At 75.1% G+C, this 57671-nt stretch carries 47 protein-coding genes (1 of these 47 running past the window's edge); 29 read left to right on the top strand and 18 right to left on the bottom strand.

Annotated features, from left to right (window positions below; translation table 11 throughout):
- Positions 1–90: 90 nt before the first annotated feature.
- Complete coding sequence (locus tag ACZ402_RS11510) at positions 91–930, bottom strand: MerR family transcriptional regulator (RefSeq protein WP_375824959.1); 840 nt, start codon at positions 928–930, stop codon at positions 91–93.
- 73 nt (positions 931–1003) lie between these two features.
- On the opposite strand from ACZ402_RS11510, the gene ACZ402_RS11515 reads away from it, so the two are divergent.
- Together ACZ402_RS11515 and ACZ402_RS11520 are read left to right on the top strand one after the other, a co-directional pair.
- Positions 1004–3382 carry a S9 family peptidase gene (locus ACZ402_RS11515; protein ID WP_375824960.1) on the top strand — a complete coding sequence of 793 codons (2379 nt, stop codon included), beginning with the start codon at positions 1004–1006 and terminating at the stop codon, positions 3380–3382.
- Complete coding sequence (locus tag ACZ402_RS11520) at positions 3346–4335, top strand: hypothetical protein (RefSeq protein ID WP_375824961.1); 990 nt, start codon at positions 3346–3348, stop codon at positions 4333–4335. The genes ACZ402_RS11515 and ACZ402_RS11520 overlap by 37 nt, the downstream gene beginning before the upstream one ends.
- A gap of 18 nt (positions 4336–4353) precedes the next feature.
- On the opposite strand, the gene ACZ402_RS11525 is transcribed toward ACZ402_RS11520, so the two are convergent.
- Positions 4354–4998, bottom strand: a complete 645-nt coding sequence (locus ACZ402_RS11525) for a zinc ribbon domain-containing protein (protein ID WP_375824962.1) — start codon at positions 4996–4998, stop codon at positions 4354–4356.
- A 243-nt stretch (positions 4999–5241) separates the two neighbouring features.
- Here ACZ402_RS11525 and ACZ402_RS11530 point away from each other — a divergent pair, with 243 nt between their 5' ends.
- From ACZ402_RS11530 to ACZ402_RS11545, 4 genes are all read left to right on the top strand, one after another.
- Positions 5242–5544, top strand: coding sequence for a hypothetical protein (locus ACZ402_RS11530; RefSeq protein ID WP_375824963.1), 303 nt, complete (start codon positions 5242–5244; stop codon positions 5542–5544).
- A gap of 129 nt (positions 5545–5673) precedes the next feature.
- Positions 5674–7494, top strand: a complete 1821-nt coding sequence (locus ACZ402_RS11535) for a hypothetical protein (RefSeq protein WP_375824964.1) — start codon at positions 5674–5676, stop codon at positions 7492–7494.
- Positions 7479–7901, top strand: coding sequence for a hypothetical protein (locus ACZ402_RS11540; protein ID WP_375824965.1), 423 nt, complete (start codon positions 7479–7481; stop codon positions 7899–7901). The genes ACZ402_RS11535 and ACZ402_RS11540 overlap by 16 nt, the downstream gene beginning before the upstream one ends.
- A complete protein-coding gene (locus ACZ402_RS11545; protein WP_375824966.1) occupies positions 7898–8587 on the top strand; it encodes a hypothetical protein in 690 nt (229 codons plus the stop codon). The genes ACZ402_RS11540 and ACZ402_RS11545 overlap by 4 nt, the downstream gene beginning before the upstream one ends.
- 10 nt (positions 8588–8597) lie before the next feature.
- On the opposite strand, the gene ACZ402_RS11550 is transcribed toward ACZ402_RS11545, so the two are convergent.
- Both ACZ402_RS11550 and ACZ402_RS11555 read right to left on the bottom strand, forming a co-directional pair.
- Entirely contained in the window at positions 8598–9515 is a 918-nt protein-coding gene (locus ACZ402_RS11550) for a diacylglycerol kinase catalytic domain-containing protein (RefSeq protein ID WP_375824967.1), read from the bottom strand.
- Between the two features lie 2 nt (positions 9516–9517).
- A complete protein-coding gene (locus ACZ402_RS11555; RefSeq protein WP_375824968.1) occupies positions 9518–10588 on the bottom strand; it encodes an SPFH domain-containing protein in 1071 nt (356 codons plus the stop codon).
- A gap of 94 nt (positions 10589–10682) precedes the next feature.
- Here ACZ402_RS11555 and ACZ402_RS11560 point away from each other — a divergent pair, with 94 nt between their 5' ends.
- From ACZ402_RS11560 to ACZ402_RS11575, 4 genes are all read left to right on the top strand, one after another.
- A complete protein-coding gene (locus ACZ402_RS11560; RefSeq protein ID WP_375824969.1) occupies positions 10683–11534 on the top strand; it encodes an NUDIX hydrolase in 852 nt (283 codons plus the stop codon).
- Between the two features lie 64 nt (positions 11535–11598).
- Positions 11599–13356, top strand: coding sequence for a hypothetical protein (locus tag ACZ402_RS11565; RefSeq protein ID WP_375824970.1), 1758 nt, complete (start codon positions 11599–11601; stop codon positions 13354–13356).
- A 224-nt stretch (positions 13357–13580) separates the two neighbouring features.
- Complete coding sequence (locus ACZ402_RS11570) at positions 13581–14867, top strand: inorganic phosphate transporter (protein ID WP_375824971.1); 1287 nt, start codon at positions 13581–13583, stop codon at positions 14865–14867.
- A gap of 25 nt (positions 14868–14892) precedes the next feature.
- Positions 14893–15171: a hypothetical protein gene (locus tag ACZ402_RS11575; RefSeq protein WP_375824972.1), complete on the top strand. Its 279-nt coding sequence runs from the start codon at positions 14893–14895 to the stop codon at positions 15169–15171.
- 88 nt (positions 15172–15259) lie between these two features.
- Here ACZ402_RS11575 and ACZ402_RS11580 read toward each other — a convergent pair whose 3' ends face one another.
- Positions 15260–16312, bottom strand: a complete 1053-nt coding sequence (locus ACZ402_RS11580) for a LacI family DNA-binding transcriptional regulator (protein WP_375824973.1) — start codon at positions 16310–16312, stop codon at positions 15260–15262.
- A 23-nt stretch (positions 16313–16335) separates the two neighbouring features.
- A complete protein-coding gene (locus ACZ402_RS11585) occupies positions 16336–17550 on the bottom strand; it encodes a glycoside hydrolase family 3 N-terminal domain-containing protein (protein ID WP_375824974.1) in 1215 nt (404 codons plus the stop codon).
- Positions 17551–17949: 399 nt separating this feature from the next.
- On the opposite strand from ACZ402_RS11585, the gene ACZ402_RS11590 reads away from it, so the two are divergent.
- A complete protein-coding gene (locus ACZ402_RS11590) occupies positions 17950–23976 on the top strand; it encodes a DUF5979 domain-containing protein (protein WP_375824975.1) in 6027 nt (2008 codons plus the stop codon).
- Between the two features lie 99 nt (positions 23977–24075).
- On the opposite strand, the gene ACZ402_RS11595 is transcribed toward ACZ402_RS11590, so the two are convergent.
- A complete protein-coding gene (locus ACZ402_RS11595) occupies positions 24076–24504 on the bottom strand; it encodes an SRPBCC family protein (RefSeq protein ID WP_255179838.1) in 429 nt (142 codons plus the stop codon).
- A 90-nt stretch (positions 24505–24594) separates the two neighbouring features.
- On the opposite strand from ACZ402_RS11595, the gene ACZ402_RS11600 reads away from it, so the two are divergent.
- Positions 24595–25497 carry a hypothetical protein gene (locus ACZ402_RS11600; RefSeq protein ID WP_375824976.1) on the top strand — a complete coding sequence of 301 codons (903 nt, stop codon included), beginning with the start codon at positions 24595–24597 and terminating at the stop codon, positions 25495–25497.
- 52 nt (positions 25498–25549) lie between these two features.
- Here the strand turns inward: ACZ402_RS11600 and ACZ402_RS11605 are convergent, their stop codons facing one another.
- The 3 genes from ACZ402_RS11605 to ACZ402_RS11615 are packed head-to-tail and all read right to left on the bottom strand — an operon-like array spanning position 25550 to position 27784.
- Positions 25550–26044, bottom strand: coding sequence for a nucleoside deaminase (locus ACZ402_RS11605; protein WP_375824977.1), 495 nt, complete (start codon positions 26042–26044; stop codon positions 25550–25552).
- 19 nt (positions 26045–26063) lie between these two features.
- Complete coding sequence (locus ACZ402_RS11610; RefSeq protein WP_375824978.1) at positions 26064–27203, bottom strand: threonine aldolase family protein; 1140 nt, start codon at positions 27201–27203, stop codon at positions 26064–26066.
- Positions 27200–27784: a DUF488 domain-containing protein gene (locus ACZ402_RS11615; protein WP_375824979.1), complete on the bottom strand. Its 585-nt coding sequence runs from the start codon at positions 27782–27784 to the stop codon at positions 27200–27202. The genes ACZ402_RS11610 and ACZ402_RS11615 overlap by 4 nt, the downstream gene beginning before the upstream one ends.
- A 129-nt stretch (positions 27785–27913) precedes the next feature.
- On the opposite strand from ACZ402_RS11615, the gene ACZ402_RS11620 reads away from it, so the two are divergent.
- On the top strand, positions 27914–28123 hold the full coding sequence (locus ACZ402_RS11620; RefSeq protein ID WP_375824980.1) for a hypothetical protein: 210 nt from the start codon (positions 27914–27916) through the stop codon (positions 28121–28123).
- 46 nt (positions 28124–28169) lie between these two features.
- On the opposite strand, the gene ACZ402_RS11625 is transcribed toward ACZ402_RS11620, so the two are convergent.
- On the bottom strand, positions 28170–29873 hold the full coding sequence (locus ACZ402_RS11625) for an alpha-amylase family protein (protein WP_375824981.1): 1704 nt from the start codon (positions 29871–29873) through the stop codon (positions 28170–28172).
- Positions 29870–30859 carry a TIGR03885 family FMN-dependent LLM class oxidoreductase gene (locus tag ACZ402_RS11630; RefSeq protein WP_375824982.1) on the bottom strand — a complete coding sequence of 330 codons (990 nt, stop codon included), beginning with the start codon at positions 30857–30859 and terminating at the stop codon, positions 29870–29872. The genes ACZ402_RS11625 and ACZ402_RS11630 overlap by 4 nt, the downstream gene beginning before the upstream one ends.
- Before the next feature lie 118 nt (positions 30860–30977).
- On the opposite strand from ACZ402_RS11630, the gene ACZ402_RS11635 reads away from it, so the two are divergent.
- Positions 30978–31448 (top strand): VanZ family protein, encoded by a 471-nt coding sequence (locus ACZ402_RS11635; protein ID WP_375824983.1) that lies wholly within the window; start codon positions 30978–30980, stop codon positions 31446–31448.
- Positions 31449–31535: 87 nt separating this feature from the next.
- Here the strand turns inward: ACZ402_RS11635 and ACZ402_RS11640 are convergent, their stop codons facing one another.
- The gene (locus ACZ402_RS11640; protein WP_375824984.1) at positions 31536–31979 is read right to left on the bottom strand and encodes a YchJ family protein; all 444 of its coding nucleotides are present in this window, start codon (positions 31977–31979) and stop codon (positions 31536–31538) included.
- A gap of 99 nt (positions 31980–32078) precedes the next feature.
- Positions 32079–33065: a glycoside hydrolase family 19 protein gene (locus ACZ402_RS11645; protein WP_375824985.1), complete on the bottom strand. Its 987-nt coding sequence runs from the start codon at positions 33063–33065 to the stop codon at positions 32079–32081.
- 291 nt (positions 33066–33356) lie between these two features.
- On the opposite strand from ACZ402_RS11645, the gene ACZ402_RS11650 reads away from it, so the two are divergent.
- The 11 genes from ACZ402_RS11650 to ACZ402_RS11700 all read left to right on the top strand — a co-directional run bounded on the left by ACZ402_RS11650 (position 33357) and on the right by ACZ402_RS11700 (position 48465).
- Entirely contained in the window at positions 33357–34388 is a 1032-nt protein-coding gene (locus ACZ402_RS11650; protein ID WP_375824986.1) for a LacI family DNA-binding transcriptional regulator, read from the top strand.
- The gene (locus tag ACZ402_RS11655) at positions 34385–35347 is read left to right on the top strand and encodes a carbohydrate ABC transporter permease (RefSeq protein WP_375824987.1); all 963 of its coding nucleotides are present in this window, start codon (positions 34385–34387) and stop codon (positions 35345–35347) included. The genes ACZ402_RS11650 and ACZ402_RS11655 overlap by 4 nt, the downstream gene beginning before the upstream one ends.
- Before the next feature lie 3 nt (positions 35348–35350).
- Positions 35351–36178: a carbohydrate ABC transporter permease gene (locus ACZ402_RS11660; protein ID WP_353708173.1), complete on the top strand. Its 828-nt coding sequence runs from the start codon at positions 35351–35353 to the stop codon at positions 36176–36178.
- A 43-nt stretch (positions 36179–36221) separates the two neighbouring features.
- Complete coding sequence (locus tag ACZ402_RS11665; RefSeq protein WP_375824988.1) at positions 36222–37511, top strand: ABC transporter substrate-binding protein; 1290 nt, start codon at positions 36222–36224, stop codon at positions 37509–37511.
- Between the two features lie 134 nt (positions 37512–37645).
- Entirely contained in the window at positions 37646–38851 is a 1206-nt protein-coding gene (locus ACZ402_RS11670; RefSeq protein ID WP_375824989.1) for an ADP-ribosylglycohydrolase family protein, read from the top strand.
- Positions 38848–40347 carry an ADP-ribosylglycohydrolase family protein gene (locus ACZ402_RS11675; RefSeq protein ID WP_375824990.1) on the top strand — a complete coding sequence of 500 codons (1500 nt, stop codon included), beginning with the start codon at positions 38848–38850 and terminating at the stop codon, positions 40345–40347. Before ACZ402_RS11670 ends, ACZ402_RS11675 begins: the two co-directional genes overlap by 4 nt.
- Positions 40344–41390, top strand: a complete 1047-nt coding sequence (locus ACZ402_RS11680; RefSeq protein WP_375824991.1) for a ribokinase — start codon at positions 40344–40346, stop codon at positions 41388–41390. Before ACZ402_RS11675 ends, ACZ402_RS11680 begins: the two co-directional genes overlap by 4 nt.
- 61 nt (positions 41391–41451) lie before the next feature.
- On the top strand, positions 41452–43584 hold the full coding sequence (locus ACZ402_RS11685) for an SUMF1/EgtB/PvdO family nonheme iron enzyme (protein WP_375824992.1): 2133 nt from the start codon (positions 41452–41454) through the stop codon (positions 43582–43584).
- Positions 43581–44801 carry a CaiB/BaiF CoA transferase family protein gene (locus tag ACZ402_RS11690; RefSeq protein ID WP_375824993.1) on the top strand — a complete coding sequence of 407 codons (1221 nt, stop codon included), beginning with the start codon at positions 43581–43583 and terminating at the stop codon, positions 44799–44801. Before ACZ402_RS11685 ends, ACZ402_RS11690 begins: the two co-directional genes overlap by 4 nt.
- Before the next feature lie 92 nt (positions 44802–44893).
- Positions 44894–45703: an HpcH/HpaI aldolase/citrate lyase family protein gene (locus ACZ402_RS11695; protein ID WP_375824994.1), complete on the top strand. Its 810-nt coding sequence runs from the start codon at positions 44894–44896 to the stop codon at positions 45701–45703.
- Between the two features lie 149 nt (positions 45704–45852).
- The gene (locus tag ACZ402_RS11700; RefSeq protein WP_375824995.1) at positions 45853–48465 is read left to right on the top strand and encodes an alpha/beta hydrolase-fold protein; all 2613 of its coding nucleotides are present in this window, start codon (positions 45853–45855) and stop codon (positions 48463–48465) included.
- A gap of 158 nt (positions 48466–48623) precedes the next feature.
- Here the strand turns inward: ACZ402_RS11700 and ACZ402_RS11705 are convergent, their stop codons facing one another.
- On the bottom strand, positions 48624–49277 hold the full coding sequence (locus ACZ402_RS11705) for a chitinase (RefSeq protein ID WP_375824996.1): 654 nt from the start codon (positions 49275–49277) through the stop codon (positions 48624–48626).
- Positions 49278–49448: 171 nt separating this feature from the next.
- Here ACZ402_RS11705 and ACZ402_RS11710 point away from each other — a divergent pair, with 171 nt between their 5' ends.
- Together ACZ402_RS11710 and ACZ402_RS11715 are read left to right on the top strand one after the other, a co-directional pair.
- A complete protein-coding gene (locus ACZ402_RS11710) occupies positions 49449–50942 on the top strand; it encodes a pyridoxal phosphate-dependent decarboxylase family protein (RefSeq protein ID WP_375824997.1) in 1494 nt (497 codons plus the stop codon).
- A gap of 97 nt (positions 50943–51039) precedes the next feature.
- Positions 51040–51582, top strand: coding sequence for a hypothetical protein (locus ACZ402_RS11715; RefSeq protein WP_375824998.1), 543 nt, complete (start codon positions 51040–51042; stop codon positions 51580–51582).
- 103 nt (positions 51583–51685) lie between these two features.
- Here ACZ402_RS11715 and ACZ402_RS11720 read toward each other — a convergent pair whose 3' ends face one another.
- Both ACZ402_RS11720 and ACZ402_RS11725 read right to left on the bottom strand, forming a co-directional pair.
- Positions 51686–52831, bottom strand: a complete 1146-nt coding sequence (locus ACZ402_RS11720; RefSeq protein WP_375824999.1) for a ScyD/ScyE family protein — start codon at positions 52829–52831, stop codon at positions 51686–51688.
- A 327-nt stretch (positions 52832–53158) separates the two neighbouring features.
- The gene (locus ACZ402_RS11725; RefSeq protein ID WP_375825000.1) at positions 53159–54478 is read right to left on the bottom strand and encodes an endonuclease/exonuclease/phosphatase family protein; all 1320 of its coding nucleotides are present in this window, start codon (positions 54476–54478) and stop codon (positions 53159–53161) included.
- Positions 54479–54628: 150 nt separating this feature from the next.
- Here ACZ402_RS11725 and ACZ402_RS11730 point away from each other — a divergent pair, with 150 nt between their 5' ends.
- Positions 54629–55462, top strand: a complete 834-nt coding sequence (locus tag ACZ402_RS11730) for a VOC family protein (RefSeq protein ID WP_375825001.1) — start codon at positions 54629–54631, stop codon at positions 55460–55462.
- A gap of 66 nt (positions 55463–55528) precedes the next feature.
- The gene (locus tag ACZ402_RS11735; protein WP_375825002.1) at positions 55529–56902 is read left to right on the top strand and encodes a hypothetical protein; all 1374 of its coding nucleotides are present in this window, start codon (positions 55529–55531) and stop codon (positions 56900–56902) included.
- Positions 56903–56966: 64 nt separating this feature from the next.
- Here ACZ402_RS11735 and ACZ402_RS11740 read toward each other — a convergent pair whose 3' ends face one another.
- On the bottom strand, positions 56967–57671 hold the end of the coding sequence (locus tag ACZ402_RS11740; RefSeq protein WP_375825003.1) for a glycerophosphodiester phosphodiesterase family protein. The gene runs 1185 nt beyond the window's last position; the window shows 705 of its 1890 coding nt (coding positions 1186–1890); its start codon lies beyond the right edge, outside the window; it ends in the stop codon at positions 56967–56969.

The raw sequence follows: 57671 nt of genomic DNA on the forward strand, positions 1-57671 counted from the left end.
CACCCGCTTCACCAAACGCGCCGCCTACTACCGCTCCGAACTCACCATCGCCGCGATCATCCTCTGGCTCCGCGATTCACCGGACACGCCCTAGGACAGCCTCGTGGCAGGCCCGACGGTGAGGGCGACGTCCGCGACGACGGCGTCCGGCTCGTCGGACCACGGGACGGCGTACACCTCGCGGGACGGGGCGTGCGCCTGCCCCGTCGCGACGCGCAGCGCGTCGAGGTACCCGACGATCTGCGGGAACCGGCAGTCGCGCGACGGCACCTCGACGTACGCCTCCGTGCGTGCCGGGTCCTCGCGGAGCACGACCGGCCCGGCGGGGACGACCGCCCCGCGGTACGGGACGCACGCCTCGACCCGCCCGGGGACGTCGCGGCCGACGGGCGAGTGGTAGATCACCCAGTGCGCCGCGCCCGCCTCCGCCCCGGCCGCGGCGAGGTGCGCGCGGATGGTCAGCAGGTCGGCGCTGAACGTGGGGACGAGGTCGTCCTGGGTCGTGGACGACGTGATCGTGGCGACCGTGCACGCAGGGACCTCGCGCCATCGGACCTCGGCCTCCCCGCGCCCGGTCGCGAGCGCACGCGCGAGCTCCTCCGCGGTCGCGCGCTGCTCCGCGAGAGCCCGCTGCCGCTCGTCCCACCAGCCGAGGAGGACGTCGCGCACGTCGCGCGGGTCGGCGTCGAGCACCTCGGGGACGCGCGCGAGCGGCACGTCGATCCGGCGCAGGAGCGCCAGGGCGCGGCCCCGCTCGACCTGCTCGGGCGCGTACGCGCGGTAGCCCGTGCGGGGGTCGACGCCGGCCGGGACGAGGAGGCCGTTGGCGTCATAGAGCCGCAGCGCCTTGATGGACAGACCCGACGCGCGCACCATCTCGCCGCTCGTGAGCGTCTCCGCCGTCGGGCGGTCCCCCTGCTCCTGCGTCACGCGTCGAGCGTAACGACGGGAACAGCTCGTGCCACGGCGACGGCGTGGCGCCGGGCGGCACTACCCTGGCCAGATGCCTGACGACCTCACGCAGACCGCCACGCCGCCGACCCCCGCGGAGCGGGAGGATCCGGCGGCGCCCGTCGCGCCCCGCCGCCCGGCGCCGCGCACGCACCACGGGGAGACCGTGGAGGACGACTACGAGTGGCTGCGGGACAAGGAGTCGCCCGAGGTCGTCGCCCACCTGGAGGCCGAGAACGCGTACACCGAGGCGCGGCTCGCGCACCTCGAGCCGCTGCGCGAGCGGATCTTCGAGGAGATCAAGGCGCGCACGCTCGAGACGGACCTGTCCGTGCCCGTGCGGCAGGGCGCGCACTGGTACTACGCGCGCACGGTCGAGGGCTCGCAGTACCCGATCCGGGCGCGCGCGCCGATCGACGCGAGCCTGGGCAGCGACGCGCCGTCGTCCTGGGTGCCGCCCGTCCTGGAGCCGGGCGTGCCCGTGCCGGGCGAGCAGGTGCTGCTCGACGACAACGTCGAGGCCGAGGGCCACGACTTCTTCTCCCTCGGGTCGTTCGACGTGTCGGTCGACGGGGCGCGGCTCGCGTACGCGGTCGACGTCGTCGGCGACGAGCGGTACACCCTGCGCATCCGCGACCTCGGCACGGGCACGGACCTCGTGGACGAGGTCCCCGGGACGTTCCCGGGCGCCGTCTTCTCCCCGGACGGGCGGTACGTCTTCTACCCGACGGTCGACGACGCGTGGCGGCCCTGGCGCGTGTGGCGCCACGAGGTGGGCACCCCGGCGACGCAGGACGTCGTCGTCTTCGAGGAGCCCGACGAGCGCTACTGGGTCGGCGTGGGCGTCTCGCGCTCGCAGCGGTTCGTGCAGATCGACGTCGGCTCGAAGATCACGTCGGAGACCTGGCTGATCGACGCCGCCGACCCGACCGCCGAGCCGCAGGTCGTGTGGCCGCGCCGCGAGGGCGTCGAGTACACGGTCGAGCACGCCGTCCTGCCGAGCACGTGGTTCCCCGCGGTCGAGCACGAGGAAGATGGCGGAAAGGCCGGGAGGACGACAGCGACGTCGGGTTCGGCGGGGGAGCGGCGCGACGTGCTGCTCGTGCTGCACAACGACGGCGCGGAGAACTTCGAGCTCGTCGTGACCCGGGTGCCCGACGGCGGGGCGTCCGCCGGCGGTGGGCCCGCGGGCCCGGGGGACGCGACCGTCGTCGTGCCGCACGACCCCGAGACCCGGCTGGAAGGGGTCGACGCCTTCGCCTCGCACCTCGTCGTCTCCTACCGGCGCGACGCGCTGTCGCGGGTCGGGGTGATCGACCTCGCGTCGGCCGAGCCGCCGCGCCCGGCGGGCCTGCCGACCCCGATCCGCACGGGCGACACACCGGCACCCTCGGGCGACCACTGGCACGTGCACGAGGTCGCGTTCGACGAGCCGCTGTACACCGTCGCGCTCGCCGGAAACCCCGAGTGGGACCAGCCGAACGTGCGCCTGTCGTACGCGAGCTTCGTCACGCCGTCGACCGTGTACGACCTGCGCGTCGAGACGGACGAGCTCACGCTGCTCAAGCAGCAGCCCGTGCTCGGCGGGTACGACGCCGCGGACTACGTGCAGCGCCGCGAGTGGGCGACGGCCGAGGACGGCACGCAGGTGCCGGTCTCGCTCGTGTGGCGGCGCGACGCCGTCGGGCTCGACGCGACGGGCACGGGCGCCGAGCCCGCGCCGCTGCTGCTCTACGGCTACGGGTCGTACGAGATCAGCATCGACCCGGGGTTCTCGATCTCGCGCCTGTCGCTGCTTGACCGCGGCGTCGTGTTCGCCGTCGCGCACGTGCGCGGCGGCGGTGAGATGGGCCGCCGCTGGTACGACGAGGGCAAGACGCTCACCAAGCGGAACACGTTCACCGACTTCGTCGCGGTCGCGCGCCACCTCGTCGACGCGGGCTGGACGAGCCCCGAGCGCCTCGTCGCGCAGGGCGGCTCCGCGGGCGGGCTGCTCATGGGCGCGGTGACCAACCTCGCGCCCGAGCTGTTCGCGGGCGTGCTCGCGCAGGTGCCGTTCGTCGACGCGCTCACGTCGATCCTCGACCCGTCCCTGCCGCTCACCGTCGTCGAGTGGGACGAGTGGGGCGACCCCCTGCACGACCCCGAGGTCTACCAGTACATGCGCACGTACACGCCGTACGAGAACGTGCCCGACGACGCGTCGCACTACCCGAGGATCCTCGCCGTGACGTCGTTCCACGACACGCGCGTGCTGTACGTCGAGCCCGCGAAGTGGGTCGCGCGGCTGCGTGCCGCGGGGGCACCCGCGCTGCTCAAGATCGAGATGCACGCCGGCCACGGCGGCGTCTCGGGCCGGTACGAGGGCTGGCGCGAGGTCGCGTACGAGGACGCGTGGGTCCTCGACGTGCTCGGGCTCGCGGGGCGGTGACGGGCTCGACGCCCGACCCGCGGACCGCGCGCGACGCGACGCCCCCGGGGACGGCGGCGCTGCTGCTGCGCCCGGTCGGCTACCTCGCGATCGGGCTGGTGTGGACGGCGATCGGGCTGTTCGTCGTCGGGCTGTACCTCGCGGTCGCGGCGTACGGGCTGTTCGAGCCGCCCGCGGACCAGGAGCCGTGGGCCGAGCTCGTGGCCTCGCCCGACGCCGTGCTGGGCCGGCTCGCCGTCGTCGCGCCGATCTTCGTCGTCCTCGCCGGGCCGGTCGCCTGGTACCTGTCATGCGCGACCTGGCCGCTCGCGGCGCTGTCCTTCGTGTACGCCGGCCGGGCGCTGCGGCCCGCGTACCGCGGCGACCGGCTCTCGTTCACGAGCCACGTCGCGCCCGGCACGACCCTCGGCCCGCCCGTGCCGGGTCCGGTCGCGATGTCGCTCCAGCCGCAGCGGCGCTCGCGGTTCACGGACACCCTCATGCGTTTCTACGCCTGCGGCTGGAACCTGGACTTCCGCGAGTTCTGGCCCGCGGTCCCGGCCGGGGTCGCGTGGGCCCTCGCGAGCACCGGGGCGTCGACGGCGCTGCCGTCGGGCTGGCGGGTCGGGCTCGTCGTGGCCGCCGTCCCGTTCGGGTTGTGGTCCGTGGTCGCGCTGCGCCGGGCCTGGACGTGGCGGTTCCACCGCGAGCGCGCGCGCCTGGCGGCGCGGCGCCGCCTCGAGCGGCACGGCGACCAGTACCGGATCGACCCGCGCGTCGTCCGCACGCGCCCGCAGTCGGCGGAGCACCGCGCGCGCGTCGAGGCCGAGCGCGCCGCGGCGCGCAGCGCGCAGGACCACCTGACGAGCCTGTCGAGCGACGCCATCGGCGAGCGCCGCGAGGCCGTGCTCCGCGCGCGCCGGGACCGCGAGGCGCGCGAGCGCTCCCAGGACGACGACCCGAGACGAGGCTGACGTACGGGTCGGCGGTGGTCAGGTGGCCTGCGGGCTGCCGCACTCCGCGCAGAAGCGCGCGCCGGCGGCGTTGGCGGTGCCGCACTCGCGGCATGCGGCGACCTGCGCGAGGCGCTCGCCGCACTCGCCACAGAACTTGCCGCCGTCGACCTTGGCCGAGCACGACGGGCACTGCGTGACGACCGGCGTCCGCAGGTCCGCGCCGCCGACCAGGTCGGTCGTCCGGAGCTGCTCCTGCAGCTGGTAGCGGCGCGCCTCGGCCTGGAGCTGGGCGAGCTCCTCCGCCTGCTGGGGCGAGCAGCGCACGCACTGCCCGACGGCGTCGTTCCAGCAGACCTCGTGGCACATCCAGTCGCCGCAGCCGTGGCACTGGCGGAAGGCGTCGCGCACCTCGCCGACGGCGGCGTCGAGCGCCTTGTCCTTCGCGGACGAGTTGGTCTGGCGGTCGGCGGCCCACGACCCGGCCGCGTACGACAGGTCGGCCACCTTGCCGCCGAAGAACCGGCCGGCGGCCTGGACCAGGCTGCTGCCCTTGGCCACGAGGTCCGCCTGGTACGCGGACCGGTACCCGTTGCCGCACCGCTCGCACCGGAACTCGAACTGGTAGCCGCCCGCGTTCGACAGGTCGCGGACGTTGTCGGTGAAGGCGATGGGCGCGCTCATGGCAGGGACCTCGGTAGGCTCGGGGGCGGCGTCCCCGCAGGCCAGGCCCGCGGGAGGGGGACGTCATGGGAATCCCATGACCGCAGCGATGCTACCCACGGACCCTCGTCGCCCGGACGGATCACCCGGGTGAAATCGGGGCAGACCGCCGTCGGGCCTCGCTGTGGACAGTACGGCCGCGGAGGCGACCCGCTGGATACGATCGGGCCGGTCTCGACCAGGTTCACGTGGCAGGGGGATGCCGTGGGGTATGCGATCGACCCCGACGCCGTGCGCGTCGCGGGGCAGATGGTGGGTCAGCTCGTGGTGACAGGCGTCGCGCGGACGTGGAGCGGCGCCGACGGCTGCGGCGCGGAGCAGGTCGCGACGGCGATGGAGGAGCTCCAGACGTGGTTCCGTGCCGAGTGGGCGACGCTGGAGGACGATCTGCTCCGGTCCGAGCAGGACGCGCGGTACGCGGCGGCCGTGCTGGGCGCAGCGGACGACGCCGCCGCCCGCACGGCGAGGGCCACCGCGGTGGTGTCCGGCGCACGGAGGCCGGTATGAGCGCCTGGGGGCTCTGGCGGCCGGGCGACGGTGATCTCGACGGGCTGAGCAGCGCAGCCTCCGTGCTGCGGGGATCGGTCGACCAGGCGGTGGTGTGCGGGACGGAGGCCTCGCGCGACGGTGCACACGGTGTGGACGGGTCCGGCCAGCGAGGCGTGGTCGACGGCGCTCGCGGCCGCGGCGGCTCGTGCGGCGACGCTGGGTGACGTCGCGCAGACGACGGAGCGAGAGGTCCGCAACTACGTCGCGGAGGTCGAGGGCGTCCGCGACACGCACGCGAAGGCCGTGTGGCGCATGAAGGACGTGTGCGCCGACGCCGCGCGAGCGGGCGTGTCGTGCACGTTCGACCTGGACACGGGGCGCGTGGAGTGCGTCGAGACGGCCGGACACTCGGGCGGTGGGGTGTGGCGGAGCTCTGTCGCCGGTCCGCAGCTGGCCCTGGTCGGCGCGACCGCGTTCGAGATGCGGCTGATGGACGAGCTGTCGGTGATCGCCGAGCTCGCGGAGCGCCGTCGAGAGCTCGACCGGTCCCTGCGGGACGCGGTGCTGGGGGCGATCCCGTCGGGCTGGTCGGCACGGCGGGCGACGTTCGAGGCGGCCGGGGTCACGGACCCGACGGAGATGACGCCGCGGACGTACGCGGTGCTGCTCGCGGACCGCGTCGTCGAGGTCGGGGGTGAACCTCTGACGCCGGCCGATGCCCAGGAGCTCTCGGCGTTCCTCGCCGAGCACTCGGCCGACCGTGTCGCCATGGACGCGTTCTTCCGCGAGCTGGGCGGTGCGGGTGCGGTCCGGCTCTCCGCGTCGCTCGAGACGGCGCTCGACGACTCGCACCGTGATCGTGACCTGTCGTGGCAGCTGCTCGCCGAGCTGGGGATCGGGTTGCGTGACGGGCTCGCGGCGGCGTCGGTGCAGTGGGGGCCGCGGGTGGCCGATCCGTTCGCCCGGGACATGATGGCGGTGGGTGAGCCGGGGGCCGTGGCGTTCCTGCTCTCGGGTCCGCCGTTCGTGGGTGCGGCGCTGGCGGCTGCGGTCGCCCGGGAGGTCGACGTGGCCGAGCGCGAGGGTCGTTCGTTGCCGGCGTCGGGGCACACCGACCTCGGGCAGATGGCGTGGGGGCGCTCGACGTTCGACCTGGCGGGGCGGGCGTTCGAGTCGTTGGGCGCGCACCCGCAGCAGGCGGCCGACTTCCTGGACGACCCGGCGGACGGGCGGGCGCGGATCGAGTACTGGTTCGCGGACCGGTCGTGGATCGCGGCGGACTGGGAGGGGCCGTTGGCGTTGTGGGACGGTGCGCAGCGGGCGCCCGGCGGGCCGGCATGGGTACCGCCGGACGGCGTGTGGGACGTCGACGCGCTGGAGGCCGCGGCGGGGCGCAACAGCCGGATCTTCGATGCGTTGTGGAGCAACACGTCGTTCCAGGCGGAGTCGGTCTCCGACCGGGCGTCGGTCGCGCTCGCGGGAGCGCTCGCGCCCGACCTGCTGTACCAGCTCGAACAGATCCAGTTCTCTGAGGCGCTCGAACAGAAGACCGTGCGGGACGGGGACAAGGGTCCCACGGTGGGGGATACGGTCGAGGTCTCTCCGTTCTGGGCGGGCGGGGTGTCGCGCCCGGTCCCGCTCGTGGGGTGGGACGCGTACGCGCACGTGGTGGGGATCGCGGGGTCGCGCACGGGCGGTGCCAGCGTCCTGGACGCGACGGCGCGGACGTACACGGACAGGCTGTGGGCCGTGACGGGGCACGACGAGCTGCTGTTCGGCAAGGCGACCCAGCGCGTGGTGGCGATGGACGGGTTCGTCACCGGCGCGGTGGACAAGGCGGAGATGGGCGTGGCGCGGCGGGTCGACGAGCGGGTGGCGCGGGACGTCGCGGCCGTGCAGGCGCTGGTCTCCTCGATCCCGCTGCCCGGCCCGAGCGGGCTCGTGGCTCGGGGATGGGCCAGGCGTTGAGCGGCCCGGCGGCGTGGATGGTCGACGGCGGGACGATGTACGGCGTGGGGTCGGTGCTCACGGCGGCGGGGCAGCAGGCGCAGAGCGCCAACGAGCTGGAGGCGCTCCTGGCGACGCGCGCCAGCCGGGACGCGTCGCGCGACGCGATGGAGCAGGAGCTGCTGCGTGCGGCGATGGACGTGTACGGGATGGGGGACCCGCCACGGTTCGAGCCGGACGACGACTCCGAGTGGAACCGGACCTGGGCCGAGGTCCTGGTCAAGCAGGGTGCCGTCACGGCCCAGACGATCGAGGAGTCGCACGGGCAGTGGATGGCGGCGTACGGGTACGGGCGGCTGGAGAACCCTCCACCGATGGCGGCGCCCGAGGTGGCGGACGAGACCGAGACGCGGGAGGAGGCCGGATGAGGCTCGCGAGGCGCGGTGTGGCCGCTGTGGTCGTGGCCGCCGGGGTGCTGGTGGTGTCGGGGTGCGGGGAGCCGAGCCCGACGGTGATGGAGTCGCCGCGGATCGTGTGGCAGGACGGGAGGGCGCCGGACTCGCCTCTGGAGGCAGACCCGTGGGTGCAGGCGATGCGGGCACGGGACCTGGGTGTGTCGATGGCGTGGAACTCGGGGGACTTCACGATCCGGCAGCTGACGGACTACGAGTCGGACGAGGATGTGGCCCGGATAGTGGAGTACTACGTCGTGCAGGGTGACGACCCGTCGGTGGACGTGGGGCCGATGCCGTTCGAGCCGTTGGCGGTGACGGAGCTTCCGGACGGGTCGGCCGCGGCGGTGCGGGCGTGCTTCCTGGAGAAGAGCATGTCGGAGCATGCGACGGAGCCGTGGATCTATGACGTGTTCGGTGAGCCGGAGCTGGTGGCGACGATCGGCGTGTGGTACCTGGGGTTCGAGGAGGGGACGGGTGAGCGGCACCGGTTGGACTCGGACGATCCGCGGATCGAGGAGTTCGACGAGTCGGTGACCGATGGTGAGGACGAGGAGTGTGACCCGGAGTCGGTGCCGTTCGGGTTGTACGACCCGGAGCCGCAGCTGCCGGAGGCGCCGGTGACGAAGCCGGTGCGGGCTCCGCTGGTGGACGGCGCGTGAGGCGCGCGGGTCAGGGGCGGACGAGCCGGAGCGGGGTGTCGGCCGTGCGGACCGTGACGGTCTGGCCCCAGGAGGCGACGAGCCGGTCGTCCTCCACGCCGTCGCCGAACACGACGAGACGGTCCGACGCGACCGTGAGCGCGACGTCCGTGCCGTCCTCGACGACGCCCTCCGTGAGCGTGACGCCGGTCGCCGGCGAGGGCCACGCCTCGCGCACGAACCAGCCGAGCCGGTGTTCGGTGCGCCCCGGGGCCCGGCGGCCGCCGCGGTCGTGCGCGAGCGACGCCCACCAGCCCGTCGCGCCGGTGCCGGTCGCGACGAGCACGCCCGACGACGACTGCCGCTCCTCGCCGGCCGCGCACCGCAGCGTGTAGCGCGCGCTCTGGTGGCTCGGGTGCCCGACGAACACCTCGTTGAGCGCCGTGAGGTGCTGCCCGTCGTCGAGGTCGGCACGGACCATGGTGAGCGCGTCGACGGGCAGGACCGCCGTGGGGTCGGGCGCGCCCGCGGGGGCGTCGCCACCGAGCCCGCGGAGGAGGGCCGTGGCGGCCCCCACCGAGTGCCGCACGAGCACCCCGGGGTTCACCCCGGGCTCGGGATCGATGCCCAGCACCGGCTGCCCGCGCAGGTACTTCGCGACGTTCGCGACGAGGCCGTCCTGCCCGACGACGACCACGACGTCCTCCGGCGCGAGGAGGAACCGCGACAGGTCGGCACGCTCGACGTCCGCGCGGGCCCAGCCCGCGGGGAGGGCGGCCACGACGGCGTCGCGCGCCGCAGCGAGCGCGTCGTGCCGTTCCTGGACCTCGGCGAGCGACCGGCCGCGCGAGCGGAGGAAGAACTCCGCCTGGCCCCGGGTCCCGTGCCGGTCCAGCAGGTCGTCGAGCTCCGTGCGGCGGTGCACGACGACGGCGCGTCGGCGCAGCACCGTCAGGCCGCCTTCCCGGTCGTCCCCGACGCCGTGCCCGACCTCGTGCCGTCCGGTCCGCCGTCGGGCCCGCCGAGCACGCCGCCCAACAGCGAGCCGAGCACCCCCGTCAGGAGGTCGGGCGTGATGGTGAGGTTCTGGACGTCGGGGAGCGAGCCGGCCGCCTCGCGGACCGCGAGCGCGAGCAGCGTGCCCTGCCCGGCGCTCGCCCAGACGTCCATGCGTGCCTGCTCGGCCGCGGCCTCGGCGGCGCCGACGACGCGCACCTGCTCGGCCTGCGCGTCGGTCGCGAGCCGCGCACGCTCGGCGGTCGCGCGGGCGTCGACCAGCGCGGCGGCGGCCTTCTCCTCGGCCTCGCGCCGGGCGTTCGCGCCGTCCTGGGCGACGAGGCGCTCGCGGCGCGTCGCGAGCTCGATCTTGCTCGCCAGCTCGTTCTCGGCGATCGCGCGCTCGCGCTCGACGGCGAGGGCCCGGCGCTCGTACGTCGCGCGGTCGGCCTCGGCCTGCACCTGCTCGCGCGCCGGCGTCTGGAGCGCGCGCTCGACGTCCTTCTCGGGGCGGACGGCGAGCACCTGGACGCCGACGACGACGATGCCGGTCGCCGTGAGGCGCGGGTCGGTGGCCAGAGCGTCGGTGAGGACGTCGCGCACGCGCGGCACGCCGGCCGTGAGGGCGTCGGCGAGGGGCATCGCGGCGAGCGCATCGGCGGCCCGGCTCTGCGCGAGCCGCCCGACGATGCTCGTCACCTGGTCCCGGCCCGCGGTGCTCGTCTCGCCGCTGCCCGGGTCGACGGCGAAGTCGAGGCGCTGCGAGACGGTCACGGGGTCCGCGAACCGGTAGGTGACCCCGGCCTGGACGGTGACGTCCTGGTGGTCGGCGGTCACGGCGTGGAAGAAGACGGGCAGCTCCTGGTCGTCGACGGGGACCTCCGAGAGGACCGACGTCGTCGGGCGGAACCAGAACGCCTGCCCCACGCCCTCGTGCGCGACGCGCCCGCGGCGCAGGTGCACGACGTGGCCCGTGGGGCTGCCGAGGAAGTGCCGGGTCCACGGGTAGGTGCGGATGGTGGCCATGGTCGCTCCAATCGTTATCGTCATCCTGACGATAACGACGCTAGACCGCGGGAGGGTTCTCGTCAACCTGACGCTAATGTGCGACGATGGCCGGATGACCGAGCCCGCGAGCCCGACCCCCGACGTCCCGCCGACCGCCGCTCTGCTGCCCGTCACCGTCGACGTCGTCGCGCTCACGGTCCGCGACGACGCCCTGCACGTGCTCCTCGTCGAGCGCGGGGTCGAGCCGTTCCGCGGCGCGCTCGCCCTGCCCGGCGGCTTCGTCCTGCTCGGCGAGGGCCTCGCGCGGGCGGCACGGCGCGAGCTCGCGGAGGAGACCGGCGTCCGTCCGCCCGGTCACCTCGAACAGCTCCGCACGTACGGCCCGCTCGACCGAGACCCGCGCGGGCCGGTCCTGTCCGTCGCGTACCTGCTCCTCGCGCCCGAGTTCGGCGTCGTGGAGGCGGGGTCCGACGCCGGGGGAGCGGCCTGGCACGCCGTCGAGCCCCTGCTCGCGGCGACCCCGGGCGGGCCGACGGCGTCGGGCGACCGGGCGCCGTCAGGCACCGGGCTCGCGTTCGACCACGCGCGGATCCTGGCCGACGGCGTCGAGCGCGCCCGCGCCAAGCTCGAGTACTCGGCGCTCGCGACGGCGTTCTGCCCGCCTGAGTTCACCGTCGCCGACCTGCGGCGCGTCTACGAGGCGGTGTGGGGCGTGCGCCTCGACCCGCGCAACTTCTCCCGCAAGGCCACGACCACCCCCGGCTTCCTCGCCGACACCGGCCGCACGACGTCGGGCGGCACCGGCCGCCCCGCGACCCTCTACCGCGCCGCGCCGAACCCGGGATCTCTCCCCACGACCGGCCCGGCCCGGGGAGCGACCCCGGGTTCGGCGGCGGACCCGGACGACGCCCCGGCGAGCGTGCCCGCCGTCCTCGACCCGCCGCTCATGCGTCCGCGACGGTGACCGCCGGGGCGCCCGGGGAGAACTCCCCCTCGACAGGGGCGCGCGGCTGAGTACGCTCGCGCGCATGTCGACCTACAGCTACTGGCGCAGCGACCAGGGCAACATGCAGGCCCTCTCGGACGAGCTCGCCGCGCAGGCCGCGATGGCGCGGTCGCGCGAGGCGTCGCTCAACCGGCGCCTGCGCTCGCTCGAGGGCGACCTGTCCAGCCGCGTCGAGGTGCTCACGCGCCTCGTCAACGCGCTCATCGAGCTCGGCGAGGTGCGCGAGGAGCTCGCGCTGTTCACCCCCGCCCGACGCGCCCGCGACGCGGCGCGCGCCCTGACGCGCGCGGTCGTGACGGGCGATGGCGACGTGTCGCACCTGCGGCGGTCGCCCGACCTCGCCGACGTGCCCGGCTACTGGCTCGTGCCCGCGGCGCTCGCCCTCGCCGAGCTCCCCGCGGGCCGGCTCGACGCGGAGGCGGCGCAGGAGGCGCTGCTGCGCGACCGCCGTCGGGCCGCGACCTACCTCGTCGCGGTCTGCGCGCTCGTCGGGCAGCCCGGCCTCGCGCGCGAGTGGATGCCCTGGGTGCTCGACGCCCCCGTCCTCCCCGCGGCCGGCTGGGGGAGCGCCGACGGTGCGCCGGAGGCGGCGCCGGAACGCCCCGGCGAGACGCTGGACGAGGTCCTCGTGACGGCCTCGGAGCGGGCGCTGTGGCGCGCGGCGGCCGCGGGGCACCTCGGGGACGACGGCGTCGCGGTCGTCCGCGCGGCGCTCGCCGAGCGCGTCGCCCTGCTCGACGACGACGCGCACGCCCGCTGGCGTGCGCGGCTCCTCGAGGCGGCGCCCGCGCTCCCCGGGAGCGGGGACGACTGGGGCTCGCCCGAGGTCGGGGCGGCCGACGGGTCCGGCACGCGTCGCCGGGCCGCGGCGCCCGACGCCCTGCCGCTCCTGCGGTCCTGGACCGCGTGGTCGCGGGCCGTCGTCGCAGGGGAGGTCGCCCTGCCCGCGGCGGCACCCGGTCCGCTCGCCCTCGGGGCGTCGTCGGGCACCACCGGCACCACCGGCACCACCGGCACCACCGGCACCGCTGCGACGCCGAGCGGCGCCACGGCCCCGGGCGCGGCGCTGCTGCGGGTCGTCGGGTCGCTCGTGAACGAGGGGGCGCCCGTCGAGCGGGGCCTCCTCGAGCGTGCGGAGCTGCTGGCCGACCGCGTGGGGCGCGCGCCCGAGGACGACGGCCCGGAGTGGGACGCGTCCGCGGGGACGCTCGTCGACCTGCTCGTGGACGACGCGCGCGGCACCGACCCGGGGCTCGCGGCGATCGCGGCACCGCTGCTCGTCGACGACCTGCGCGTCGCGAGCCACGCGCGGGCCTCCGAGCTCGCGGCGACCCCGGCACCGTCGCGCGTGCTGCGCCTCGCGGGCCGGTCCGTCACCGTCACGCCCACCGACGACGGCGCGTCGCCCGCCGCGACGGCGCGGGCGGAGCTCCTCGCACGCCCCGTCGACGGGGTGTCGTGGGGCGTCGTCGGCGGGGTCGGGGCGATCGCCGTCGCGACGCTCGTGCTCGGGATCGTGGTCGCGCCGGCCTGGTACGCGGTGGCCGTCGTCGCGGCGGTGGTCGCGGCGTGGCAGTGGTTCTCGGGCGAGCAGCGCGCGCGGGACCAGCGCGCGGCGGCGCGGGCGAGCGCGGAGCGGTTCGACAGCGAGCTGGCCGAGGCGCGCACCGCCGTCGCGGCGGAGGCGGAGCGCGCGCGGACGCAGCGCGAGGCGGTCGCGACCGTCGTCGACGACCTCGACGACGCCCTCGCCGACCTGGGCGCACCGGCCGCCGCCTGACGCGCCCGACCCGGGTCCGCCCGGGCTCCCGCCGACGGCCCGCCGGGCGCCGCGCCAGGGCCGGACCACCCGCGCCCGCGGGCCGTCCGGCCCTGCCCGGCACCTGCTCGAACAGACCCTCGTCGGCCGTTCGAACAGCCGCTTCGAACGCCGGATGAACTGTCGGTGAACAGTGGCCGAAGAATCCACAGGATGGTCGAGCGCGCGGCGGGGATGACCCCACCATGGACGACGTGACCGAGACGCTCCTGCTGGTGCTCGTCGTCGTGACCGCACTGGCCTTCGACTTCACCAACGGCTTCCACGACACGGGCAACGCGATGGCCACCTCCATCGCCACCAAGGCCCTCAAGCCCAAGACCGCCGTCGCCCTCTCCGCCGTCCTCAACATGGTCGGGGCGTTCCTCTCCCTGGCCGTCGCGGCGACCATCGCGAAGGGCCTGGTCGACGCGAACGTCATCACCCTCGAGGTCGTCCTCGCGGGGCTCGTGGGCGGCATCACCTGGAACCTGCTGACCTGGCTGCTCGGCATCCCGTCGAGCTCGTCGCACGCGCTGATCGGCGGCGTCGTGGGCTCTGTGCTCGCGGCCGTCGGGACCCAGGGCGTCATCTGGAGCGGCGTCGCCGCGAAGGTGCTCATCCCCGCGCTGCTCGCCCCGCTCGTCGCGGTCGGCGTCGCGAGCGTCGGCACGTGGGCCGTGGCCCGCCTCACGCGCGACGTCCCGGAGGACGTGTCGACCCGCGCGTTCCGCTGGGGCCAGGTCGGCTCCGCGTCGCTCGTCTCGCTCGCGCACGGCACCAACGACGCCCAGAAGTCGATGGGCATCATCCTGCTCGCGCTCATCGCGGCGGGCGCCGTCCCGGCCGACTCGAGCGTGCCGTTCTGGGTGATCCTCTCCTGCGCGTCGTTCATGGCGCTCGGCACCTACCTGGGCGGCTGGCGCATCATCCGCACGCTCGGCAAGGGCCTCGTCGAGATCGACACCCGGCAGGGCATGGCCGCCGAGACGTCGTCCGCGGCCGTCATCCTCATGTCCGGGCTGTTCGGCTACTCGCTCTCGACGACGCACGTCGCGACCGGCTCGATCCTCGGCTCGGGCGTCGGCATGCCGGGCGCCAAGGTCCGCTGGGGCGTCGCGGGCCGCATGCTCGCCGCGTGGGGCCTGACGCTCCCGGCCGCCGGCCTCGTCGGCGCGGCCTGCTACGGCATCCAGCACGGGATCGGCGGCGCGGCCGGCACGGTCGTGGTGTTCGCGATCCTCGTCGCGACGTCCGTCGCCATCTGGGTCGCGTCGCGCCGCAAGCCCGTGGACCACAACAACGTCAACGACGCCTGGGAGGAGGGCGCGGTGGACGCCGGGCTCGAGACCGAGGTCGTCGAGGCGCGGGAGGCCGCGCTGGAGCGTCGCCTCGACGCGGCCGACCCGTTCACCGACGGCGAGCCGCAGGCCGCCCGCGCCACGAACCCGACCGTGACCGCACCCGCCGCGCGCCAGCGCGCGAGCGTCTGACCCCGGCAGCCCGGAGGAGAGAACCGTGTTCGTCGAGATCGACTCGCTGCTCAAGGTCGTCGTCGCCGGCCTCGTCGTCGGCGCGGGCCTGCCCGCCCTCTTCGCGCTCGGGGTCCGGCTTGCCGCCGGCCGCGCCGTGCCCGTGGAGGTCGGCACCCCCGACGGCCGCTTCACGTCCGACGGCCGGACCGTGCGCGTCGAGCGCGCCACCCGCGGCCGCCAGGTCGGCGCGCTCGTGTGCTTCGCCGTCGTCGTCCTCGCGATCGCGGGCGGCATCGCCTTCGTCGCGGGCGGCGGTCACTGACCCGCGCTCCCCGGCCCCGCTGAGCGCCTGACGTCGTCGCGGTCGGACCGGTTCGACCTCGACCCTCGCACGCGCGCAGCGAGCGGAGTCAGGCGGAGTCGCGCACCACGAGGCTCGGGTCGAACAGGACGGAGCGCGCCCCGGCCTCCGGGTCGTCGATCTGGGCGAGCAGGAGTCGCGCCATCTCCGCCGCCATCTCCTCGACGGGCTGACGCACCGTCGTGAGCGGGGGGTGCGCCTGGTGCGCGACCGTGGAGTCGTCGAAACCGACGACCGCGACGTCCTCCGGGACGCGCCGCCCGGCCTCCTGCAGGACCGTCGACGCGCCGTCGGCCATGAGGTCGCTCGCGCCGAACACGCCGTCGACGTCGGGTCGCGCCGCGAGGAGCTCGCGCGCCGCGGCCTCGCCGCCCGCCCGCGTGAAGTCGCCCTCGACGACGAGCGGCTCGGGGAGCCCCGCGGCGCGCACCGCGTCGAGGAAGCCGTCGAGCCGGGCGCGCGCGAAGGGGACGTCGGACGGCCCGGCGACCGTCGCCAGCCGCGTCCGGCCGCGCGCCACGAGGTGCTCGGCCGCGAGCCGCCCGCCCGCCGCCTGGTCGAGGTCGACCCAGCTCACCCCGGCCGACTCGTCCGCCCCGTCGAGGTGCGTCGAGAGCACGACCGGCACGGGCAGCGCGGCGAACCGCGCCGGGAGCGGGTCGCCGGAGCTCGACGTGATGAGCAGGACGCCGTCGACGTGGCCCTGGCGCACGTAGCGCACGACCTGGTCGTGCGCGGGCGGGTCGGCGGGCAGGATCGCGAGGTGGATGTCGCGCGGGAGGAGCACCTGCTGCGCCCCGGCCGTGACCCGGCCGATGTACGGGTCCGTGAACAGGCGCTCCAGGAACGGGCTGGCGTGCGGCCGCTCCGTCGGCTCGGAGACGACGAGCGCGACCGACCCCGTGCGCCGCGTCACGAGGGTGCGCGCCGCGAGGTTGGGGACGTATCCCGTCTCGTCGATCGCCTGCTCGACGACCTCGACGATCGCCGGGTCGACCGTCGGCACGCCGTTGATCACGCGGGACACGGTGGCGCGGGAGACGCCCGCGACGGCGGCGACGGCCTCGAGCGTCGGGCGGGGGGCGGAGCGACGGGCAGCCATGGCGTCAGTTATACCGCCCGGGCTCAGCGCAGACGCTCCTTCGCGGCGAGCACGCGGACCACCGCCGCGTCCACCTTGGCGGCGAACGCCGGGTCGGTCGTCGCGCGCTCGACGACCGCCGCCACCATGGGCTGCACGACGCTCGGGTCCGCGGACGCGAGCACCATGTCGCCGCCCGCGTCGATCGTCAGGAGCGCGCGGTCGGCGGGCGACCACGCCTGCACCTGCTGCGCCGCGGACACGTCGTCCGTGATGACGACGCCGTCGAACCCCAGGTCGCCGCGCAGCATCCCGTCGACGACGACGGGCGAGAACGCCGCGGGCAGCGACCCGTCGATCTGCGCGTAGACGGCCGTGGACGTCATGACGAACGCGGCGCCCGCCTCGATGCCCGACGCGAAGACGGCGACGGACGGGTCGTCGCGCGTCGTCACGTCGTCCGTGACGCCCGCGTCGGTGTCGGTGTTCTCGGTGACGCGGCCCAGCCCCGGGAAGTGCTTGATCGTCACGTCCACCCCGGACGCCTCCATGCCGGCGCTGAAGGCGTTCGCGTGGGTCGTCACCGTGTCCGGCGTGAACCCGTAGCTCCGCTGGAAGTACCCGATCGGCGGGTTCTGCGCCGCCGTCCCCTCGGGCACCAGGTCCATCACCGGCGCGAGGTTGAGGTTCACGCCGGCCGCCGCGAGCTCGCCGCCCCAGGTCGTGGCGTCCGCCTGCAGCGTCGCCGGGTCGAGCGCCGCCTGGTCGGTGGCCGTGGGGATCTGCGAGAACCCCGGACCGCGCAGCACCTGGACGTAGCCCCCCTCCTGGTCGGTCGCGACGAACAGCGGCGTGCCGTTCGTGGTCTCGGGCGAGACGAGCGTCGTGAAGCCCGCGACGAGGTCCGCCGTCGGGCCGGTGCCCGCCTGCGAGCGCCCGGCGAGGAACACGTTGCCGACGTGGAGCTGCGACACCGCGTCGTAGCTCACCTGCTGCGGGTCGCTCACGTCGACGCCGACCATGAAGAGCTGCCCGACCTTCTGCTCGAGCGTCCACCCGGCCAGCGGGTCCTCGGGCGGGGTGGACGGCGTCGGGGGAGTGCCCGACGGCGACGGCTCGGGCGAGGCGCTCGGCGCGCCCGACGACGACGGGGCCGGGGCAGGGCCCGGGCGGGTGAGGTACCACGCGACCGCCGAGACGGCGGCGAGCGTGGTGAGGACGGCGACGACGATCCAGGTGGTCCGGGCACGGGTGGTCACAGAGCTGGCACCTCCAGCGGCCACCGTAGCCCGGGTCCGCTCGACGGGCGGAACCTGCCGCGGCGCGACATGATGCCCGCACGGGTGTCGCGTCCCGGGGCAACGGCGCGCCGGGACCGCGCCGTAGACGACGTCACCGACCCTGGAGCCCGGCATGACCCCTCGCCCGCGCCAGCGCCGCCTCGACTGACGATCACCGACCCGACGACCGACACCCGACCTGGGTGCCGGTCGTCGGGTCGGCGGGGCGGTCCAGCGCGAGGAGCGGGACGAACGCCCCCGCGCGGAGACGAGGATCACAACGCAGACTGCGTCATGGGGGAGCACGCACGACGTCTCAGAAGGCGAGGATGGTGCCCGGGGACCGGGCGGCGTCACCCGTCGGACCAGGAGCCATGCATGTCTCGAGGTACCTGCACCCGCACGCTCGACCCCCTGCGTCGTGTCGTCGCAGCCGTCACCGCCGCGACGCTCGCGCTCGCCGGGGCCGTCGTGCTCGTCACCGGGCCCCAGGCCGCACCCTCGTTCGCCGCGGTCGGGCAGTGCCCCGACCCGGGCCAGTTCCCCGGCATCGGGAACCTGCCCCCGAAGTTCACGGACAACAACGTCTCGGTGTATGCCGGGGGAAACTTCCTCGCCACGGGGTCGGCGTCGGAGGCCGAGGGCGTGCTGGTCGTCGGCGGGGATGCGACGTTCAACCGCACGCTCAGCGGGAACTCGTTCAACGTCGGCACGGTCGGGGCAGGGTCTCAGATCGCGCCGGACCCCGGCACGGTCATGCTCCACGTGGGCGGCACTCTCGACGTGGTCGCACCGACGAACGTGATCGTGGGCGCGGGCTACCAGGACCAAGGCGGCGGTGACGTCCAGGTCGGCGCGGCGAAGACCGGTGCAGGGACGGTGGACACGAACGGCGGGGAACTGCGGCCGAACCTCGGCGCTGCGACCGCGCTCGCGCCGTTCGGCGACTTCGGCGACCAGGTCACCCAGGCCTCGACGGCGTTCGCCGGCCTGACCGGGACACCCGCCACGGTGACGGGCAACATCGCGACCTTCGACGGCTCGGCGAGCACCGACCTGCACGTGTTCACGGTGGACGCCGCGGCGCTCAACGGCGTGAACACGCTCAACTTCGACGGGTTCGCTGACGGCTCCCCGATCGTCATCAACGTGGTGGGCGGCCCGGTCGACTTCCAGCCCAACTACTTCGCCGCGAACAACGTCCGGTTCGACGACTTCGCCAACCCGAACTTCGGCAACTGGGCGTCGCGGATCATGTGGAACTTTGTCGACGCCGACGCGGTCCAGCTCGGCCCGGCGGGGGCGGCGCAGTTCATGGGGTCGGTCATGGCACCGGCGGCGGACGTCCAGCTCTACAACCACATGAACGGGCGGGTGTACGTCGGCGGCGACCTCACGTTCGGCGGCGAGGGCTCGCAGAGCGGCCTGGGGATCCACAACTACCCGTGGATCGGTCCGGGGCCGTTCAACTGTGTCCCGACCTCCAGCTTCGTCGTGCAGAAGACGGTGACGGGCGCCGCCGCGGCGGACGTCCCGGCCGGGACGGTGTTCACCGTCCACTACTCCTACGTCACGCCGGCACCGGACAGCGAGACCGGCGAGGGTGACCTCGAGGTCCCGCTCAACGGCAACCTCGTCCCGGGCCCGGACCTCCCCGTCGGGACCGTCGTGACGGTCTCGGAGCCGACGTTGCCGACCGTCCCCGGCGTGTCGTGGGGGTCGCCGGTGTTCCGCGTCAACGGTGACGTGGTGAGCGATCCCACCTCGTTCACCGTCGTCGACGGTTCGATGATGACCGTGTCGGTCGTCAACACGGCGAACGCCGGCGGACCGGTCGGTGGGTTCTCGGTGCAGAAGGCTCCGCTCCAGGGCAACGCGGCGGGCGCCGTCGACCCCGCGACGGAGTACCAGGTCGACTGGGCGGCGACGCTCCCCGACGGGGCGACGTACGACGGCGACCTGACGGGCACGCTCACCGTGCTCGCGGACGGCGCGGTCGTCGACGGCCCGCAGGATCTGCCGGTCGGCACGACCGTGACGTTCACGGAGGTGACCCCGGACCCGGTCGACGGCGTCGTCTGGGGGACGCCCGTCGTCGAGCCCTCGACCGTGACGGTCGGGGAGGGCCAGAACACGTTCGTCACGGTGACGAACACCGCGACCACGCACGTCGGCGGGTTCACGGTCGTGAAGATCGTGGACGGCAACGCCGCGGGGCTCGTGCCCGACGACACGGCGTTCACCGTGACGTGGACGGCGGAGATCCCGGCGGGCGTCGTCTACGACGGCGAGACCGAGGGGCAGGCGGTGGTCCTCGCGGACGGCACCCCGTACGCCGGTCCCGTGGACCTCCCCGTCGGGACGGTCGTCACGTTCACGGAGGTCGCGCCGCCGGCGATCGACGGCGTCGTGTGGGGCATGCCGTCCATCACCCCGACCGAGCTCACGGTGGGTCAGGGGCAGCCGGCCGTCGTCCAGGTGACGAACACCGCGAGCACCGTGAACGGCGGGTTCACGCTGGAGAAGGAGCTCCTCGGCAACGCGTCGGGTGCGGTGCCGGGCGGCACGGCGTTCCTCGTGGACTGGGCGGCGACGCTCCCGTCCGACGTGACCTACGGCGGCCCGCTCGTCGGCACGCTGACCGTGCTCGCGGACGGGACCGTGGTCGACGGGCCGCAGGACCTGCCGGTCGGGACGGTCGTCACGTTCGCCGAGCAGACGCCGCTGCCCGAGATCGACGGCGTCCAGTGGGGGAGCCCGATCGTCTCGCCCGAGTCGCTCGTCGTGAGCGAGAACGGCGGGCAGCCCGTCGCGGTGACGATCACGAACGTCGCGACGTCCGTCGTCGGCGGGTTCTCGCTGAGCAAGGCGCTCGCGGGGAACGCGGCCGGCGCCGTGCCGGACGACACCGAGTTCCTCGTGGACTGGACGGCGGTGCTGCCGACCGGCGTGACGTACGACGGCGACCTGTCCGGGACGCTGACCGTGCTCGCGGACGGGACCGTGGTGGACGGCCCACAGGACCTGCCCGTCGGGACCGCCGTGGCGTTCTCCGAGCGGACGCCGCTGCCTGCGGTGCCGAACATCGTCTGGGGTGAGCCGTCGTTCACCCCGGGCGCCGAGATCTTCATCACCGAGAACGACGGCGCTCCCGTCGCGATCACCGTGACCAACACGGCGACCAGCACTGTGGGCGGCTTCGCGGTCGCCAAGGACGTCGTCGGCGACGCCGAGGGCCTCGTGCCGGGAAGCACGCCGTTCTCGGTGACGTGGGCCGCGACGCTGCCCACCGGCGTCACGTACGACGGCCCCCTCACGGGGACGCTGACCGTCCTCGCGGACGGGACCGTCGTGGACGGCCCGCAGGACCTCCCGGTCGGGACGACCGTGACGTTCTCCGAGACGTCGCTCCCGACGATCCCGAACGTCGTCTGGGGCGACCCGTCGTTCGATCCCGCCACGCTGACCGTCACGGAGACCGGGGACACCCCGACGCTCGTGACCGTGACCAACACGGCGTCGAGCGTCGTCGGCGGCTTCACGCTCCAGAAGGACGTCCAGGGGAACGCGGTCGGGATCGTGCCCGACATCACGACCTTCACGGTCACCTGGACCGCGGTCCTGCCGCCGGACGTCGCCTACGACGGTCCGCTCACCGGCACGCTGACGGTCCGGGCCGACGGGACGGTCGTGGACGGTCCGGCGGACCTCCCCGTGGGCACCGTGGTGACGTTCGCCGAGCAGACCCCGCTGCCCGAGGTCGGCGACGTCGTGTGGGGCCCGCCGTCGTTCACGCCGGCCCAGCTCACCGTCACGGAGAACGACGGCGAGCCCGTCGCGGTCACGGTGACGAACACCGCGAACGCGGTCGTCGGGTCGTTCGGCGTCGCGAAGGCGCTCGCGGGGAACGCCGCCGGGCTGGTGCCTGGCGACACCGCGTTCCTCGTGGACTGGAGCGCCGACATCCCGGACGGCGTCGACTACGACGGCGACACGTCCGGCACCCTCACCGTCCTCGCCGACGGCACGGTCGTCGACGGCCCGACCGACCTGCCGGTCGGGACGGTCGTGACGCTGAGCGAGCAGACCCCGCTCCCGGAGGTCGACGGCGTCGTGTGGGGTACGCCGTCCTACGACCCGGGGACCACGGTCACCATCACCGAGAACGCCGGCGCGCCCGTCGTCGTGACGCTGACGAACACCGCGACCACGGTGGACGGCGGCTTCTCGGTCGCCAAGGCGCTGACCGGGAACGCGGCCGGGCTGGTGCCCGGTGACACCGCGTTCCTCGTGGACTGGTCCGCGGTGCTGCCCGACGGCGTCACGTACGCGGGCCCGCTGACCGGGACGGTGACCGTGCTCGCGAGCGGGGCCGTCGTCGACGGCCCGCAGGACCTCCCCGTGGGGACCACGGTGACGTTCACCGAGCGCACCCCGCTGCCGTCGGTCGACGGCGTGGTCTGGGGCGTGCCGTCCTTCGCTCCCGCGTCGACGATCGTCGTCGTGGAGAACGGGGGCGACACCGTCACGGTGACGGTCACCAACACGGCCTCGACGGTGGACGGCGGGTTCACGGTGGCCAAGGCCGTGACCGGGAACGCGGCGGGCCTCGTGCCGGACGACACCGAGTTCGTCGTGGGCTGGAGCGCGGCCCTCCCCGAGGGCGTGACGTACGACGGCGACCTGTCCGGCACGCTGACGGTGCTCGCGGACGGGACGGTCGTGGCCGGTCCGGCGGACCTGCCGGTGGGCACGGTCGTGACGTTCACGGAGCAGACCCCGCTGCCCGAGGTGCCGAACGTGGTCTGGGGCGCCCCGGCGTTCACGCCGGGGGCCGAGGCGACGATCGTCGAGGGCGCGACGGGCGTCGAGCTCACCGTGACGAACACGGCGACGAGCGTCGTGGGCGGGTTCGCCGTGCAGAAGGCGCTCGCGGGCGACGCGGCGGGGGTCGTGCCGGGCGACACGGAGTTCCTGGTCGACTGGACCGCGGTGCTGCCCGAGGGCGTCACGTACGAGGGCGACCTGTCCGGGACCCTCACGGTGCTCGCGGACGGGACGGTCGTGGACGGCCCGCAGGACCTGCCGGTGGGGACGGTCGTGACGTTCGCGGAGCAGACGCCGCTGCCCGAGGTCCCGGGCGTGGCGTGGGGTGAGCCGAGCCTCGACCCCGAGGGTGCGCTGACGATCACGGAGAACGACGGCGAGCCGGTGGCGGTGACCGTCACGAACACCGCGGACACCGTACTCGGCACGTTCACCGTCGCCAAGGCGCTCACCGGCGCCGCGGCCGGCGCGGTCCCGGAGGGCACGGCGTTCACCGTGACGTGGTCGGCGACCGTGCCCGACGGCGTCGTGTTCGACGGCCCGACGAGCGGCACGCTCACCGTCCTCGCGGACGGGACGGTCGTCGACGGGCCTGCGCTGCCGTACGGCTCCGCCGTGACGCTCGCCGAGCCGACGTTCCCCGACGTCCCCGGGATCGCGTGGGGCACGCCGTCGTTCGACCCGGCCACGGTCGTGGTCGGGGACGCCGATGCCCCGGTGGCGGTCACGGTGACGAACACGGCGGTCGCGCAGGCCGGCGGGTTCACCGTGCACAAGGAGGTCGGCGGCGACGCCGCGAGCCTCGTCCCGGCCGAGACGGCGTTCCAGGTCGACTGGACCGCCGTGCTCCCGGCCGGGGTCGAGTACGACGGCGCCACGGAGGGCACGCTCACCGTCCTCGCCGACGGCACCGTGGTCGCCGGGCCGCAGGACCTGCCCGCGGGGACCGAGGTGACGTTCACCGAGCGCACCCCGCTGCCGGAGGTCCGGGGCGTCCTCTGGGGCGAGCCGACGTTCGCGGTGGACGGCGTGGCCGTCGACCCGGCGACCCTCACGGTCGTCGCGGGCACCGCGGTCGCGGTCACCCTGACCAACACCGCGAACGACGCGCACCTCGTCGGCGGGTTCGCCGTCCCCAAGGTCGTCACCGGGAGCGCGGCGGGCCGGGTGCCCGACGACACCACGTTCACGGTCACCTGGACCGCGGACGTCCCGGGCGGGACGCTCTACGACGGCCCGACGTCGGGGCGCCTCACGGTCCGCGCCGACGGCACGGTCGTCACGGGCCCCGCGGACCTCCCCGAGGGGACCGTCGTGACGCTCGGCGAGGTCGACCTGCCGAGCATCGACGGCGTCCGGTGGGGCACGCCGGTCTTCACGGTCGACGGCGAGCGCACCACCGGGCTGACGGTCGCCGTCGGCGAGCTGGCGGACGTGACGCTCACCAACACGGCGAGCACGACCGGGGGGCTCGCCGTGACCGGCGCGACCACGGGCGGGCTCGTCGGCCTGGGCGCGCTGCTCGTCCTCGGCGGGGCCGCGCTGCTCGCCGTGACGAGGCGCCGCCGGACCGCCTGACGGGCGGGACGCGGTCGCGCACCGCGACGCACGACGGGCCGGTCACCCCGCGGGGTGACCGGCCCGTCGTCGTCCCGCTCGGGCGAGCGGCGCCCGACCTCAGTCGTGGCCCGCGAGCGTCCCGAGCGCCTTGGCCCACAGCGCGTGCGCGCGCTCCGCGCGCTCGGCCGTCTCGATGTTGCGCTCGACGACGCGCACGCGCGTCCCGGAGTCGTCCGGCTCGAGGGTGATGGCGATGTCGTGGTAGTTCTCGGGGACGTCGGGCAGGCCCATCGTCGGGGAGAAGTGCGTGAAGTGCAGCAGGCGCGGGCGCTCGACCGCGACGACGGTGCCCCAGTCCGCGAACTCGCGGCCCATGTAGTGCCCCTCGAACGTGACGGGGCTGCCGGGCCGGAAGTCGGTCTCGACGTTCATGCCGAGCATCCAGCGGGCGCTCGGGTGCAGCAGCTCGGCCCACACGACCTGCGGCGGCCGCGCGACGTGGATCTCGGCGGTCGTGCTGTGCTCGGTCAGGGTCGGGTCGGTCATGGGTACCTCCGGGGGCTCGGGGGCGGGGGCCCGCTTCTGGGGCGACGGTAGACCCTCCGGGCGACACCGGCAGCCGGTAGGTTCGGGCGCGTGACCCGACTCGTGCTCGTCCACGGCCGCGACAACCAGGGCCTCGACGCCGACGTCCTCGACCGCACGTGGACCACGGTGCTGGACGCGGGGCTGCGCGCGGCAGGGTCGAGCCGTGTGCTGCACGACGCCGACACGTCGTTCGTCTTCTACGGCGACACCCTCGCCGGGCTCGTCGCGGGCGACGCGGAGCCGCCGCCGGCGACGGTGCACGCGCTCGCGGCCCTGCCCGGCGACGAGCTCGCGTTCGTCGCGGCCGTCGTCGAGGAGGTGCTGCGGGGCGCGGGAGCGGGCGTCCCGGCCCGCCCCGAGGGCGCCGGGGCCGGTGCGGGGGAGTGGCTGAACCTGCTGCTGTCCGCGCTCGACCGGTACGTGCCCGGCCTGAGCAGCGGTGTCGTCGTGCTGCTCGCGCGCGACGTGTGGGCGTACCTGCACGACGACGTCGTGCGCAGGACGATCGACGACGCGCTGGCGGCCGCGATCCCGACCGACGGTCCGGCCGTCGTCGTCGCGCACTCGCTCGGGTCGGTCGTCGCGTACTCGGTGCTGCGCGAGCACCCCGACGCCGCGCGGTGGGACGTGCCGCTGCTGCTCACGCTGGGCTCCCCGCTCGCCATCCGGGCGATCCGGGACGTCCTCGCCGCGCGCGCCCCGCTCCGCGTGCCCGCGCCGGTGCGCCGCTGGGTCGCGGCGCGCGACCGTCGCGACGCGCTCGCGCTCCACGGCCTCGGGCCGGAGGCGTTCCCGCTCGACCCGCCGACGCCGCCGATCGAGGACCTCGTCGTCGCGAACGCGGCGCCGGGCCACCACGCGGCGGCCGTGCTGCTCACCGACGGCAGCCCGGCGGGCTACCTCGCGCTCCCGCAGGTCGCGGCCACGGTGGCGGCCGCGCTGGACGGCTGACGCGACCTGTCAGCGCCAGGTCGCGGCAGGGCGCGACGTCGTGCTGACAGGGTCACGACACGCCGTGGAGGCGCGCGTGCAGCGACCGGATCTCGGGGGCGAGCTCGTAGGCCGGGCCGCGCACGGGCACGCCCGGCGCGACGTCGCCGATCGCGAGCGGGCGCACGGGTCCGGGCGCCACGCGCCACTCGTCGAGCCAGCCGACGAGCTGCGTCGTGCTCGACGCGTAGACGATCGGGCCGAGCCCGACCCACGCGTGCGCCGCGCTGCACATCGCGCAGTGCTCGCCGGACGTGTACACGGTCGCGGCGCGCCGCTCCTCGGGGGTCAGGTGCTCGGCGGCCCAGCGGGCGATCTCGAACTCCGGGTGCCGGGTCGCGTCGCCGTCCTTGACACGGTTGCGGTCCTCGAACCGCACGGCCCCGTCGCGGTCGACGAGCAGGGAGCCGAACGGCTCGTCGCCGTCGTCGAGCGCCTCGCGCGCGAGCTCGACGCAGCGGCGCAGGTGCACGAGGTCGTCCGGGGTGGGGAGGGTCTCGGGAGTCATGGCGCCCATCCTCGCCCGGTCAGCGCGCGAGCGCGAGGACGCTGCGCACGTCGGCGACGAACCCGTCCACGTCGTCCGGGGTCGTGTCCCACGCGCACATCCACCGGACCTCGACCCGGTCGGCGGTCTCGCCCGGTCCCCAGTCGTAGAAGCGGTGCCGCTCGCGCAGGCGCTCGACGGCCGCGCGGGGGAGGGTCGCGAAGACCGCGTTGACGAGCGTGGGCTGCGTGAAGGCGAGGCCCGACGTCGAGGCGGGCGCGGCGTCGTCGTCCGGTCCCAGCGCGGCGGGGACGACGACGTCCGCGAGCCCCGCGCGCAGGCGCGCCGCCATCGCGTTGGCGCGCCGGGCGTTGCGCAGCCAGAGCTCGTCCTCGTCCGCGACCTCGTCGACCTCGGCGACGGCGTCGCCCACCGGCTCGAACAGCGCGAGGAGCTGCGCGGAGACGTAGCGCATCTTGGACGCGAGCTGCATCGTCGCCTTGCGCACGAACTCGACTCCGTCGACGGCCGACGGGTCGAGCACGACGACCGCCTCCCCGAGCGCGAGCCCGTTCTTGGTGCCGCCGAACGACAGCACGTCCACGCCCGCGTCGGTCGTCAGGGCCCGGAGCGGGACGTCGAGCGCGGCGGCGGCGTTCGCGAGGCGCGACCCGTCGAGGTGCACGCGCATGCCCCGGGCGTGCGCGGTGTCGGCCACCGCGCGGATCTCGGCGGGCGTGTAGAGCGTGCCGAGCTCCGTGGCCTGCGTGAGGGACACGACGAGCGGCTGCGCGCGGTGCGGGTCGCCGAGGTCGCCCGCGAACCGCTCCACGGCGTCGGGCGTGAGCTTCCCGTCCGGCGCCGGGACGGCGAGCACCTTGACCCCGCCGACGCGCTCGGGCGCGCCGTTCTCGTCCGTGTTGAGGTGCGCGTGCTCGGTCGCGACGACCGCGCCCCAGCGCGGGAGCATCGCCATGAGCGCCACGACGTTCGCGCCCGTCCCCGTGAGCACCGGGTAGGCCGCAGCGTCCGGGCCGAAGCGGGACCGCACGGCGTCCTGGAGGCGTGCCGTCCACGGGTCCTCGCCGTACGAGATCTCGTGCCCGGCGCTCGCCGCGGCCAGCGCGGCGAGGACGTCGGGATGGGCGGGGGAGTAGTTGTCCGAGGCGAACGAGGTCACGTGCCCAGCGTAAGGACCCGGGGAGGCGCCGGTGCTCCGTCCGCGTCGTGTGCCGGGTCGTCCGTGGTCGGCGGGTACCAGACGCGCGTCCCCTCGACGCGCGCGAACGAGGTGAGCGTGTGCCGGCGCGGGCGTGCGGCGGAGACGATGTCGCGCACCTCCACGCCGCGGACGACGAGCGCGTCGCCGACCAGCGACCGGTGGCACCGCCACGGCACCGCCTCCGCGCACATGATGACGAGGTCGTCGTGCGTGCTGCGCCGCACGAGGTCGTCGACCGCCGCGGCGAACTCGGGGGTCTGCATGTGGTCGGCGTAGCCGCGGAACGAGAGGTTGCGCCACGCACCGTTCGGGCTGTCGGGCCGCGTGCGCCGCAGCCCGCCCAGCGCCCGGACCCAGCGGTAGGTGATGCCGTGCTCCCGCAGGACGGGACCCAGCGCGTCACGGTGGTACTGCGGGTTGTGCCGCGACTTCGGGACGGTGCGCACGTCCACGAGCCGCCGCACCCCGTTCTCCCGCAGGAGGCCCAGGAACTCCTCGACGGACCGCGTGGAGTGGCCCACCGTGTGCACGACGCTCATGCCCGCATCGTAGGAGCGGGCCGCGTCGCTCGGGCACCGGAGAGGCGCCGGGGCGAGCGAGCGGGCGCGGACGTGCCTAGCGTCGAGAGGGACGCCCGGCCGGGCGTCATGAGCAGCGGAGGTGCAGCCATGACCACGAACCCCGACGAGCCCGGCACGGGACCGGTCCCTTCCGTCGAGCCGACGGTCGAGCCGCCGAAGTCCCCGGGGCCGCCCCCGGACCCGTCGGAGCCGCCGCGCGACCCGAGCCACATGGACCCGGTCCCGGACTCCCCGCCCGACTGGCCGTCGTCTCCCGGCCGCCCCGTCGGCCCGGACGAGCCGAGCGACGACGCCTGACGCCCGGTCGCGCGTCGTGCACCCGACGTGAGGGCGGCCGCGCGGCTCACAGGAGCCGGCGCGAGCCCGGGTGCGTGACGCGCAGCCAGCGGTAGCCGTAGCCGTCGAGCCGGACCTCGGCGGTCCCGTCGGGTTCCGGCTCGACGTCGTCCGCGTCGAGCAGGTCGACGAGGCGCGCCTCCGGCGGCAGGTCGCCGAGCGCGAGCCGGACCACGACCGGGTCCGGGGACAGGTTGTGGACGGTGACCATCGACGCCTCCTGCCACGTGCTGCGCAGCGCGAGGACCGACGGCACCGCCTGGTCGAGCACGTCGACGTCGCCCCAGCCGAGCTCGGGGCACTCGCGGTACCGGTGCGCGAGGAGGCGCACGAACATCAGCAGCGAGTCCGGGTCGCGCCGCTGGTCCGCGACGTTGACGTGCTCGGGTGCGTAGCCGTCCGTGGGCACCGGGCCGGCGAGCCGCCGCGCGGGGGCGCGCGAGAACCCTCCGTTGCGGCCCGACGACCACTGCATCGGGGTCCGCACGGCGAGCCGTCCGTCCGCGGCGAGGTTCTCGCCCATGCCGATCTCCTCGCCGTAGAAGAGGACCGGCGTCCCCGGGAGCGCGAAGAGCAGCGAGTACACCATCCGGACGCGGCGCGGGTCGCCGCCCAGCATGGGCGGGAGCCGACGGCGCAGCCCCCGCCCGTAGAGCTGCATGTCCTCCTCGGGCCCGAACGCGGCGAAGACCTCCTGGCGCTCGTCGTCGGAGAGCTTGTCGAGCGTCAGCTCGTCGTGGTTGCGCACGAACGTCGCCCACTGCGCGTCGTGCGGGATCGGGGGGCGCGCGGAGAGCGACGCGGCGAGCGGGCCGGCGTCGTGCCGCGCGAGGGACAGGTACAGCGCCTGCATGCCGTTGAAGTCGAACTGGAGCGTCAGCTCGGAGCTCGACGGTCCGGACTCGCTCCCGTCGCCCTCCCCGTCGTCGCCGAAGTACAGGCGCTGCTCCTCGAACGACAGGTTGACCTCGCCCATGAGGATCGAGTCCCCGGTGCGGCGCGAGAGGAACGAGCGCAGGGCGCGCAGGAAGTCGTGCGGGTCCTCGATCTCGTCCGACGGGTTCGCCGCCGCGTCCCCGAGGAAGAACGGGACGGCGTCGACCCGGAACCCCGACAGGCCGAGCTGGACCCAGTAGCCCATCGTCTTCGCGATCGCGTCCCGGACGAGCGGGTTCGCCGTGTTGAGGTCCGGCATGTGGCGGTAGAAGCGGTGCCGGTACCACTCGCCGGTGCGCTCGTCCTTGGTCCAGATGCCCTCCTCCTGGTCGGGGAAGATCACCTGGTCCTTCGTGGGCGGCGGCTCGTCGGCGCGCCACACGTAGAAGTCGCGGTACGGGTTGTCCGTGCTGGCGCGCGAGGCCTTGAACCACGGGTGCCGGTCGGACGTGTGGTTGACCACGAGGTCGGCGATGACCCGGATGCCGCGGTCGTGAGCCGTCCGGATCAGCTCGACCAGGTCCCCGACGTCGCCGAGCCGCGGGTCGACCGCGAGGAAGTCGGTGATGTCGTAGCCGTCGTCGCGGTCGGCGGTCGGGTAGAACGGCATGAGCCACAGGCAGGTGACCCCGAGGTCGGCGAGGTGGTCGAGGCGCTGGACGAGCCCGGCGAAGTCGCCCACGCCGTCGTCGTCCCAGTCCATGAACGTCTCGACGTCGAGGCAGTAGATCACCGCGTTCTTCCACCACAGGTCGCCGGTGTCGCTGATCCTCATGCCGCACCTCCCTCGGTCGTCGCTGTCGCCGACCGCAGGAGCGGCAGCAGCGTCGCCCCCGCCGCGTCGAGGAACGCGTCCTGCTGCTGCCCCACGTGGTGCAGGTACACCTCGTCGAACCCACAGGCCGCGAGCTCGGCGACGCGGTCCGCGAAGCGCTCGGCGTCGTGCTCGACGAGGACCGTCCCGCGCACCTCCTCCGGACGCACGAGGTCCGCGACCGCGTCGAACTGCTCGGGGGTCTCGAGGTGCCAGCTCACGCTCGGCGGCAGCAGGTTGGAGCGCCACTGGTCGTGCGCGACGGCGAACGCGGCCGCGTCGTCGTCGCCCCACGCGACGTGGACCTGCACGGCGAGCGGACCCCGGCCGCCCGCGTCGCGGTACGCGCCGACGACGCGGCGCAGCGACTCGACCGGCTGGTTGACCGTCACGAGACCGTCGGCCCAGTCCGCGTGGCGGCGCGCCGTCGCCGGGGTGACGGCCGGGCCCACGAGGCGCGGGACGACGTCGGGCAGCGACCACACGCGCGCACGGTCCACGGTGACGTGGCCGCGGTGCGTGACCTCCTCGCCCGCGAGCAGCGCGCGGATGACGTCCACGCACTCGCGCAGGCGATCGTCCCGGTCGTCCTTGGGGGGCCACGGGTCGCCCGTGACGTGCTCGTTCATCGCCTCGCCGGAGCCGAGCGCGGCCCAGAACCGGCCGGGGAACATCGCACCGAGCGTCGCGATCGCCTGCGCGACCACCGCGGGGTGGTAGCGCTGGCCGGGCGCCGTGACGACGCCGAACGGCAGGTCGGTGCTGGCGAGCGCGGCGCCGAGCCAGGACCAGGAGTGGCCCGACTCGCCCTGCCGCACGCTCCAGGGCGCGAGGTGGTCGGAGCACATCGCGGCGTCGAACCCCACCTCCTGGGCACGACGCGCGGCACCCAGCAGAGGGCCCGGGGCGATCTGCTCGTGGGACGCGTGAAAACCGAGGGAGACCATGGCGCCAGTGAACCGAGGCTCCGCCGGACACGCTCGGCGAGGAGGGGGACCGGTGGAGGCATCGTGCGTGTTCGACAGGAGGCGCCCCGCCTCGGGACGGCCCTCGTACGCTGACGCGATGCGCCTGCTGACCTGGACGTTCGTCGCCTACCTCGCCGCGGTCCTCGTCGTGACCCTGTGGCCGTCGCCGCAGTCCACCGACGCGCCGGGCTGGGCCACGGCGACCCTCGGGTTCCTCCAGGGCCTCGGCGTCCCGATCACGCTGCCTGTGCTCGAGGCGCTCGCGAACGTCGTGATGTTCGGCCCCTTCGGCCTGCTCGGGGTGCCGCTCCTGCGCGGTGCGACCGCCCGACGCCGCGGCGCGCCACCGGGCGTGTGGCGCGCCGTCGGGGTCGTGACGCTCGCGGGCGGTGCGCTGTCGGTCGCGATCGAGCTGACCCAGAACCTCCTGCCCGGCCGCGTCCCGACCGTCCAGGACGTCGTCATGAACACCGCCGGCGCCCTCCTCGGGTCGCTGCTCGTGGCGGTCGTGCTGCTCGCCGTGGCATCCCGTCGTCCCCGCGCACGGGCCGGGTCGCCGAACAGGTGATCTCGGGGCCCTGAGCAGGCGGTCCAGGTCCGTCAGCTGCTCCTGACGAGCCGGTACCACCTGGTCGGCGCCCCGGAGTGCGGGATGTCAGCCGGCGGTGGTCCCGTCGACGTAGTACCAGCGGTCGCCCTCGCGCACGAACCGGCTGACCTCGTGGAGCCGACCGCGGTCGGAGCGGTCCGCGCGCGACCGGTGGTACGCGGCGAACTCGACGACGCCCGTGGTGTCGAACGGGCCGCCGGCCTCCGTGCGCAGGACGTCGAGGCGGCGCCACTCGAGGTCGTCGTCGAGGTCGAGGTCGGCCGGCCGGGTGGACGCGTGCCAGGTCGCGCGCAGGTAGTCGGCGTCGCCGACGGCGAACGCGCTGTAGCGCGAGCGCATGAGCGCCTCCGCGGTCGGGGCGTACGGGCCCGGTGCCGCGCCGTCCGGACCTGGTCGCAGGCCCGCATGGTAGCGGCCGCAGCACGCCTCGTAGGCGTCGCCGGACAGGCAGGGGCATCGGACGGCGTCGGCGGTCGGGTGCGTGCTCATGCCGCCGAACCTACCGCCGCCCCGGGCGGGGCTCGTCGGACGCGACCGTGGCCCGCCCCGGGTCGGGACGGGCCACGGTCACCTGCGCGGGACGGGTGGTCAGCAGGACAGGTTCGCGCCCGTCGTCGTGCCGAGGATCTGCGCGAAGCGCTGGAACGCGGTGATGCGCGACTGCACCTGCGCCGGGTTGCCGCCGTTGCACTCGAGAGAGCCGTTGATGGAACGGATCGTCTCGCCGAAGCCGGCGCCGTTGACGATCGCCTGGTGGCCGGTCATCGTGCCCGGCCCGGACTGCGTGTTCCAGTACCACAGGCCCGTCTTCCAGGCGACGGCCGAGTTCTGCTCCACGAGGTAGGGGTTGTTGAGCAGGTCGATGCCGAGCGCGTCACCGGCCGCCTTGTAGTTGTAGTTCCAGCTGAGCTGGATCGGGCCCTTGCCGTAGTACGCGCTCTGGCCCGCGGGGCAGCCGTACGGCTGCGAGGCGTCGCAGTAGTGCGGGTAGTTCGCGGTGTTGATCTCCTTGATGTGCACGAGCCCACCGGTCTCGTGGTTGATGTTCGCGAGGAACGCCGCCGCCTCGCGCTTGGCGACCTGGTCGCCGCCCGTCGTCGCGAAGGCGGGGTAGGCCGACAGCGCGTCGACCAGACCCTGGTACGTGTAGAACGCGTTCCGGTTTGGGAACATCTGGTTGAACTGCGCCTCGGACACGACGAAGGCACCGGGCGTGCCGGGGTCCGTCGGGTCGGTCGGGTCGGTCGGCCCCCCTCCGCCGCAGGCGCCCTGGGTGCGCCAGACGCCCCACTCGCCGGTGGTGCCGGGCGTCTCGCCCTGCGTCCACCAGCCGGCCTTCCAGTTCTGGCCGCCGTGCGAGACGACGGCGCCGCCCAGGTAGACGGCGCCGGAGCTCCACGCGGGGGCGCAGGTCGCGGCGTGCGCCTGCTGCGCCGGGCCGGCGACCGCCCAGGAGAGCGCTCCCACGAGCGTGAGAAGAACGGCGAGAAGCAGGGCGAGGGGACGGGACGCGGGCCGCTGGGCGACCGCGGCGGCCGCCGCGGGGGAGGACGACGCCGGAGCTCGGGTGTGCATCGGTGCACCTTTCGTCGATGGTCGGGTCGGGTCGAGCCTGGTGCGGCGTCGCCACGATGGACAACCCCCGTACGCGGAACCCCGTACCCGTGGGAGGCGCGAGGCGGGGCCTCGGTCCCGCGAGGTAGAGCCGACCGAAGGTCCCCCTCGGTGCGAGGGCGTGCCGAGGGGTTGACGTCCGGGCGGGGCGGGTGCGAGAGTGTGCGCAACCCGGAAACGTTTCCAAGGCTGTCGAGGTCGTCAGTCTGGAAACGTTTCCAGAACGGTCCTTCGACGACGAGGTGGACGACAGTGACGTCATCACGCGCCACGCTGATCCAGGTGGCACAGCGGGCCGGGGTCTCCCTGGCCTCGACCTCCCGCGCCCTGCACGGGACGGGCGCGAGCCCGGCGATGGTCGAGCGCGTGCGCGCCGCGGCCACCGAGCTCGGCTACAGCCCGGACGCGATCGGGCGCTCGCTGCGCCTGAAGAAGACGTTCCAGGTCGCGTTCGCCGTCGCCGACATCGGCAACCCCGTCTACGTCGAGATGATGACGGCGATCCACGAGGTCCTGGCGCCGCACGGATACCGCGTCGTCGTCATGACGACGGGGGACACCACGCGGTCGACCGTCGAGCTCGTGCGCAGCCTGTCGAGCGGGTTCGTCGACGCCATGATCCTCAGCCCGCTGCGCACCGACGACGAGCTCGTCGAGGAGATCCGGCAGGCACCCGTGCCCGTCGTCGTCATCGGTCGCACCCTCGCTGACCGCGGCATCGACTCCGTGTCCACCGACTCCGCGGGCGGCATCGGCGAGGCCGTGCGCCACCTGCTCGGCCTCGGCCGCCGCCGGATCGCGTTCCTCAACGGGCCGCTCGACACCACGCCCGGTGAGGCGCGGCAGCGCGGCTTCGACGCCGCGACGCACGCCGACGACTTCACGGGCGAGCGCGCCGACGCCGTCGTCGCGGCGGACTTCACCGTCGCGGCGGGTCTCGCGGCCACGCTCGCGCTCCTCGACGGGACCGACGACGGCACGCGCCCGGACGCGATCGTCGCGGCCAACGACCTGCTCGCCATCGGCGCGATCCGGGCCGTGCGCGAGCGCGGGCTGTCGGTCCCCGAGGACGTCGCGGTGACCGGCATGGACGACACCGAGATCGGCCGGGTGTTCCAGCCCAGCCTCACGAGCGTCTCGCTCGGCTCGACCGAGCGCGGGCGGGTCGCCGCGGAGCTCGTCGTCGACCTCGTGGACGGCGACGCGCAGGCCGGGCGGCACACCGCCGTCGGGCCGCGCCTCGTCGTGCGCGAGTCGACCGCCGCGAGAGAGGGGTCTCGATGAGCGCGCCGACCCTCGCGGGCGACCCGCACGCCGCCGCGGCCCGCCGACCGGACCGCGGCACGCCGCGCCGGACCGGCGGCATGGCGCGCGCCAAGCGGCGCGAGGCGATCGCGCTCGTCATGCCGTCGCTCCTGCCGATCCTCGTGCTGAGCGTCGCGCCGCTCGTCATGGGCGTGGCCCTGGCGTTCACCGACGCGCGGCTCGTGCGCCACCCGGACTACCAGTTCGTGGGCGTCGACAACTTCGTGCGCCTCGCGGACAACTCGTTCTTCTGGGACTCGTTCCGCATCGGCATGATCTGGGCCGTCTCGGTGACGCTGCTCCAGCTCGTCGCGGCGATGGGCCTCGCGCTGCTGCTCAACTCGGGGCTGCGGCTCCAGGGGCTGACGCGCGTCCTGGCCCTCATCCCGTGGGCGATGCCGCCGGTCGTCGTGGCGATCATGTGGCAGATGATCTACTCGCCCAACGCCGGGCCGCTCAACGCGTTCCTCGGCGCCCTCGGGCTCCCGGACGACATCAACTGGCTCGCGGACTTCTCCACCGCGCTGCCCGCGGTGATCGTCGTCGGGGTGTGGGTCGGCATGCCGCAGACCACCGTGACGCTGCTCGCCGGGCTCCAGCAGATCCCGGACGAGCTCCACGAGGCCGCCGCGATGGACGGCGCGGGCGCGTGGCGCCGCTTCACCGCGGTGACGCTCCCGAGCCTGCGGCCGATCATCACGTCGATCACGTCGCTGAACTTCATCTGGAACTTCAACTCGTTCTCGCTGGTCTACGTGCTCACCGAGGGCGGGCCGGGCGGCCGGACCATGCTGCCGATGCTCTTCACCTACCTGGAGGCGTTCAAGAACCGGAACATCGGCTACGCCGCCGCGATGGGCGTGGTCCTGGTGATCGTCGTCGTCCTCCTGCTCGCGATCTACCTGCGGTCGCAGTTCCGCTCCGAGAAGGAGAGCTGACCCGTGCGCGCACTCGTCCGCCCGGCCCAGTACGTGGCCCTGGCGTTCTACATCCTCTTCCTCGGCTTCCCGCTCCTGTGGCTCATCTCGGCGTCGCTCAAGTCGTCGGGCGAGCTCAACTCGCTCACCGTGAGCCTGATCCCGCAGGACTTCCACTGGGAGAACTACTCCCAGGCACTCTCGCGCCAGGGGCTCGTGCGCTCGGCGTGGAACAGCGCGATCGTCGCGGTGGTCTCGACGATGCTCGTCATCGTCATCGCGCTGCCCGCGTCGTACGTGCTCGCGCGCCTGCGGGGCAAGATCCGCGCGGCGGGCGTCGGCTGGATCCTGGTGAGCCAGGTGTTCCCGGTGATCCTCATCATCCTGCCGCTGTTCCTCATCCTGCGGACCATCGGCCTCACGGACTCGCTCGTCGGGCTCACGCTCGTCCACACCACGTACACCCTGCCGTTCGCGCTGTGGATGATGCAGGGCTACGTCTCCGCGATCCCGGTGGACCTCGAGGAGGCGGGCTCCATGGACGGCGCGAGCCGGTTCACCGTGCTCCGCACGATCGTCTTCCCGCTGCTCATGCCGGGCATCGTCGCGACGGCGATGTTCAGCTTCGTCTCGTCGTGGAACGAGTTCTTCTTCGCGCTCGTCCTGCTCCAGTCGCCCGAGAACTACACGCTGCCCATCACGCTGAAGATGTTCATCGGGGGCGAGGGCAAGGTGGCGCTCGGCCCCCTCGCCGCGGGCTCCGTGCTCGCGGCCATCCCCAGCATCGTCTTCTTCTCGATCATGCAGAAGAAGCTCACCGGCGGTCTGCTGTCCGGCGCCGTGAAGGGGTGACCCCCATGTACCCCTGCAACACCCCCACCCGAAAGGTAGAACCATGAAGACTCGTGGTGCGTCCATCGCCGCATGCCTCACGATCACGACCCTGCTCGTCGCCTCCTGCTCGAGCGGGGGCGGCAGCGGGGACGACGGCGCCGACGGCGGCCCGGTGACCCTGAAGTTCCAGTCGCTGTCCGACCAGCCGGCCGCCATCGAGGCGACCGAGAAGATCGTCGCGGACTGGAACGAGGCCAACCCCGACGTCCAGGTCGAGATCGTGCCCGCGGGCTGGGACGGGATCTACGACAAGCTCATCACCCAGTTCAACGGCGGCGCCGCGCCGGACATCATCCACTACGAGGCCGCGAGCATCGTGCCCTTCGCCGTGGACGGCTACCTCGCCGACCTGTCGGAGTACATGTCGGACGAGAGGCGCGCCGACATCCCCGAGGGCATCCTCGACGCCGTGACGGTGGACGACCAGGTCATCGCCTACCCGACCGAGCTGCAGTCCTACATGGTGTTCGCCAACAAGACGATGCTCGAGGCCGCCGGCGTCGAGATCCCGACCGGCGAGACCATGACGTGGGACGAGCTGCGCGAGATCTCGAAGGCCACGACGAAGGACGGCGCGTACGGGCTCGGGTGGGGGCTCGCGAGCCCGACGGCCGCGTTCATGGCGATGGCCCCCGGCTTCGGCGGCCAGTACTTCGAGGGCACCGGTGCCGACGCGAGCATCACGATCGGCGAGGGCGAGATGGCCCTGCCGGAGCTCGTCGACGAGATGGCGCACACCGACAACACGGTGCTGCCGGTGACGCTCACGCAGTCCGGCTCGGAGACGCTCGCGTCGTTCTACGCGGGCCAGGTCGCGATGACGATCCAGGGCTCGTTCCAGGCCGCGAACATCGCCAACGACGCCCCCGAGGGCTTCGACTGGGTCGTGCTGCCGCCGCTCGAGGGCCCCGACGGCGCCGAGCAGGCCGCCAACCCGCAGACGCTGTCGGTGAACATCGACTCCGAGCACGTCGAGGAGTCCGCGGAGTTCATCGAGTTCTTCACCGACACGGAGAACCTCGCCGCGCTCAACGAGGCGGACGCGCTCATCCCCGCGACGACGTCGGCCCAGGAGGCCATGGCGGCGTCGCTCGGCGACGAGAACGGCTGGTCGACGATCCTCTCGTCCGGCCAGTTCCTCACGTCCGCGCCGTACCTGTTCGTCGACGCGTACGCGCAGTGGAAGGACACGGTCGCGACGCCCGCGTACCAGAAGTTCCTCGCCCAGGAGATCGACGCCGACCAGCTCGCGACCGAGCTCGAGGCCGGCTGGGACGAGATCACCAAGTAGCAGGACAAGCGGCGGGGCGGTCGACGGACGACCGCCCCGCCGGGAACCGCGGCCCGCACGGGTCGCACCGGGCGCGACCCGCGCCGAGAGAGATCGACAGGGAGTGGACCGTGACCTGGCTGGACGACCGAGCGGTGGCAGTGATCACCGGAGCGGCGGTGGGGGACGCGCTGGGGGGCGCCACCGAGGGCTGGACCCCCGAGCAGATCGAGGAGCGCCACGGGGGGCGCGTGACGGGGATCGTGGAGCCCTGGTATCCCAACTGGCAGGACGCGCGTCCGATCGCGCCCTACCACAAGGGTGACGGGCACATCACGGACGACACCCTCATGACGCGCGCGCTCGTGGAGGTGTACGCGAAGCGGCGCGAGCACCTCGACGCGTACGCGATGGCCGAGGACCTCGTGCCGCTCATGATCGGCGAGCCGCGCTGGATCCCGGAGCTCGAGTCGACCGCGCTGCTGCTGCAGCGCGTGTTCCTGGCCGAGAAGTGGATCGTCGCGCGCCTGCACTACGGGCACGTGGACCCGCGCGAGGCGGGCGTGGGGAACGTCGTCAACTGCGGCGCCGCGATGTACGTGGCGCCCGTCGGCCTCGCCAACGCGGGCGACCCGCGCGGCGCGTACGCCGAGGCGATCGACCTCACGGGCGCGCACCAGTCGAGCTACGGCCGCGAGGCCGCGGGCGTGTTCGCGGCCATGGTCGCCGCGTCCGTCGCGCCCGGGGCGACGGTCGACGACGTCGTGCACGCCGCGCTCGACGTCGCCCACGACGGCACCGCCGCGGCGCTCCGGGCCGTCGTCGACGCGTTCGACGGCTGGACGACGGCGCCCACGACCGACGACGAGGAGCGCGCGCTCGCGCGGCTCGTCCGGGAGACGGTGGCCCCGTTCGACTCGGTCGGGCCCGCGTACCGGCAGATGTCGATGGACGCGCGGCGCCCGTCGCGCACCAAGTCCATCGAGGAGCTGCCCGCGGCGCTCGGGTTCGTGCTCGGGCACCGCGGCGACTTCCGCGGCGCCGTGCTCGGCGCCGTGAACTACGGGCGCGACGCCGACTCGATCGCCGTCATGGCCGGTGCCGTGTGCGCCGGGCTGGGCGGGACCGCCGTCGTGCCGGACGAGTGGCTCGACGCGATCGAGGACGCGAGCCGCATGGACATCCGGGAGACGGGTCGCCTCATGGCGTCCGCGGCGGCGGACATCCTCCGCTCCGACCGTGAGCGCGCCACGTCGCGCCTGCGCGCGCTCGCCGAGCTCGGCGGCGCGTCCGTGGACGGGAGCGGGCGCAGCGTGCCCGACGGCGCGGCGCAGCCCGCGCGGGCGGGTGACCCGGCGTGAGGCTCACCTGGGCCCAGCCCGAGGACCTGCTCGCGCACGAGCTCGTCCAGGCGACGGCGGAGGGCAAGGACCCCGCGTCCCTCGCCGACGTGCGCGAGCGCTGGACCGCCGCGGGCGGCGACGCCGTCCCCGCCGTGAGCGGTGCCGGCCCGGTTCCCGCGACCCCGGCGCTGCGCGCGCTCGCGCGCGACCTGCTCGTCGAGCTGGACGCGCTGCCCGCGGCGCCCGCGCCGCACGAGCCCGACGACTGGGACGCGATCCTCGCCACGCTCCCGGCGGCGCCCGGCCTGCCGACCCGCCCGGGCGCCGTCGGGTCCCCCGACGCCACGGCCGCCGGCGCGGCGACCGGAACCGCCGCGGCCGCCGACGCCGCGTACGCGGACCGCGTGCTCGGCGCGTGGACCGGGCGCGCGGCGGGCTGCCTGCTGGGCAAGCCCGTGGAGAAGATCCCGCGCGCCGGGATCGAGGAGATCCTGCGCGCCACGGGCCGGTGGCCGCTCGACCGCTGGTTCACCGCCGTCGGGCTGCCCGACGACGTCGCCGCGCGCTGGCCGTGGAACCGCCGCAGCGCGCCGACGTCGCTCGAGGAGAACATCGACGGGATGCCGGAGGACGACGACCTCAACTACCCGATCCTCGCGCTGGCCCTGCTGGAGCGGCACGGGCGCGGGTTCACGACGGACGACGTCGCGCAGCTCTGGCTCGACGCGCTGCCCGCGGGTCGCGTGTTCACGGCCGAGCGCGCCGCGTACCGCAACATCCTGGACGCGCGGCCGGTGCCGGAGACGGCGACGCACCACAACCCGTTCCGGGAGTGGATCGGCGCGCTCATCCGCACGGACGTGCTCGGCTGGGTCTCGCCGGGCGACGTGCGCGAGGCCGCTCGCCTCGCGTGGACGGACGCGCGCCTGAGCCACACGCGCAACGGCGTGTACGGGGCGATGTGGGCGGCCGCGCTCGCGTCGGCGGCCATGGTCTGCGAGACGGCGGACGAGGTGCTCGACGCGGCGGACGCCGTCGTGCCGCCGGGCAGCCGACTGGCCGCGGCGATCCGGCTCGGCCGCGACGCGGGTCGCGACGGCGACGCGTCCGAGGCGGGCGTGCGCGCCGGGCTCGACACGATCCACGCCGCGTACGGGGACCTGCACTGGGTGCACGTGCTCAACAACGCCGCGGTGATCGCCTACGCGCTCACCGCGGGGCGCGGCGCGGACGGCCGCGGCGACTTCGGCGCGAGCGTCGCGATCGCCGTCACCGCGGGCTGGGACACCGACTCGGCGGGGGCGACGGTCGGCGGCGTGGTGGGTGCGCTGCAGGGCGTCGACGGGATCGGGGAGCAGTGGACCCGTCCGCTCGACGGCCACGTCGCGACCTCGCTGCCCGGCGGCGAGCAGAGGATCGTGGACCTCGCGGCGCGGACGGTCGCGCTCGCGCCGGTCCCGGTCATGCTGGCCGGGGGAGCCGTGCAGAGTTCCACGGAGGAGGCACGGGCATGAGCACGACGGCGGGCGGGGAGCAGGGCGCCACGGCCCCGGGCGGGTCCGGACGGGTCGTGGTGGTCGGGTCGGCGAACGTCGACCTCGTCGTCGACGTGCCGCGGCACCCCGGCGGCGGCGAGACCATCCTCGGCGGCGAGCTGCGGCGCAACTCCGGCGGCAAGGGCGCGAACCAGGCGGTCGGCGCTGCGCGCGCGGGCGGCGCCGACACGACGTTCGTCGGCGCCCTCGGGCACGACGACGCGGCCGACCTGCTGCTGGCGTCGCTCGACCGCGGCGGCGTGCGGACGGACCTCGTGGAGCGCGTCGACGTCCCGACCGGGACGGCCCTCATCACCGTCTCGCCCGACGGCGAGAACGCGATCGTCGTCGCTCCGGGTGCGAACTCGCACGTGACGGTCGCCGCGGCGCAGGCCGAGCGGATCGCCGCGGCGGACGTCGTGCTCGCGCAGCTCGAGATCCCGCTCGACGTCGTGCGCGCCGCCGCGGCCGCGCGTCGCCCCGGCGCGCTGCTGGTGCTCAACGCGGCGCCGTCGCGCGACCTGCCGGACGACGTCTGGGACGCCATCGACGTGCTCGTCGTCAACGAGCACGAAGCGGCGGACCTCGCCGGGGTCGCCCTCCGTGCCGCGTCACGTACCGAAGAAGACGTGCAAGGCGTCGAGGACGCTCCGGGCCCCGACGGGGCGACGGCGGGCGACGTCGACCCCGAGGCCCTCGCCGGGCTCCTGATCGAGCGGGTGCCGGCCGTCGTCGTGACGCTCGGCGGCCGGGGCAGCCTGGTGCTCGAGCGGCTGCCCGGCGGCAAGCTGCTCAGCGGCGTCCCCGCGATCCCCGTCGACGCCGTCGACACGACCGGCGCGGGCGACACGTTCTGCGGCGTCCTCGCCGCGGCGCTCGCGCGCGGCGACGACCTGCCCGACGCCGCGCGGCTCGCCGCCGCGGCGGGCGCGCTCGCCGTGACCCGGCCGGGGGCGCAGGACGCCGTGCCGGACGGGGCGGACGTCGTCGCGCTCGCGCGCCGGGTCGAGAGCCTCACCTGATCGCCCTGAGCCAGTTCACCGCACGACCGAGCGCGGGCCCGCCCGCCGAGGGAAAGGCACCATGACGTACACGTTCGACCCGCTCGTCCCGCGACCGATCGACCTGCCGACCGAGGTCGCGCTCGACGGGCCGCTCACGCCCGAGCAGTCGCTCGCGCTCGACGAGGCGAAGATCTTCGTCGGCCCGGTCGACCCCGCCGACCGTCCGGCCTGGCGCGAGCGCCTCGCCGCGTGGCGCGACGACGCCCGCCGCCGCCACGGGTACACCGGTGCCGCGTACGACCGCCCGGACGCCGCGTGGGCTGCCGGGTGCTCGACGGTCGCGCAGGTGTGGCTGTGGGACGAGCTGCTGTACTCGTTCGAGGAGCACCGGTTCACGCCGGAGCGGTTCCTCGCCGACGCGCGCGAGAGGTTCGGCGGCCTCGACGCCGTCGTGCTGTGGCACGCGTACCCCGTCATCGGGATCGACGACCGCAACCAGTGGGACTTCTACCGCGACGTCCCGGGCATCGTCGACCTCGTGCGGACGTTCCACGACGCGGGCCTGCACGTGTTCGTCGACTACAACCCGTGGGACGTCGGCACGCGCCGCGGCGACGACGACCTCACCGAGCTCGCCGCCGTCGTGCGCGACCTCGGCGCCGACGGCGTCTTCCTCGACACGCTGAAGAAGGCCGAGCCGGAGCTCGTCGCGCGGCTCGAGGCCGCGCGGCCCGGCGTCGTCCTGGAGGGCGAGTCCAAGCTTCCGGTCGAGCGCATCGAGGACCACTCGTCGTCGTGGGCGCAGTTCTTCGCCGACTCGCCCGTGCCCGGCGTGCTGCGCGCGCACTGGTACGAGCGCCGCCACATGCAGCACCACGTGCGCCGCTGGCACCGCGACCACTCCGAGGAGCTCCAGTCCGCGTGGCTCAACGGCGTGGGCGTCATGGTGTGGGAGGTCGTGTTCGGGGTGTGGGTCGGCTGGTCGCGGCGCGACGCCGCGACGGTCAAGCGCCTCGTCACGGTCCAGCGTGCCGCGCGGCAGCTGCTGCTGGAGGGGGAGTGGACGCCCCTCACCGAGCTCGCCCCCGAGGCGGAGGAGGCCGGGGTCTACGCGTCGCGCTGGGACCTCGACGGCGTCACCCTGTGGACGCTGGTCAACCGAGGCGCCTCGGACTACGCCGGCCCCCTCCTCCCGCCCGACCACCCCTCCCGTCGAACCCTGGATCCCTCCTCGGCCGGGGCCGTCGGTGGGGAGGAACCCCGGGCTCGGCGCGACGTGCGGGTGCCGGGGCGGGGGATCGCCGCCGTGCTGCACGTGGTCGACGGCGCCGGGGAGCCCGACTGGCTGCCGCACCTGCGCGACGTGGTCGTCTCTCTCGACACGTCCGCGCCCCACGACCCCGACGCGCGGTTCCCGCACCGGGTCGCGCGACGCCTCGCGCCGAGCGGCGAGGTCGGGCTGGGGACGGCCGGGGTGACGGACCCGGCCGGGGCGAGCGCCGCCGTCGGGCAGGGCGGGACCGGGGCGACGGGTGTGCCCGGGCCGGGCGCCGTCGTCGTCCCCGCGGGGCCGTACGCGCTGACCGTCCGGTACCGGGCGCGCGAGACCGGGATGTACCAGGGCGCGCCGTACGTGGACGAGTGGAAGCCGCTGCCGCCGCGCCTGCACGACGCGCGGACCCTCCAGCGCGACGGCGAGCTCGCCGCCCCGGTCGCGGTCGGGAACGACGTGACGAACGCGGAGCTCGCGGAGTTCCTCGCGGCCACCGGGTACGAGCCCGTGGTCGCGCACCGCTTCCTCGCGCACTGGAAGGACGGCCGTCCCGTGCCCGGCACGGAGGACGAGCCCGTGACCTTCGTCGACCTCGACGACGCGCGGGCGTACTGCGCGTGGCGCGGCGGCCGCCTGCCCACCGAGGACGAGTGGCAGCTCGCGGCCGAGCAGCCCGGCTGGACGCGCGGCGAGCCCGTCGTGTGGAGCTGGACGGGCTCCGAGCACTCCGACGGCCGCACGCGGTTCGTCATGCTCAAGGGCGGCAGCGACTACCGCGCCGAGGGCTCCGACTGGTACGTCGAGGGCGGGCGCCACGCGGCGGACTACGCGGTCAAGCTCCTCGTCCCCGGCCTGGGGCTCGCGCGCGGCGCGACCGTCGGGTTCCGCTGCGCGTGGGACCTCGCCGCCGACCAGCCCGCCGAGGAGGTGACGGCATGACGGACGCACCGCGCGTCTCGCGCGACCCGGCCGCGGGCGCGCTCGCGGGCCTGCGCGTCGTCGACGCGTCGACGCTGTTCGCCGGGCCCATGGCGGCGATGCACCTCGGTGACCTGGGCGCCGACGTCGTCAAGGTCGAGCACCCGACGAAGCCCGACCCGTCACGCACGCACGGCGCGGCGAAGGACGGCGTGAACCTGTGGTGGAAGACGCTCGGGCGCAACAAGCGCACCGTCACCGCGAACCTCGGCAGCCCGGGCGGGCGCGAGGTGTTCCTCGCGCTCGTCGCCGACGCGGACGTCGTCGTCGAGAACTTCCGGCCCGGCACGCTCGAGCGCTGGGGCCTCGGCTACGACGAGCTGTCCGCGCGCAACCCGCGGCTCGTGCTCGCGCGCGTGAGCGGGTTCGGGCAGGTCGGGCCGTACCGCACCCGCCCCGGGTTCGGCACGCTCGCCGAGGCGATGAGCGGGTTCGCCGCGATGACCGGCGAGCCCGACGGCCCGCCGACCCTCCCGCCGTTCGGGCTCGCCGACGGCGTCGCGTCGCTCGCGACCGCGTTCGCCGTCATGGTCGCGCTGTCGACGCGCGAGCGCACCGGGCACGGGCAGGTCGTCGACACGGCGATCATCGAGCCCATCCTCGCGATGCTCGGGCCGCAGATCACGCGCTGGGACCAGCTCCGCACCGTGCAGCCGCGCACCGGCAACCGGTCCGCGAACAACGCGCCGCGCAACACCTACCGCACGCGCGACGGGCAGTGGGTCGCGGTGTCGACGTCGGCGCAGTCCATCGCCGAGCGCGTCATGCGCCTCGTCGGGCGCCCTGAGATCGTCGACGAGCCGTGGTTCGCGAGCGGCGTCGAGCGCGCGCAGCACGCCGACCTGCTCGACGAGGCCGTCGGCGGCTGGATCGCGCAGCGCACGCGCGACGAGGTCGTGGCCGCGTTCGAGGAGGCGCAGGCCGCCGTCGCGCCGATCTACGACGCCCAGGACATCGTCGACGACCCGCAGCTCCGCGCGCTCGGCACGATCCACGAGATCGAGGACCCCGAGCTCGGGCCGATGCTCATGCAGGGCCCGCTGTTCCGGATGTCCGAGAACGACGGCGTCATCCGCTTCACGGGCCGCCCGCACGGCGCCGACACCGACGCCGTGCTGGGCGAGCTCGGGTTCGCGCCCGAGCGCGTCGCGGAGCTCCGGGCGGAGGGCGCCATATGAGTGCGGGCGCCCGGTCGGGTCCAGGAACCGGGTCCGGGTCGGGAGACCGGCGCGCGTCCCGGGCCGGTGCGCCGCCGTTGACCTTGCTGTACGTGCCCGCGGACCGGCCCGACCGGGTCGCGAAGGCGCTCGCGTCCGCGGCCGACGTCGTGCTCGTCGACCTCGAGGACGCCGTCGCCCCCGCGCGCAAGGACGAGGCGCGGGGGAACGCCGTCGGGCTGCTGGACGAGGCCGCCGCCGCGCGCGGGGTCCAGGTGCGCGTCAACCACCCCGCGACGCCGTGGCACGCCGACGACGTCGCAGCCCTCGCCGGGCTGCCGCCCACCGTCGGGGCGCGCGTGCCGAAGGTCGAGTCCGCCGACGAGGTGCGGGCGCTCGCGGCGGCGCTCCCCGGGCGGGCGCTGCACCTGCTGGTCGAGTCGGCGCTCGGCGTCGAGCGGGCGTTCGAGCTCGCGACGGCGTCGCCGCAGGTCGCGTCGCTCGGGCTCGGCGAGGCCGACCTACGCTCCGACCTGCGGGTCGACGACGAGGCCGGGCTCGCGTGGGCGCGCAGCCGGGTCGTCGTCGCGGCCCGGGCGGCGGGGCTCCCGTCGCCCGCGATGTCCGCGTACACGCACGTGCGCGACCTCGACGGGCTCGCGGCGTCGTGCGCGGCGGGTCGGGCGCTCGGGTTCTGCGGCCGCACCGCGATCCACCCCGGGCAGCTCGACACGATCCGCGACGCGTTCCTGCCGACGCCCGACGAGGTGGACCGCGCGCGCGAGGTGGTGGAGCGCGTGGGCGACGCCGCGGCGTCGGGCACGGGCGTCGTCGCCCTCGCGGACGGCACGTTCCTCGACGTCGCGATGGTCGAGCGCGCGCGCACCGTGCTGGCCCTGGCGGACCGCCGCCCACCCGGATAGCGCCCGGCGCCGAGCACGACCCTGCCCGCGGTCGAACACGACATGAAGGTCGCTTTCAGCCCGATAACGACCCTCATGTCGTGTTCGACCGCGGACGAGGGGTAGGGGGAGGGGGCAGCACATTCACGGATCTCGACGAGGAGAACACGATGGACGCAGCACCACGAGACCCGGCGCAGCGCGGGTCGGCACCACGGCCGGGCCGACGGCTGGGGACGACGGCGGTCGGGACGGCGCTGGCCCTCGCCGTCGGGCTGGGCGGGCTGGGGCTCGCGCTGCCCGCGACGGCGGCGGAGCAGGGCACGGTCGAGGCGGGGCGGGTCGCGGACTCCGCGGCCGGGCCGATCGACTACACGGTCTACCTGCCGCCCGGCTACGACGACGCGGAGCAGGAGTACCCGACGCTCTACCTGCTGCACGGCCGTGGCGACACGCAGGCCGCGTGGCAGCAGGTCACGGGCGACCTCGACGAGCTCATCGGGGCGGGCGAGATCCAACCGATGGTCGTCGTCATGCCCGACGCGCCGTGGAACGACCGCGGCTCCTGGTACACGGACTCGCTCTATACCGGGGACGCGACGGGCGCCGGCGCCGGAACCGCCGTCGAGACGGCGTTCACGCGCGACCTCGTCGCGCACGTCGACGCGACCTACCGCACGGTCGAGGACCGCGAGGCGCGCGCCGTCGGCGGGTACTCCATGGGTGGTGCGGGCGCGCTGCGGTTCACGCTCGCGCACCAGGACACGTTCTCCGCGGGCATCGTGCTGAGCCCCGCGGTGTACGTGCCGCAGCCGCCCGCGGACTCCTCCGCGCGGGACTACGGCGCGTACGGCGTCGACACCGCGCCGTTCGACGCCGACCGGTACACCGAGCTGTCCTACCCGACCGCGCTCGCGACGCTCGACCCGGCGCTCCCGGTGCACCTGTTCGTCGCCGTCGGCGACGACGAGTGGGCCAACCCCGACCCCGCCGAGGCCACGCACGACATCGACTTCGAGTCCGCGCGCCTCTACAACCAGGCGCGCCGCGTCCCGGGCGTGACGGCCGAGCTGCGCGTGCTCGACGGCGGCCACGACTGGGAGGTCTGGCGGCCCGCGTTCCGCGAGGGGGTCGTCGACGTCTCGGCGCGCCTGCGCACCACGCCCGCCGCGCCGTGGGACGCCGAGCTCCTCGGCTCCGCGGGCGACGACCGCGCGGGCGGGGTCGCCGCCCTGCCCGACGGCGGGACCGCCGTCGCGCTGAACCTCGCCGCCGCGTGGGACGGGTACGAGCCCGCGGGCGGGCTCGACTCGGTCGTCGTGCGGCGCGACGCCGACGGCGCGGAGGTCTGGCGGCACGCGGTCGCGACGGCCGCGGACGACCGCGCGTACGGCGTCGTGCCGGGCGCCGACGGCGTGGTGCTCGTCGCCGGGTACACGAAGGGCGACCTCGACGGCGAGCACGCCGGGGCGTCGCGCGACGACGGGTTCGTCGCGGCCGTGACCGCCGACGGCGACCGTGCGTGGACGCTGCAGACCGGCGACCCGGGGGCGGCCGACCGCTTCTACGCGGTCGCGTCCGACGGCGCGGGCGGCGCCTACGTCGCCGGGTACACGAGCGGCGCGGTGGGCGACGCCCCGAGCGCGGGGGACAAGGACGCGCTGGTCGGGCGGGTCTCCGCGGCGGGCGAGCTGCTGTGGTTGCGCCAGGTGGGCGGGCCCGGCGAGGACAAGGCGCTCGCGGTCGCGGCGTCGCCCGACGGCGCAGTGTACGTGGGCGGGGTGTCGGGCGGCGGGATGCCCGGGGCCGAGCACGCGGGCGCGAACGACGGCTGGGTCGCGCGCTACGCCGCGGACGGCGAGCAGGAGTGGCTGCGCGCCGTCGCGACGAGCGAGAACGACCAGGTCAGCGGTCTCGTCGCGCGCTCGGACGGGTCGGTCGTGGCGGTCGGGCACACGCGCGGGACGCTCGGCGAGGCCGGGAACCTCGGGGACAACGACGTCGTGGTGCGGGCGCTCGATCCCGCGGGCGAGGTCCTGTGGACGACGCAGGTCGGCACGTCGACCGACGACCGCGGCGTGACGGGCGTGCTCGGCGCCGACGACGCGGTGCTCGTCGTCGGCACGACGTACGGCGCGCTGGGCACGGCCGTCGGCGGGGTGGATGTCGTGACGCTGCCCGTCGCTGCCGACGGCACGCCTGGCGAGGCGACGCAGTCCGGCACGCGCGAGCGCGACGGTGCGGACGAGTGGGACGACGCGAACCTGTTCGCGGCCTCGGTCCCGGCGTCCTCCGCACCGGGGTCGGGTACGTCGACCGACCCGACCGACCCGACCGACCGGACCGACCCGGCCGACCCGGCCGACCCGGCCGACCCGGCCGGCGCGACCGGCGAGGGAGCCGCGCTGCTCACCGGGCTCACGTACGGCGCGCCCGCGGGCGCGACCAACGCGGGTGCCGGGGACGTGTTCGTCGCGCGCGTGCCGTGGGACGCCGTCGTGCCGGGCGGGGGTACGGGCCCGGCGCTCGACGTCACCGCTCAGGCACGGTGCCTCGCCGGCAAGGCCTACGTCGCGGTGCGCGCGACGAGCACCGCGGACGCACCGGTCGACGTCGAGCTCGCCACGCCGTACGGCTCACGCGTCGTCGCGGACGTCGCGCCGGGGACGAGCGCCTACCAGTCGTTCCCGACCCGGACCGCGACCGTCCCCGCCGGGGAGGCGACCGCGACCGCGGGCGGCCGCACCGCCGTCGTCCCGTACGACGCGCTCACCTGCGCCTGACCGCTGCTGCTGACGACGGCCGGGCGCCACATTCGGCGCACCGGCCGCCGAGCACGACCCTGCGCGCTGCCGAGCACGACGTTGCCGTCGTTATCCGGGCGATAACGACAGCAACGTCGTGCTCGGCGCGGCGGGGAGGGGCGGGCGGGGGCAGGTCTTCAGCAGGTGAGGTGGTCGCCCGTCGTGGTGCCGACGATCTCGACGTAGTGGCGGAAGAGGCGGACGCGGTTGTTCATCTGGCGGGGGTTGCCGCCCTCGCACTCGAGCGGGCCGTTGATGGACCGGATCGTCTCGGCGAAGCCGTGCTCGCCCACGATCGCGTCGTGGCACGTCATCGACGCCGTGCCGGGCCGGGTGTTCCAGTACCAGAGCGCCGTCTGCCACGCGACGGTCGGGTCCTGCTCGACGAGCCACGGGTCGGCCAGGAGGTCGATCCCCAGCGCCTCGCCGGCCGCGCGGTAGTTGAAGTTCCAGGAGAGCTGGAGCGGGCCGCGACCGTAGTACGCGTCCTGCCCGGCCGGGCACCCGTACGGCTGCGACGGGTCGCAGTAGTGCGGGTAGTTCGCGGTGTTCACCTCCACCACGTGGACCAGCCCGTGCGTCTCGTGGCTCACGTTCGCGAGGAACGCCGCCGCCTCGCGCCGGGCGACGCGGTCGCCGCCCGTCGTCGCGAACTCCGGGTACGCGGCCGTCGCGGCGACGAGCCCGGCGTACGTGTAGAACGGGCTCCGCTCGGGGAACATCGCCTCGAACTGCTGCTCGGTCACGACGAACGTCGGCAGGGTGGCGGCGGTCGGCGTCGGGTCGGTCATGGGTCCCCCTCGTCGGGTCGGCGTGGGCGCGGCGTCGCGCCCCGACCCACCCTAGGCGATTCGTGAGGAGACCTGCGTAACCCCGTGCCGGCCGGCGGTTGACCCGGACGCGCGGCGGGTCCAGCCTGGCGGGAGGGGCCGGCGTCGGTCCGGCCCGGTCAGGAGCCGGTCATGGACGACCGCGACGCCGCCCTCCTGCGGGCGCACGAGCACGCCGCGGCGTGGCTCGACTCCCTCACGACGCGGCCGGTCCCGCCGCAGGCGACCGTCGGCGACGTCGTCGCCGCGCTGGGCACCGAGCTGCCGGACGGCCCGACGACGGCTGCGGACGTCGTCGACCTGCTCGCCACCGCGTGCGGTCCCGGCCTCACGGCCATGCCGTCCGGCCGCTTCTACGGCATGGTCATCGGCGGCAGCCACCCCGCGGCGCTCGCGGCCGACTGGCTCACGAGCGCGTGGGACCAGAACTCGGCGCTGCGCACCGTGACGCCCGCGCACACCGCCGTCGAGGACGTGACGAGCGCGTGGCTGCTCGACCTGCTCGGCCTGCCCGCCACGGGGGCGGTCGGGTTCGTCACCGGAGCGACGACCGCGAACTTCACGGCGCTCGCGGCGGCGCGCGGCGAGGTCCTGCGGCGCGCGGGGTGGGACGTGCGTCGCGACGGGCTGACGGGCGCCCCGCGCGTCCGCGTGCTCGTGGGCGCCGAGCGGCACGAGTCGGTCGACCTCGCGCTGTCCTACCTCGGGCTCGGCGCGCCCGAGGTCGTGGCCGCGGACGACCAGGGCCGCATCTCGGTCGCCGCGCTCGACGAGGCGCTGACGGACCAGGTCTCTACCTCGTGGGACCGGGCCTCTACCTCGCAGGACCGGGCCTCTACCTCGGTGGACCAGGGCTCTACCTCGGTGGACCTGGGCTCTACCTCGCGAGACCAGGGCTCTGCCTCGCGGGAGGCGCCGGACGGCCCGACGATCGTCGTGCTGCAGGCGGGGAACGTGCACTCGGGGGCGTTCGACCCGTTCGGCGCGGCCGTCGAGGTGGCGCACCGGCACGGCGCATGGGTGCACGTCGACGGCGCGTTCGGGCTGTTCGCCGCGGCGTCGCCGTCGTACCGCCACCTCGTCGCGGGGTACGAGGGCGCGGACTCCTGGGCGACCGACGCGCACAAGACGCTCAACGTCCCGTACGACTGCGGGCTCGCGATCGTCGCGGACCCCGCGCCGCTGCGCGCGGCGATGGGGATGCACGGCGACTACCTCATCCAGAGCGACACGGGCGACCCGCTCGACAAGGTGCCCGAGCTCTCGCGCCGCGGGCGCGCGTTCCCCGTGTGGGCGGTGCTGCGCGCCCTCGGGCGCTCCGGCGTCGCGGACCTCGTGGACGGCTTCTGCCGCCACGCGACCGCGTTCGCCGCGGGCATGCGGGCGCTCGACGGCGCGGTCGTGCTCAACGACGTCGTCTTCACCCAGGTGTGCGCCGCGTTCGGGGACGACGCGCGCACCCAGGACGTCGTGCGCCGCGTCCTCGACGACGGCACCGCCTGGATGTCCGGGTCACGGTGGCACGACCGCGCGGTGCTGCGCGTGTCGGTGAGCTCGTGGGCGACGACGGACGACGACGTCCGCGTGAGCCTCGACGCCCTGCGCCGTGCGGCGTCGTCGGGCTGAGACCGGGCACCGACGTCGCGGCCCGGTCCGCCTGACCAGCCCGGCCCGCCCGGCCCGGCTCGGCCGGACCGCGGGCGCGGCGCCTACACTCGCTGCCGTGCCGACCGCCGAGGACCTCGCCGCCGCCGTCCGTGCGCGTGCCGAGGGGACGCCCTACCGGATCGTCCATGAGCGCCCGGACGGGTTCGAGCTGAGGTTCGACCGCCCGGACGTGGCGTGGTGGCAGATCTTCTCGCACAGCTACTACGCGACGCTCGTCACGCACGAGGTGCGCGTCCTGTCGGACGGCGTGCGGGTCGAGCTCACCGACGTCGTGCGGCGCACCCACTGGGCGCTCGACGCCGACGGGCGGTTCGTCGAGCCCGAGCGGGGCTGGGTGCGCTCCGTCGCGCGCGGCGACGTCCGCTCGACGTTCACCGCCTCGGTCGTCGACGAGGGGTCGGGGGCGCGGACGCGCGTCCTCTTCGACACGGCGGCCGGGCGCCGGATCGTCACCGAGGCGGCCCAGGGCCTCGGCATGAGCGTCGGCGCCTCGGCCGGGTCCCGCGCCGCGACGATCGTCGGTCTCGTGGCGGCGGGCGTCGGGCTGGCCGTCGCGCTCGGCGCGGTGGTCCTCGCGCTCACCGTCGGCCGGGGCTGACGGCCGAGCCACGAACGTGCGGGCACGACGCGGCCCGGCCGTCCCCGCCGTCGCGGGGGCGCCCGGGCCGAGCGGCGGGCCGGTCAGCGGCGGTCCGCCGCCGTCAGCGGCCCCGGTGCTTGCCGAGGTCGACGCGCACGAGGTGCCCGTCGGGCGGAGTCGTCTCGTCCGCGGGCAGCACGTTCGTCGTCGCGAGCAGGCCCTTGCCGTCCCACTCGAGACCTGCGGGCAGCGGGACCTCGACGACCGTGCTCGGGCCGCGCTTGCCGACCTGCGAGATCTTGCCGCCGAACAGCTCGCTCACGTAGACCGTGCCCCGGTCCGTCACGGCGAGGTTCGTCGCGCCCACGAACCCGGAGCCGAGCTGGTGCACCTTCCCCTTCCACGGGTCCACGGTGTAGACGGCGCCGCGCGCGCCGAGGCTCGCGTCCTCGGGCCCGCCGGGGAGCGTCGTCACGTAGAGCACGCCGCGCGGGCCCACCTCGACGTCCGTGGGGACGGGCTCGAACCAGTAGGTCTCGCCGACGGTGCAGTCGGGCCACCCGACGGCCGCCGCGGCCTCCGCCGTGACCACCGCGGGCTGGGCCGGGAGGACGGCCACGGTGCGGACCTTCCCGCGGTCGCTGATCGACAGGATCGCGTTCGCGCCCGCGTCGGCGACGTACGTGGTGCCGCGCGACGTGGTCGTCGCGTACGGGTGGGAGTCCGCGATCCCCGTGTACAGGCCCGGGATGGGCATCGGGGGGACCTGCGCGACGCAGGCCGGGTCGGTCTCGCGCAGGCCGTACGTCACGCCGGCGTCGGGGTTGTTCGCCTGCTCGAACGCGAACGTGTCCGCGAGGACGCGGGGCGTGCCCGTCGGGTTCCCCCAGCGGTCGGTGCGCAGCGTCGAGACCTCCGACGCGACCGGCCCCTCCTCGCCGAGCTGCGTCTCGGTGAACGTGATGCGGCGGTCGTCGTAGGAGACGCCGCCCACCTCGCCGCCGTCCGGCGACGCGTAGAGCACGCTCGGCGTGCCGTCGCGCCCGACCGCCGTGAGCAGGCCGGGGAAGTTCTGGGTGACGTACGTCGTGCCGCGCGGTCCGACCGCGAGGCTGAGCGGGGTGACGAGCCCGGTCGCGACGTCGGTCACGGTGGGCGGGCGCGGGTCGTGCCTGCCGCCGTGCGCGACGGCGGGGCTCGCGACGAGCACGAGGGCGGCGGTCGCGGCGGCGACGCCTGCGGGCAGGGTGGTGCGCAGTCTTCTCATGGATGCTCCAGGTCCGGCGGTCCCGGGCGCGCGAGGGATCGTGTCAGGGCGGCGTGCTGCCGGGCAGCACGCGCGCACGACGCGCCGGGGACGTGGGTGGGGTGGTCGTCGGGCCGGACGACGTGGCGCGCCCCGGGTGTGCCGCTGGCGTGCCGTGCGACCGACGAGGCGCCGGCCGGGAGTCTGCTGTGCGTCGGCGGTGAGCACAGACCTCCGAGTGTGCACCCGGCGACGGTCCTGGTCCAGGACCGTCGCCCCGGGCGACGGACGCCCGGGGCGACGGGGGCGAACAGGTGGGCCGCTGGGACGAGGAGGGGGGCTCTCGCGTCAGCCGCGGAGCGCCAGGTCCACCCACACGAGCCGGTGGTCGCTGCTCGGGAACGGGAAGACCCCGGTGAGCCGTGACAGCGGGTCGGCCTGGACCGGCCAGAACACCCCGGCGTCGCGCACGCGCAGGTCGCGTGACGGCAGCACGTAGTCCGCGCGCAGGTTGCCCGGCGCGGTGTCCGCGAAGTCGGCGGTGTCGAGCGCGGGGTCGCCGCGGTGGGTGGCGTTCGCGCCGCCCTGGAGCGCGGCCGCCTCGACGGCGCCGTCGGAGCGGGGAGCGGGGTCCTGGACGCGCCGGTGGTCGAGGAGCTGGTCGATCGCCGCGTCGACCGAGTCGCCGTCGAGCGGGTCGGCGTTCTGGTCGCCGAGGACGACGAAGCTCTCGCCCGGGTGCAGCCCGCCGCGGCGGCCGGCGTCGTCGTAGACGTACCGCGACGCCTTGCCGGGCGTCACGTAGTCGGCCCAGAACCGGATCTCGTCGTGGTTGCGCCGCCCGTTGCGGTCCTCGGGACCGTCGAACGTCGGGGGCGTGGGGTGGGACGCGAGCACGTGGACCGTCTCCCGGCCGACGCGCACGGGCACGTCCCAGTGCGACTTGCTCGACAGGCGCACGACCTCGAGCTCCTCCGGCGTGAACCAGTCCGCGGGCGCGGCCGTCGCCGGGTCGTCGGGGAGGAGCGCGCCGGGCATGTCCTTCCACAGGAAGTGCTGGAACGTGCGGACGCCGCGCGTGTCGATCGGGTAGCGCGACAGCACGACCATGCCGTACTGCCCCTCGAACGCGCCGAAGCCGAACGCGTCGTCGCCGCCGCCGACCGTGCCGTCGTCGTTGAGGTCGAACCCGCTGGGCACGCCCGTGTTCGACGGCGCGACGTACGCGTAGCGGTACTCGATCGGCTCCGCGCCGCCCTGGGGGACCTCGAGGTAGTGGTCGCGGAACAGGTCGACCGCGCGCCCGTCGGGCACGTAGTCGAACTCGTTGAGCAGCACGACGTCGGGCCGCGTGCGCTGGAGCACCTCGGCGATCGTCGCGGCCTGCGGGTCGTCGGGCGTCGAGAGGTCGGCCTCGAGCTCGCCCGCCGCGGCGCGGTTCAGGCTCGCGTTGTACGTCGCGACGCGGAGCGTCCCGCGGTCGTGACCGTGGCCGTTCCCGTGCCCGCTCGCGTGGCCGTCGTGCGCGACGGCGGGGCTCGCCGCGGCGCCGACGGCGCCCCCGGTGAGGGCGACGGACAGGGCGAGGGCCAGGGCGACGGGGACGGCGCGGGCGGGTACCCGGGCGGCGCGGGGGGTGGGGGCGGGGTGAGCGGGTCTCGTGGACACGGTGGCTCCTCGTCGTCGGGGACGGTGGTCGTCGAGAGGTTCCTCGTCACCGTACGCACGCCCGCCCCCGCGGGGAAGGGCGGCGAGGTGACCGGCGGGTGAACGCCCCGGTGGCCCTGCCGGTGTGGGCGCGCGGTGGGACCCTGAGGCATGGACACCACGCAGTCCCGGCCGACCCGCACCTACCCGCACGGCGTGCCGTGCTGGGTGGACACCGAGCAGCCCGACGTCGACGCCGCGCTCGCGTTCTACGGCGCCCTCTTCGGGTGGGACTTCGAGGAGAGGCTCCCGCCCGGCACGGGGGAGCGGTACGTCGTCGCCTCGCTCGGCGGGCAGGACGTCGCCGCGGTCGCGTCCGGGACCGGCGAGCCGGGCTGGATCACGTACGTCGCGGTCGACGACGTGGACGCGTCCTCCCGCGGCGTCCCCGACCTGGGCGGGGAGGTCCTCGACGGCCCGACGACGGTCGGGCCGCCCGGGCGCATGGCGTCCGTCCGCGACCCGCAGGGCGCGACGTTCCGGCTCTGGGAGCCCGGGACACGCGTCGGGGCGCAGCGGGTCAACGAGCCGGGCACGTGGAACTTCAGCGTGCTGCACACGCCCGACGTCGCGCGGGCGCTGCACTTCTACGGCCCCCTCCTCGGGTGGGAGGTGGACCCGGGGCTCGGCGCGGGCATGGCCCGCGTCGAGGGCTACGGCGACCACCTCGCCCGGACCGTCTACCCGGAGATCGACGCGAACCAGGAGGGCGCGCCGCCGGGGTTCCGGGACGTCGTGGCCGGCGTGGTCGAGGACGGCGGGCCCGCGCGGCACACGGTGACGTTCGCCGTCGCCGACCGGGACGCCGCCGCCGCGGCCGCCGAGCGCGCGGGCGCGGTCGTGCTCTCGTCGGCCGACACGGAGTGGACGCGCGAGGCCCAGGTGCGCGACCCGCAGGGCGCGGTCCTCACGCTGTCGCAGTTCACCCCGCCCGAGGGCTTCTGACGCACCGACCAGGCGCGGCGTGGTCGCCGCGCCGTCCTGGCCGCGCGCGTGCGGCATCATGACGCCGTGAACGTCGTCACCCGCACCCCGCACGCCCAGGTCGTCGACCGTCTGCGCACCGCGCGCCTCGAGTACGGGCGCGTGGGCCCCACGGACGAGCGCGGCTGGACCTTCGCGGAGGTCGACACGGAGGTCGACGTCGAGACCGGCCGCGACCCCGGCGCGCCCGCGACGGTCGCGCAGGCGCTCGCGCGCGTCGACGAGCTGGTCCCGGCGCCGTGGGTCGTGCAGCTCGACACCGGGTCGGACCTGCTGCCCGAGGGCGTCAGCGCGATCCTCGCGGCCCGACCGGACCCCGTCGCCGCGCCCGTCGCCGTCACCTGGGCGCCCGTGGACGCGTCCGGGACGAGCACCGACCACACCATGCGGCTCGACGACGACCCGGGCCACGTCCTCGCGGCCGTCGACGCGCTCGTCGGGCTGCGGGACGCGGCGACCGCGCCGGACAGCCTGCGGGAGCTCGAGCACCCCGACGACCTGCTGGACGCGTTCACCGCGCTCGCCGACCTCCCCGCGACCGACTCGGCAGCGCCCGACGCCGTCGTCCAGCTCGTGCGCGCCGACGCCGCGTTCGTGCGCGCGGCGGTGCGGCGGGCCGGGACGGCGTCGGTGCGCGCGACCGACGAGCGCACCACAGTCTGGACGCTCGAACGTCCGCCCGCGCCCGTCCCGGGCGAGCCGGACGACGACGTGCGGGAGGCGTTCACGGCGGCGCTCGGCGGGGAGTTCCGCGCGCGCTCGACGATCGAGCGCGGCCTGCGCGCCGGGGAGGCGATGGTGAGCCTGGAGCGCGCGGGGACCGGGGTGTCCTGGACGCTCACCACGCGCGGGCGCCCGTGGGTCTTCGGGAGCTGGAACGACACGTGGACGGACCTGTCGACCTCCGGGACCGAGGGCGCGTACGACACGCTCGTCGAGGTGTTCGGCGAGCCGCGCGACCCGGGCAGACTGCGCGCGCTGCTGGCCGCGTCGACGTGGCCCGGCGACCCCGTCGCCGACCTCACGTACCTCCTGGGCCTGCCGTCCGCGCTCGTCGAGGCCGTCGCGGACCCCGCCCGGTTCCGGCACGGAGCGGAGCGCGTCCAGCCCCTCGGCCCGACGGCGCCCCTCACCCCGCAGGAGAAGGCGGCGCTCGCGGCCCGCGCGCCCCGGCGCGGGGCTGGGAAGACGGCCCGGGACGTGGTCCTGGTCGTGCTGGGCCTCGGGCTGCTCGGGCTCGGGGCGACGATCCTCGCCACCGACGGCGCCGTCGTCGGGTCGGACGGCCCGCCCGACTGGTCCGTCGTCGTCTGGGTCGCGGGCGGTGTGCTCGCGCTCGCCGGCTGGGCCGGGCTGGGGTCGGCCCGCTCGGACCGGCGCCGCTTCCTGTCCGACGCGTGAGCGGGCCCGTCCCCGGCCGTCGTGCCGACCGGGGACGGACCCGCTGCCCGCGGTGTCCCGCGCGTCAGCGGCCGTCGAGGTGCGCGATCTCCTCGAGCAGGCGCTCGCGCGTGGCCGCGTCGTCGACGAACTTCTCGACCGTCCGCCGCACCGACTCCCAGCGCCCCGCCTCGACCGCGGTGATCGCGCCCACGAGCTGGCCGGGCGGGAGGTCGAGCACCGCGACACGGGCACGCAGGCCCTCGGGCGAGACCGTGACGACGACCGTGCGCTCCGCCGTCGCCTCGCCGCCCGCGCCCCGGGCAGTGGCGGAGACGGTGTGCTCGCCGAGCGCGAGGTCCGCGGCGGCGACGGCCGCGCCGTTGGCGACCGGCTCGCCGTCGAGCGAGACGACGAGCTCGTCTGCGTCCGTGGCGCTCGCGGCGACGACGAGCGTCCCGCCGCGCTCGACCTCGGCGCCCTCGGCCGGGCTCACGAGCTCGACCGTCGGCGCGGCGGGTGCCGGTGCCTCCTGCTCGCGCGCCTGCTTCCAGCCGATGAACGCGCCCGCACGGTCGGTGATGACGCCGTCGACCCCGATCTCGGTGAGCCGGGCCCAGTCGGCCGCCGAGTTCACGGTGTACGGCATCACGGCGATGCCGGCCTCGTTGAGGTCCGCGACGACGCTCGGGCGCGCGAGCAGCGCGCTCGCCGACGGGTTGTACATGACCGCCCCGAGGTCCTGCGCCACGGCGACGGGGTCGGCGTCGAGCGAGCCGCGCAGCAGCCC

Source organism: Cellulosimicrobium sp. NPDC030954, assembly GCF_055571305.1.

Excerpts from the sequence above, each read along its gene's own strand:
- ACZ402_RS11515 (WP_375824960.1), top strand. The coding sequence starts at position 1,004 with ATGCCTGACGACCTCACGCAGACCGCCACGCCGCCGACCCCCGCGGAG.
- ACZ402_RS11525 (WP_375824962.1), bottom strand. The coding sequence starts at position 4,998 with ATGAGCGCGCCCATCGCCTTCACCGACAACGTCCGCGACCTGTCGAAC.
- ACZ402_RS11540 (WP_375824965.1), top strand. The coding sequence starts at position 7,479 with ATGGGCCAGGCGTTGAGCGGCCCGGCGGCGTGGATGGTCGACGGCGGG.
- ACZ402_RS11545 (WP_375824966.1), top strand. The coding sequence starts at position 7,898 with ATGAGGCTCGCGAGGCGCGGTGTGGCCGCTGTGGTCGTGGCCGCCGGG.
- ACZ402_RS11555 (WP_375824968.1), bottom strand. The coding sequence starts at position 10,588 with ATGGCCACCATCCGCACCTACCCGTGGACCCGGCACTTCCTCGGCAGC.
- ACZ402_RS11560 (WP_375824969.1), top strand. The coding sequence starts at position 10,683 with ATGACCGAGCCCGCGAGCCCGACCCCCGACGTCCCGCCGACCGCCGCT.
- ACZ402_RS11565 (WP_375824970.1), top strand. The coding sequence starts at position 11,599 with ATGTCGACCTACAGCTACTGGCGCAGCGACCAGGGCAACATGCAGGCC.
- ACZ402_RS11570 (WP_375824971.1), top strand. The coding sequence starts at position 13,581 with ATGGACGACGTGACCGAGACGCTCCTGCTGGTGCTCGTCGTCGTGACC.
- ACZ402_RS11580 (WP_375824973.1), bottom strand. The coding sequence starts at position 16,312 with ATGGCTGCCCGTCGCTCCGCCCCCCGCCCGACGCTCGAGGCCGTCGCC.
- ACZ402_RS11590 (WP_375824975.1), top strand. The coding sequence starts at position 17,950 with ATGTCTCGAGGTACCTGCACCCGCACGCTCGACCCCCTGCGTCGTGTC.
- ACZ402_RS11595 (WP_255179838.1), bottom strand. The coding sequence starts at position 24,504 with ATGACCGACCCGACCCTGACCGAGCACAGCACGACCGCCGAGATCCAC.
- ACZ402_RS11605 (WP_375824977.1), bottom strand. The coding sequence starts at position 26,044 with ATGACTCCCGAGACCCTCCCCACCCCGGACGACCTCGTGCACCTGCGC.
- ACZ402_RS11615 (WP_375824979.1), bottom strand. The coding sequence starts at position 27,784 with ATGAGCGTCGTGCACACGGTGGGCCACTCCACGCGGTCCGTCGAGGAG.
- ACZ402_RS11620 (WP_375824980.1), top strand. The coding sequence starts at position 27,914 with ATGACCACGAACCCCGACGAGCCCGGCACGGGACCGGTCCCTTCCGTC.
- ACZ402_RS11625 (WP_375824981.1), bottom strand. The coding sequence starts at position 29,873 with ATGAGGATCAGCGACACCGGCGACCTGTGGTGGAAGAACGCGGTGATC.
- ACZ402_RS11630 (WP_375824982.1), bottom strand. The coding sequence starts at position 30,859 with ATGGTCTCCCTCGGTTTTCACGCGTCCCACGAGCAGATCGCCCCGGGC.
- ACZ402_RS11635 (WP_375824983.1), top strand. The coding sequence starts at position 30,978 with ATGCGCCTGCTGACCTGGACGTTCGTCGCCTACCTCGCCGCGGTCCTC.
- ACZ402_RS11640 (WP_375824984.1), bottom strand. The coding sequence starts at position 31,979 with ATGAGCACGCACCCGACCGCCGACGCCGTCCGATGCCCCTGCCTGTCC.
- ACZ402_RS11645 (WP_375824985.1), bottom strand. The coding sequence starts at position 33,065 with ATGCACACCCGAGCTCCGGCGTCGTCCTCCCCCGCGGCGGCCGCCGCG.
- ACZ402_RS11655 (WP_375824987.1), top strand. The coding sequence starts at position 34,385 with ATGAGCGCGCCGACCCTCGCGGGCGACCCGCACGCCGCCGCGGCCCGC.
- ACZ402_RS11665 (WP_375824988.1), top strand. The coding sequence starts at position 36,222 with ATGAAGACTCGTGGTGCGTCCATCGCCGCATGCCTCACGATCACGACC.
- ACZ402_RS11680 (WP_375824991.1), top strand. The coding sequence starts at position 40,344 with ATGAGCACGACGGCGGGCGGGGAGCAGGGCGCCACGGCCCCGGGCGGG.
- ACZ402_RS11685 (WP_375824992.1), top strand. The coding sequence starts at position 41,452 with ATGACGTACACGTTCGACCCGCTCGTCCCGCGACCGATCGACCTGCCG.
- ACZ402_RS11690 (WP_375824993.1), top strand. The coding sequence starts at position 43,581 with ATGACGGACGCACCGCGCGTCTCGCGCGACCCGGCCGCGGGCGCGCTC.
- ACZ402_RS11700 (WP_375824995.1), top strand. The coding sequence starts at position 45,853 with ATGGACGCAGCACCACGAGACCCGGCGCAGCGCGGGTCGGCACCACGG.
- ACZ402_RS11705 (WP_375824996.1), bottom strand. The coding sequence starts at position 49,277 with ATGACCGACCCGACGCCGACCGCCGCCACCCTGCCGACGTTCGTCGTG.
- ACZ402_RS11710 (WP_375824997.1), top strand. The coding sequence starts at position 49,449 with ATGGACGACCGCGACGCCGCCCTCCTGCGGGCGCACGAGCACGCCGCG.
- ACZ402_RS11720 (WP_375824999.1), bottom strand. The coding sequence starts at position 52,831 with ATGAGAAGACTGCGCACCACCCTGCCCGCAGGCGTCGCCGCCGCGACC.
- ACZ402_RS11730 (WP_375825001.1), top strand. The coding sequence starts at position 54,629 with ATGGACACCACGCAGTCCCGGCCGACCCGCACCTACCCGCACGGCGTG.